General features: G+C 34.5%; 49 protein-coding genes and 1 tRNA gene (1 of these 50 cut by a window edge). 36 read left to right on the forward strand and 14 right to left on the reverse strand.

From position 1 onward, the window contains the following. On the forward strand, positions 1-273 hold the final stretch of the coding sequence (locus B7R67_RS00595; RefSeq protein ID WP_088066561.1) for an NAD kinase. 519 nt of this gene lie to the left of the window's left edge; 273 of the gene's 792 nt are visible here — the last part of the coding sequence; its start codon lies off the left edge, out of view; its stop codon occupies positions 271-273. A gap of 14 nt (positions 274-287) precedes the next feature. Further along, on the forward strand, positions 288-1,175 hold the full coding sequence (locus B7R67_RS00600; RefSeq protein ID WP_235822049.1) for an RluA family pseudouridine synthase: 888 nt from the start codon (positions 288-290) through the stop codon (positions 1,173-1,175). Between the two features lie 202 nt (positions 1,176-1,377). Here B7R67_RS00600 and prpE read toward each other — a convergent pair whose 3' ends face one another. Continuing rightward, positions 1,378-2,121 (reverse strand): bis(5'-nucleosyl)-tetraphosphatase PrpE, encoded by a 744-nt coding sequence (prpE, locus tag B7R67_RS00605; protein ID WP_088066564.1) that lies wholly within the window; start codon positions 2,119-2,121, stop codon positions 1,378-1,380. Between the two features lie 170 nt (positions 2,122-2,291). Then, positions 2,292-3,455 carry an FtsW/RodA/SpoVE family cell cycle protein gene (locus B7R67_RS00610; RefSeq protein ID WP_088066565.1) on the reverse strand — a complete coding sequence of 388 codons (1,164 nt, stop codon included), beginning with the start codon at positions 3,453-3,455 and terminating at the stop codon, positions 2,292-2,294. Between the two features lie 252 nt (positions 3,456-3,707). Between B7R67_RS00610 and fabI the strand changes: the two genes are divergently transcribed. Next, positions 3,708-4,478, forward strand: coding sequence for an enoyl-ACP reductase FabI (gene fabI, locus B7R67_RS00615; protein WP_088066567.1), 771 nt, complete (start codon positions 3,708-3,710; stop codon positions 4,476-4,478). A 311-nt stretch (positions 4,479-4,789) separates the two neighbouring features. Here the strand turns inward: fabI and B7R67_RS00620 are convergent, their stop codons facing one another. Both B7R67_RS00620 and B7R67_RS00625 read right to left on the reverse strand, forming a co-directional pair. Further along, complete coding sequence (locus B7R67_RS00620; RefSeq protein WP_088066569.1) at positions 4,790-5,455, reverse strand: DUF2642 domain-containing protein; 666 nt, start codon at positions 5,453-5,455, stop codon at positions 4,790-4,792. Positions 5,456-5,882: 427 nt separating this feature from the next. Continuing rightward, positions 5,883-6,356 carry a DUF2642 domain-containing protein gene (locus tag B7R67_RS00625; protein ID WP_088066571.1) on the reverse strand — a complete coding sequence of 158 codons (474 nt, stop codon included), beginning with the start codon at positions 6,354-6,356 and terminating at the stop codon, positions 5,883-5,885. Positions 6,357-6,595: 239 nt separating this feature from the next. On the opposite strand from B7R67_RS00625, the gene B7R67_RS00630 reads away from it, so the two are divergent. Further along, positions 6,596-7,102, forward strand: a complete 507-nt coding sequence (locus B7R67_RS00630) for a CotO family spore coat protein (protein WP_088066573.1) — start codon at positions 6,596-6,598, stop codon at positions 7,100-7,102. A gap of 60 nt (positions 7,103-7,162) precedes the next feature. On the opposite strand, the gene B7R67_RS00635 is transcribed toward B7R67_RS00630, so the two are convergent. Next, on the reverse strand, positions 7,163-7,711 hold the full coding sequence (locus tag B7R67_RS00635; RefSeq protein WP_088066575.1) for a CotY/CotZ family spore coat protein: 549 nt from the start codon (positions 7,709-7,711) through the stop codon (positions 7,163-7,165). A 256-nt stretch (positions 7,712-7,967) separates the two neighbouring features. On the opposite strand from B7R67_RS00635, the gene B7R67_RS00640 reads away from it, so the two are divergent. Continuing rightward, positions 7,968-8,318, forward strand: a complete 351-nt coding sequence (locus tag B7R67_RS00640; protein WP_088067152.1) for a DUF1360 domain-containing protein — start codon at positions 7,968-7,970, stop codon at positions 8,316-8,318. Between the two features lie 68 nt (positions 8,319-8,386). Beyond that, a complete protein-coding gene (locus tag B7R67_RS00645) occupies positions 8,387-8,584 on the forward strand; it encodes a cytochrome C oxidase subunit III (protein ID WP_088066576.1) in 198 nt (65 codons plus the stop codon). Positions 8,585-8,610: 26 nt separating this feature from the next. On the opposite strand, the gene B7R67_RS00650 is transcribed toward B7R67_RS00645, so the two are convergent. Then, positions 8,611-10,905: an ATP-dependent helicase gene (locus tag B7R67_RS00650; RefSeq protein WP_088066577.1), complete on the reverse strand. Its 2,295-nt coding sequence runs from the start codon at positions 10,903-10,905 to the stop codon at positions 8,611-8,613. Positions 10,906-11,026: 121 nt separating this feature from the next. Here B7R67_RS00650 and B7R67_RS00655 point away from each other — a divergent pair, with 121 nt between their 5' ends. Then, the gene (locus tag B7R67_RS00655; protein WP_088066579.1) at positions 11,027-11,284 is read left to right on the forward strand and encodes a hypothetical protein; all 258 of its coding nucleotides are present in this window, start codon (positions 11,027-11,029) and stop codon (positions 11,282-11,284) included. 82 nt (positions 11,285-11,366) lie between these two features. Here B7R67_RS00655 and B7R67_RS00660 read toward each other — a convergent pair whose 3' ends face one another. The 3 genes from B7R67_RS00660 to B7R67_RS00670 form a co-directional block, all read right to left on the reverse strand. Further along, complete coding sequence (locus B7R67_RS00660) at positions 11,367-11,801, reverse strand: GNAT family N-acetyltransferase (RefSeq protein ID WP_088066581.1); 435 nt, start codon at positions 11,799-11,801, stop codon at positions 11,367-11,369. Further along, positions 11,801-12,313, reverse strand: coding sequence for a YjcG family protein (locus B7R67_RS00665; RefSeq protein WP_088066583.1), 513 nt, complete (start codon positions 12,311-12,313; stop codon positions 11,801-11,803). The genes B7R67_RS00660 and B7R67_RS00665 overlap by 1 nt, the downstream gene beginning before the upstream one ends. Positions 12,314-12,425: 112 nt before the next feature. Beyond that, positions 12,426-13,154 carry an alpha/beta hydrolase gene (locus B7R67_RS00670; protein ID WP_088066584.1) on the reverse strand — a complete coding sequence of 243 codons (729 nt, stop codon included), beginning with the start codon at positions 13,152-13,154 and terminating at the stop codon, positions 12,426-12,428. Positions 13,155-13,268: 114 nt separating this feature from the next. Between B7R67_RS00670 and B7R67_RS00675 the strand changes: the two genes are divergently transcribed. From B7R67_RS00675 to B7R67_RS00700, 6 genes are all read left to right on the forward strand, one after another. After that, positions 13,269-14,183, forward strand: coding sequence for a DMT family transporter (locus B7R67_RS00675; protein WP_088066585.1), 915 nt, complete (start codon positions 13,269-13,271; stop codon positions 14,181-14,183). Positions 14,184-14,645: 462 nt separating this feature from the next. After that, the gene (locus B7R67_RS00680; RefSeq protein ID WP_088066586.1) at positions 14,646-15,959 is read left to right on the forward strand and encodes a TrkH family potassium uptake protein; all 1,314 of its coding nucleotides are present in this window, start codon (positions 14,646-14,648) and stop codon (positions 15,957-15,959) included. A 10-nt stretch (positions 15,960-15,969) separates the two neighbouring features. Further along, on the forward strand, positions 15,970-16,626 hold the full coding sequence (locus B7R67_RS00685) for a potassium channel family protein (protein ID WP_088066588.1): 657 nt from the start codon (positions 15,970-15,972) through the stop codon (positions 16,624-16,626). 99 nt (positions 16,627-16,725) lie between these two features. Then, positions 16,726-17,931, forward strand: a complete 1,206-nt coding sequence (locus B7R67_RS00690; RefSeq protein ID WP_088066590.1) for a DUF6944 family repetitive protein — start codon at positions 16,726-16,728, stop codon at positions 17,929-17,931. 167 nt (positions 17,932-18,098) lie between these two features. Continuing rightward, a tRNA-Val gene (locus tag B7R67_RS00695) sits at positions 18,099-18,171 on the forward strand. 472 nt (positions 18,172-18,643) lie between these two features. Continuing rightward, positions 18,644-22,804: a S8 family serine peptidase gene (locus tag B7R67_RS00700; RefSeq protein WP_088066592.1), complete on the forward strand. Its 4,161-nt coding sequence runs from the start codon at positions 18,644-18,646 to the stop codon at positions 22,802-22,804. Positions 22,805-23,155: 351 nt separating this feature from the next. Here the strand turns inward: B7R67_RS00700 and B7R67_RS00705 are convergent, their stop codons facing one another. Beyond that, positions 23,156-23,761, reverse strand: coding sequence for a LysE/ArgO family amino acid transporter (locus B7R67_RS00705; RefSeq protein WP_088066594.1), 606 nt, complete (start codon positions 23,759-23,761; stop codon positions 23,156-23,158). Between the two features lie 102 nt (positions 23,762-23,863). On the opposite strand from B7R67_RS00705, the gene B7R67_RS00710 reads away from it, so the two are divergent. From B7R67_RS00710 to B7R67_RS00740, 7 genes are all read left to right on the forward strand, one after another. Then, entirely contained in the window at positions 23,864-25,285 is a 1,422-nt protein-coding gene (locus B7R67_RS00710; protein WP_088066596.1) for an aminotransferase-like domain-containing protein, read from the forward strand. Positions 25,286-25,820: 535 nt separating this feature from the next. Beyond that, positions 25,821-27,245, forward strand: coding sequence for an amino acid permease (locus B7R67_RS00715; RefSeq protein ID WP_088066598.1), 1,425 nt, complete (start codon positions 25,821-25,823; stop codon positions 27,243-27,245). A gap of 129 nt (positions 27,246-27,374) precedes the next feature. Beyond that, complete coding sequence (locus tag B7R67_RS00720; RefSeq protein ID WP_088066600.1) at positions 27,375-28,523, forward strand: Glu/Leu/Phe/Val family dehydrogenase; 1,149 nt, start codon at positions 27,375-27,377, stop codon at positions 28,521-28,523. 617 nt (positions 28,524-29,140) lie between these two features. Next, on the forward strand, positions 29,141-30,325 hold the full coding sequence (locus B7R67_RS00725; RefSeq protein WP_088066602.1) for a CaiB/BaiF CoA transferase family protein: 1,185 nt from the start codon (positions 29,141-29,143) through the stop codon (positions 30,323-30,325). A 12-nt stretch (positions 30,326-30,337) separates the two neighbouring features. Further along, positions 30,338-31,555 (forward strand): acyl-CoA dehydrogenase family protein, encoded by a 1,218-nt coding sequence (locus B7R67_RS00730; RefSeq protein WP_088066603.1) that lies wholly within the window; start codon positions 30,338-30,340, stop codon positions 31,553-31,555. 68 nt (positions 31,556-31,623) lie between these two features. After that, the gene (locus B7R67_RS00735; protein WP_088066605.1) at positions 31,624-33,282 is read left to right on the forward strand and encodes a thiamine pyrophosphate-dependent enzyme; all 1,659 of its coding nucleotides are present in this window, start codon (positions 31,624-31,626) and stop codon (positions 33,280-33,282) included. 66 nt (positions 33,283-33,348) lie between these two features. Then, on the forward strand, positions 33,349-34,791 hold the full coding sequence (locus B7R67_RS00740; RefSeq protein WP_088066607.1) for an aldehyde dehydrogenase family protein: 1,443 nt from the start codon (positions 33,349-33,351) through the stop codon (positions 34,789-34,791). A gap of 77 nt (positions 34,792-34,868) precedes the next feature. Here B7R67_RS00740 and B7R67_RS00745 read toward each other — a convergent pair whose 3' ends face one another. Further along, positions 34,869-36,251 carry a sigma-54 interaction domain-containing protein gene (locus B7R67_RS00745; protein ID WP_235822050.1) on the reverse strand — a complete coding sequence of 461 codons (1,383 nt, stop codon included), beginning with the start codon at positions 36,249-36,251 and terminating at the stop codon, positions 34,869-34,871. Between the two features lie 444 nt (positions 36,252-36,695). Between B7R67_RS00745 and B7R67_RS00750 the strand changes: the two genes are divergently transcribed. The 14 genes from B7R67_RS00750 to B7R67_RS00815 all read left to right on the forward strand — a co-directional run bounded on the left by B7R67_RS00750 (position 36,696) and on the right by B7R67_RS00815 (position 52,455). Beyond that, positions 36,696-37,727: an aromatic ring-hydroxylating oxygenase subunit alpha gene (locus B7R67_RS00750; RefSeq protein ID WP_088066608.1), complete on the forward strand. Its 1,032-nt coding sequence runs from the start codon at positions 36,696-36,698 to the stop codon at positions 37,725-37,727. A 220-nt stretch (positions 37,728-37,947) separates the two neighbouring features. Continuing rightward, positions 37,948-39,936: an oxidoreductase gene (locus tag B7R67_RS00755; RefSeq protein WP_158094992.1), complete on the forward strand. Its 1,989-nt coding sequence runs from the start codon at positions 37,948-37,950 to the stop codon at positions 39,934-39,936. Between the two features lie 370 nt (positions 39,937-40,306). Then, positions 40,307-40,624: a DUF3870 domain-containing protein gene (locus B7R67_RS00760; protein WP_088066612.1), complete on the forward strand. Its 318-nt coding sequence runs from the start codon at positions 40,307-40,309 to the stop codon at positions 40,622-40,624. 138 nt (positions 40,625-40,762) lie between these two features. Beyond that, complete coding sequence (locus B7R67_RS00765; protein WP_088066614.1) at positions 40,763-41,848, forward strand: dipeptide epimerase; 1,086 nt, start codon at positions 40,763-40,765, stop codon at positions 41,846-41,848. Between the two features lie 21 nt (positions 41,849-41,869). Then, the gene (locus B7R67_RS00770) at positions 41,870-42,901 is read left to right on the forward strand and encodes a C40 family peptidase (RefSeq protein WP_088066616.1); all 1,032 of its coding nucleotides are present in this window, start codon (positions 41,870-41,872) and stop codon (positions 42,899-42,901) included. Between the two features lie 234 nt (positions 42,902-43,135). After that, positions 43,136-43,921 carry a DeoR/GlpR family DNA-binding transcription regulator gene (locus B7R67_RS00775; protein WP_088066618.1) on the forward strand — a complete coding sequence of 262 codons (786 nt, stop codon included), beginning with the start codon at positions 43,136-43,138 and terminating at the stop codon, positions 43,919-43,921. Further along, positions 43,908-44,951 carry an oxidoreductase gene (locus B7R67_RS00780; RefSeq protein WP_088066620.1) on the forward strand — a complete coding sequence of 348 codons (1,044 nt, stop codon included), beginning with the start codon at positions 43,908-43,910 and terminating at the stop codon, positions 44,949-44,951. Before B7R67_RS00775 ends, B7R67_RS00780 begins: the two co-directional genes overlap by 14 nt. 728 nt (positions 44,952-45,679) lie before the next feature. Continuing rightward, a complete protein-coding gene (locus tag B7R67_RS00785; protein WP_088066621.1) occupies positions 45,680-46,570 on the forward strand; it encodes a nitrilase-related carbon-nitrogen hydrolase in 891 nt (296 codons plus the stop codon). A 65-nt stretch (positions 46,571-46,635) separates the two neighbouring features. Next, on the forward strand, positions 46,636-47,973 hold the full coding sequence (locus B7R67_RS00790) for an NAD(P)-dependent oxidoreductase (protein ID WP_088066623.1): 1,338 nt from the start codon (positions 46,636-46,638) through the stop codon (positions 47,971-47,973). A 15-nt stretch (positions 47,974-47,988) separates the two neighbouring features. Continuing rightward, a complete protein-coding gene (gene preA, locus B7R67_RS00795) occupies positions 47,989-49,302 on the forward strand; it encodes an NAD-dependent dihydropyrimidine dehydrogenase subunit PreA (RefSeq protein WP_088066625.1) in 1,314 nt (437 codons plus the stop codon). Beyond that, entirely contained in the window at positions 49,299-50,714 is a 1,416-nt protein-coding gene (gene hydA / locus B7R67_RS00800; RefSeq protein WP_088066627.1) for a dihydropyrimidinase, read from the forward strand. Before preA ends, hydA begins: the two co-directional genes overlap by 4 nt. A gap of 32 nt (positions 50,715-50,746) precedes the next feature. After that, positions 50,747-50,956: a hypothetical protein gene (locus B7R67_RS00805; RefSeq protein WP_088066628.1), complete on the forward strand. Its 210-nt coding sequence runs from the start codon at positions 50,747-50,749 to the stop codon at positions 50,954-50,956. 386 nt (positions 50,957-51,342) lie between these two features. Then, complete coding sequence (locus B7R67_RS00810; protein ID WP_088066630.1) at positions 51,343-51,750, forward strand: MerR family transcriptional regulator; 408 nt, start codon at positions 51,343-51,345, stop codon at positions 51,748-51,750. Positions 51,751-51,765: 15 nt separating this feature from the next. After that, positions 51,766-52,455 carry a zinc metallopeptidase gene (locus B7R67_RS00815; RefSeq protein ID WP_088066632.1) on the forward strand — a complete coding sequence of 230 codons (690 nt, stop codon included), beginning with the start codon at positions 51,766-51,768 and terminating at the stop codon, positions 52,453-52,455. 107 nt (positions 52,456-52,562) lie between these two features. On the opposite strand, the gene B7R67_RS00820 is transcribed toward B7R67_RS00815, so the two are convergent. From B7R67_RS00820 to B7R67_RS00830, 3 genes are read right to left on the reverse strand one after another with little or no spacing between them, the layout of a single operon-like run. Next, entirely contained in the window at positions 52,563-53,687 is a 1,125-nt protein-coding gene (locus tag B7R67_RS00820; protein ID WP_088066634.1) for a Ger(x)C family spore germination protein, read from the reverse strand. Beyond that, positions 53,684-54,781, reverse strand: a complete 1,098-nt coding sequence (locus B7R67_RS00825; RefSeq protein ID WP_088066636.1) for a GerAB/ArcD/ProY family transporter — start codon at positions 54,779-54,781, stop codon at positions 53,684-53,686. The genes B7R67_RS00820 and B7R67_RS00825 overlap by 4 nt, the downstream gene beginning before the upstream one ends. Next, positions 54,781-56,217, reverse strand: coding sequence for a spore germination protein (locus B7R67_RS00830; protein ID WP_088066638.1), 1,437 nt, complete (start codon positions 56,215-56,217; stop codon positions 54,781-54,783). Before B7R67_RS00830 ends, B7R67_RS00825 begins: the two co-directional genes overlap by 1 nt. 319 nt (positions 56,218-56,536) lie before the next feature. On the opposite strand from B7R67_RS00830, the gene B7R67_RS00835 reads away from it, so the two are divergent. Further along, on the forward strand, positions 56,537-57,247 hold the full coding sequence (locus B7R67_RS00835) for an SDR family NAD(P)-dependent oxidoreductase (RefSeq protein WP_088066640.1): 711 nt from the start codon (positions 56,537-56,539) through the stop codon (positions 57,245-57,247). A 16-nt stretch (positions 57,248-57,263) separates the two neighbouring features. After that, positions 57,264-57,635 (forward strand): MerR family transcriptional regulator, encoded by a 372-nt coding sequence (locus B7R67_RS00840; protein WP_088066642.1) that lies wholly within the window; start codon positions 57,264-57,266, stop codon positions 57,633-57,635. Positions 57,636-57,671: the final 36 nt, after the last annotated feature.

Raw genomic sequence — 57,671 nt, forward strand, 5'->3', positions numbered from 1 at the left:
CCATCAATTGAAGCGATTCAAATTGCCGAAATGGCATCAATTAATAATCGGGTGTTTCGTACAATTGGATCACCACTTGTATTGCCAAAACATCATACATGTTTATTAAAACCAGTAAGGAACGCGAACTTTCAAATCACTTTAGATCATAAAACGATTGTGCATCAAGACGTTAAATCGATCCAATGCCGTGTAGCGCATGAAAAAGTACGATTTGCACGTTTTAGACCATTTCCATTTTGGAAGCGTGTCGTTGATTCTTTTGTTAAATAGTAATGGTGATAAAAATGGAGCAATTTTATTTATCTTGGGAAGTAAATAAAGAACATCAAGGTATGTTATTAAGGGAGTTCCTTAAATTAAAGGAACTCTCTAAACGTGCTTTAACTGATATAAAATTTCAAGGTGGAAAAATTACAGTAAATGGTGACGAAAAAACAGTTCGAACTGTGTTAAATGAGTCTGATCGTGTGCAAGTATTTTTTCCAATTGAAAAACCTAGTGAAGATCTTGTTGCAGAAGATATTCCTTTTGAAATTATTTATGAAGATGATGCCGTATTAATAGTAAATAAGCCTTTTGGGATACCTAGTATACCTTCAAGAGAGCACCCAAAAGGAACGCTTGCTAACGGTTTATTACATTATTATCAATCGATTGGACTCCCATCAACAATTCATATCGTAACCAGATTAGACAAAGATACATCAGGGTTAATGTTGGTCGCAAAAAATCGCTATATTCATTATCTATTTTCAAAAAATGAATTGAAAAATGTAGAAAGAAAATATTTAGCTATTGTTCATGGACGAATGAATGAATGTGAAGGAGTTATTAGAGCAAAAATTGGTCGAAAAAATAATAGTATTATAGAACGCGTTATTTCAGAGGATGGACAGGAAGCAATTACGCACTTTAAAGTACTTACAAGCTTTGAAGACTATTCGATTGTTGAATTAGTACTTGAAACAGGAAGGACGCATCAAATACGTGTCCATATGTCTTCAATTGGTCATCCTTTAATAGGGGATGATTTATATGGGGGTCAAACTAATACGTTGAAAAGACAAGCACTACATAGCTATCAATTGTCCTTTACTCATCCAATTGATCAATCGATTAAAAAATTTGAAACCGGTTTCCCGGATGACTTAAAGAATTGGTTACAGCGATAAAATGTCAAGCCTTAAATTTGTCAAAATTTTGTATAAATTATTGACATTGTATGAATAATAGCTTATTTTTAAAATGTAGTGTTTCTACCATGGGGATGGAAGAGACTAAAATAAATAGCTGATGAGTGGACGCCTACTTAATCAGCACATAAGTAGGTTCCATTCGGAAACCTACTTTTTTATTGTTTTATAGACAATTGAATTAATCATTGTAATAATTAAATTTCTCCTCGACATACGGCATCGAAGACTGAACTTGAGTAAAATTATGCTCGGGATACGAAAAAGCTGTTAGTTTGCCACCAAAAACAGCACCAGTATCAATATTAATTGTGTTATTTAATTCTCTAGGCTCTTTAATAGGCGTGTGACCATAAATAATTAAAGCTTTCCCTTTGTATTCTTTTGCCCAATCTTTTCTTACGGGCATACCATTTGGTAGTACGTCGCCATTAATATCTCCATATAAAACAAATGTTTTAACATTATTGGAATGTTTTCCAATCATATCCTCTCGAATTCCAGCATGGCATACAACTAACTTACCATTATCCAATACATTATAAAGAGGAGAGGCCTCATAAAGTTTCTTAAATGATTCTTGATAATGATTTCTTTCTTTCCCACTAAGTAAATCTAATTCTGCGACTGTTGTTTCAAGACCATGTTGAATTTTTACATTACGTCCAAGAAAATAGCGATAAAGTTTATTACAATGATTCCCCGGTGAATAAAGTGCTAACTTATGCTTCATTACAAGCTCATATACTACTTTAATTACTGCAAGCGAATTTGGTCCTCGATCCGTTAAATCACCTACGAAAACTAACTTCCGCTGATCAGGGTGTATAGGAACATTCTTTTCCCATGAATAACCAAGCTTTTTCGTTAGTTCAACAAATTCATCATAACAACCATGAATATCTCCGATTACATCATATTTCATTTTATCAATCCTCTTATTTTTAAATAGTGTACGAGCTGTGCCTCACACACTTCGTTTCTTATATGTAGTATATCCAAAGTTGAGAACTGGAAGTTAATGAATTAAATAGAGTAAATCAAAAAAGCAGGCTCAAAATCTATTGATCATTGAGCCTGCTTTTTCTTTTGTTCTTAATCAAACATATATTTATTTGTTCTAGATCTTACATTTAGTATGAAACCAATTGCAAGTAGGTTTGTTGCAAGAGAACTTCCTCCGTAACTTACGAATGGTAGAGTAATACCAGTGATTGGTAGAAGACCAATCGTCATACCAATGTTTTGGAATATTTGGAAGGTGAACATACCGACTACACCTGCGCAAATATAGCTACCAAATTTGTCGTTACTTTCTAAAGCAATGTGAATCATTCGATAGATCAGTAAGAAGAATAATGAAATTACGATACTAGCTCCTATAAATCCGTATTGTTCACAGATTACTGTAAAAATAAAATCCGTATGTGGTTCTGGGAAGTACGCTTCCCCTTGATGAAATCCTTTACCTGTAAGCATTCCAGAACCTGCTGCCATTAAAGCTTGAGTAAGCTGGTAACCTTGCGAAGGATACTCATAAGGCGCTAACCAGCCGTAGAAACGGTTTAATTGATACTCTTGTAGTACATGAGATGTAAAGAATTCGAAATGATAAAAGTATAGATAAACCATTAAAGAGCCCATTGCTACAGTTAATCCTACTAGTCCAAGAATATAACGCCAACGAATTCCTGCAACTAAAATCATTGTTGCAATAATTGCACACATAACCATTGTATTCCCTAAATCGGGCTCTTTTGCAATCAGTAAAAGTGGAGGCAATGCAGTAGCAAAAATCTTACCTAATAGTAATAAATCTTCTCTTTTTCCACGAACTGCATACTTTTCGTTATGTCTTGAAATAATTGTTCCTAAAATGATGATCATAAAAATTTTCATTAATTCAGATGGTTGGAAGTTACCAATACCGGGTAAACTGTACCATGCAGTTGCACCTTTAATGGTTTTAGCACCTGGGATATGTAACTCTAGTCCAAGTAGTAGAATTAATCCTACTCCATACATATACCAAATGACATTTTTATATCGATCAAAATCAATTATCATTATAACTGCAATTCCAACAAGTCCAATGATATACCATTTAATTTGTTGTGCAGCGAAATTGATGTTTCTTAGATTTGCAGGAAGGCTTGGCATTGCACTTGTAATTGCAAGATAACTTACAGCTGCAATACAAAATAGGATAAATAGTAATTTAAAATCAATTTGAAAGGGAGATGTACGGTCTTCCTTCATGTCCTCACCTCTCTATATTTTGTTTTATTAGTATGCTTTTAATTAGGCATATTTAATGTACGACAATCACCATTATAATTTATTTTTGTCTTTAAAGGAATTAAAAAACGATAAACTCTTTTTAAATATCCTATTATATTTATATTTTAAGTGGATAAAGCTATATTTAACTTTACTATTTTCAATTGATAGTATTTGTGCTACTATTTTAGTATCTAGTACTAATAACTAATGATAAAGGAGACAAATGATATGATTTCATTAAAAGGTAAAACATTTGTTGTTATGGGTGTTGCAAACTTCCGTAGTATCGCTTGGGGAATCGCACAATCCTTACATAGCGCGGGAGCAAATTTAATCTTTACATATGCAAACGAAAGATTAGAAAAGGGTGTACGTGAACTTTCAGATAGTCTTGAGAATCCAAACAATATTCTAGTTCAATGTGATGTAACAAGTGATGAAGATTTAGCAAAATGCTTTGCTTCAATTAAAGAGCAAGTTGGAACAATTCATGGTGTTGCACATTGTATCGCTTTTGCAAATAAAGAAGATTTAAAAGGTGAGTTTGTAGATACAAGTCGTGATGGATACTTACTGTCTCAAAATATTAGTGCTTACTCATTAGTAGGAGTAGCACGTGAAGCAAAACCTTTAATGGTTGAGGGTGGAAGCATTGTAACGTTAACTTACTTAGGTGGAGAGCGTGTAATGCAAAACTACAATTTAATGGGTGTTTCAAAAGCTGCTCTTGAAGCTTCAGTTCGTTATTTAGCTAACGATCTTGGTAAATATAATATCCGTGTAAATTCGATTTCAGCTGGACCAATTCGTACGCTTTCTGCTAAAGGTGTAGGAGACTTTAATACAATTTTAAAAGAAATTGAAGAAAAAGCTCCATTACGTAGAAATGTAACGCAAGAAGAAGTTGGAGATTCAGCGTTATTCTTATTCAGTGACCTAGCAAGAGGAGTTACTGGAGAAAACCTTCATGTTGACTCTGGATACCATATAATGGGATAAGAGAAGCAGTGAGGAAATAGAAGCTCGATTGAGCTTCTATTTTTTTTATTCAAGAAATGAAATTATGACAGGGGAGGAGCAGTGAGGAGCAGGAAAGAGCGGGAATGGCAGGGAAACATTTAGGACTTCTTTTAAGCATTTTAAATCTTTTCCTTGCTCCTTAATCCTGCCTTTCCTTGTTCCTGCTCTTAAAGCATCCTGGAACGGAAATCAACCTTCTTTTTTTATCAGAGCAAATAAAAAAAATGCCATTTTATGAATTTACATAAGATGGCACTTTTATTTTAGAGTAAACCTTTTAAATCTAATCTTTACGGAATAAAAATCGATTTTAAGTGACGCAGACCTACTAATTTGCTTTCTCCTCTTGATGTTGTTAATTCAATGAAATTTGAATCAATGGAACTTAACTTTCCAATATATTCATAATGTTCTCCGCTGTTCATTACAACTAATTCACCAATTAACTTATTTAACTGTACGTCTAAAGTACGTGCAAGAGGGATATTTGAAGGGTTTACAGGTAATAAATTGTTCGTTAACAAATACGGGGTTTTTTCAGTGAGATAAGGTATTAACCATTTTAAATGCTGCAACGATATATACATGATTTTATAAATAGGTGAATAAAATACAAAGTAATTATTCATGATCGTTGTAATAAAACCGTGAAAAGAATGATTATTTGAAAGGTTAATTTCAACAAAAATTCCTTTAGCAGCTGTTAATACTTTGCGTAAGGATAATTCATCTTTTTCATGTTCTAATTCTTGTAAAGAAGGAATAGCTCCATAAGATTCTTCTAAATAACTTTCACTGAGGTTTTGAATATGCAATAAAGGAATATAAAGAAAATTTTCTCCATTGAAAACAACTAATAAATCGTTTCCCACATCAATTAAGATTCCATCAACATTACTGTTACCAGATATTTCAATTGTAACTTGTTTGTTGAGGAAGTTTTTGAAACTTGCCATGATTTTCTCCTTTCTAAAAAGATAAATCATATTTATTCAGACATATTTTTTTACTGAAAAAAGATTTTCATTTTTATTTTAATCGGGCATATCGATTAGATTGATAGTTTGTCTAAATAAAATAAATCATTTCATTTAAAGATTGGCAAGTAGTGCCTGTCTAATATGAATGAAAAAATATTTTAAATGTTAAATATTTTGTTGGAAGTGTTTCAGTCTAATAGCATTCTTCCAATGATCTATTTGTTTACCACTCAAAATTAAGTATTGTTGTATACTACTTATCAAATAACTTGTAAATCCATCAATCAACCCTTGATATATTCTTGATCTGAATGATTAGTAGTCTTTACAAAATTAGAATGGTATTGAATAAATGTTTAAAAAAAAGGGTCGTTTTATTTGAATAAAACGACCGTTCTAAACATTATTTTCTTCTTCTTAATGTTTGGCTTGTCGTATTACTTTTTTCGTAAACTTCAAATTTCTCTCCAAAACTTACACTCTTGATATGATAAGTAGCAATATACACTAGTTCATCGTTAAAAGAAATTTCTACATAATCATTGTTTGCATCAAGAAGAATACCTTCTACTTTGTCATGGCCACCGCGATTAATTTTTACCCAATTTCTAACTTGAGAATTTAATAAATCTACAAAATGCTCGTTAGGTAATAATTCAATCTCATTGTACATTTCATCATAAGATAATCTACCTTTAGCGAATGATGTTACACTTTTTAAATGAGAATATGGGAAGTAAATTACTCCTTCATTCTCTGTAAAAAGAGCAATATGTGTAGCATATGCGCCAATTAATAAACCTTCTTTAGATTCATGACCTCCTCGACCAATTCTAACTCCTTTACCTACGAATACTGAGAATAACTCTTTATTCACTTTTTCATCGCTCCTTGTTTTTTCTGTGCGGTTACAATGTATTTATATGTGCCCTGTCAATTGTTTGTACTAGGATATTTGTCCAATTTATATGAATATGTACAAAATTAGACAATTGTTGATAGGCATTTATGATGTATTCGTTCTTTTTTCGAGCTATTTAGTTGAGAAAAATTAACATGAGAATTGTTGTCCGTTCATATAATTTATGAGAGCACACTTACGAGGGAGGAACAACGATGGCAAGAAAGGAATCTAGAGAAGGAGTTAAGCCCTTACTATATATCGCGCAACCTGATTTTGAAGAAGCCAAGTTGAATGTGCAACAGTCTTATGTAGTGAAAGTAAATAAACAGGATCAGCAAACAAAAACAAAAGATAAAGAGTATGTAGTTTCTGAGGTTGAGAATTATGAAGAAAATGAAGAGATTGAAGAGATTGTAGAAATTGAAACTTTCGATAATGTAGATAATGATAACAATGAATTAGATGATCAACCAGAAGAAGAGAATACTTGGGTGAAGAAACCATTTAAGGCAATGACGAATGAAGAAAAAGTTTTATTTATGATAAATAAACCACATTATATTCCAAAGGTTGAATGCAGAATTCGTACGAATAATGATTTTTACATTGGATATATCATGGGGTATAACGAAGGGAAAGTTTCAATAAAAGTAGCATCGAATAATAATTTAGAAATCGATATTGAAAATATTGTAAGTATTCAAATGGTAGGTATTTAAACGGATAAAAAGGTGGTAGATCATGATCTACCACCCATAGTTTTTTAGTTTACATTAATCTTACAGGTTGCTAACGTGTACATCACGTAGGCATTGGATTGCACAGAAGCAATCTAAGTCAACAGTTACACAAGTGTTTGAAGCAACGAACATGTCACCGTCTACTAAGTTACAGAAATTAATTTGATTTTGGTCTTTGTCTTTATTTCCGCCTTGGTTATTAGTTTTAACAGGAACTAATGCTCTTAACACTGCACAGCAATCATCATCTACACTTTCAACTCGGAAAACAACTGTATCTTGGCAATTGTTGATTTGAGCGTTTTTGTTTTGGTTTTGGTTTTGGCCATCGCCGCCATCGCGTTGTTGAGCCATGATAGCTGTCATTGTGTTATTAAATGCTGGTACTCTAAATAATTCACCGTTTGCTAAATACAATAGGAAAGGGCGAGTATTTGCAAGTGGTACATTAGGGTTAGCACCTAAGAATGGAACGTCACAACCTGTTGGGCAAGTGTGTGTTGCGCAATCTTGTAGATCATTTATGAATTTTACAACGTCACAAACGCAATGATTTCTTTTTCTGTTGTGGTCGTCTTTACAACTCATCTTTTTCACTCCTTATCTTTTAAGATGGATATTACATTAATATGATATTAAGCAGGCGAAAAACGGTTACTGTAGATTTTTGCTTTTTTGGATAAATGGGCTTAGTAGAATAAAAGGCAGGAAGGAATAAGGGGGGAGAAGGGGAAAGAAGGGGATAGGAAGTGCTTTAGGTTAGGCGTAATTGCGGAAGAGAATGCTATTGTCCGTTATTTTTATTGCCACCTGCATTTCATTTTTCCTTGTCCCTGCACTTAACATGGATATGACATGGTTGCTGTTATTTCTTTTAATTTTGGCTAGTTTTCGTTTAACTCGATTGGTTGTTCATGACAAAATTACGTCTTTTCTAAGAAGACCTTTTATTGATGAGATTACAATTGAAGAAAATGGGATGCCTGTTACTTATACGAAGATTAAAGGTAGTGGATTACAATATTTCTTTGGAGAATTATTAAGCTGTACTTGGTGTAGCGGGATCTGGTGTACTGCATTTTTACTATTAATATATGTATTCTTTCCACATGTTGGAGAAATCATCATTATTTTATTGGCAGTTGCCGGTGCAGCAGGTGTGATTGAAACTATTGTTAATAGATTGAATTCATAATATTAGGTAGAACGATTAAAACTTACTTTCATATACTAAAAAGAACAAACTTTTTTAGGAGGGAAGCTATGTATAATCGTGGGCAAGGACAAATGACTCCATATCAATGGCAACAAATCCAACAACAACAGCAATATCAAATGCAACAACAAATGCAACAGCAGCAAGCGAATCAAGCAAATTATAATCCATATTACCAAGGTGTACCAGTCGGTTATGAAAAAAAATCAGGTTGCGGCTGTGGTAGCAGAACTACTAGACGTTAAATCATAAAAAGGTGAGCATAATTTGCTCACCTTTTATTTATAAATCGCTTAATTAATCTAGAAGGATTAGCTTTTTTTCCTCTTCTTTTTTGAAGAATCGATAAGTATAACAGTTTCCTAGCGCGTGTACATGCTACATATAAAAGTCGACGTTCTTCTTCTAATTGATCCAGGCTACCATTTTTTACTGATTCTAATGCATAGTCATGTGGAAATCCACCGTCTACAACACCGAGAATATAAACGTAATCATACTCTAATCCCTTTGAGCGGTGAGCGGTTAAAAGTGAAATATTTCCTTGTGGGGACTGAGTTTTTTTCTGCTTGTATTCTTTAAATTTAGCAGAAATATGGAAAGCGTGTTCCACAAACTCTCGAATCGATTTGAAATTTTTACTTACAACCTTTAAGTCTCTTAAATCATCTGAAGGTCGTTCAATTTTATTTGATTCATTTCCACGTTTTTTTATATAGTCAACAAATGCAGGACTTTCTTCAATTCGCTCAATTGCTTCTAGTGGAGTTGCACGTTTTAAATAGCGTAATACTTTTATTAGACTTTCGATCTTTTTGATTTGAAATGGTGCTGCACTTTTTATCGTTGTGAAGGCTTCTAAGAATGATAGATTCTGCATTACACTATTCATTTTTGCGTCTTGAAATGCTTGTTGCTTTAGAAATAAGACTGGTAAAATTTCTTTTAGCGCAGGTTGATGGTCTTCATCCTCTATTAATAATAAGAATGAAATCATTTTTCGAATAATTGGTCGGTCATAAAAAGAATCACCATCTTGATCGATTGTAAAAGGTAAACTAGTTGCAATTAAACGCTCAAAAACAGCTCTTGAGGCTGTATTCGTACGATAAAGTATTGCAAATTGTCCAGGATTAGCACCGTGGCTTATTTTATCCTTTATATCGTTAATAATCATAGTCGCTTCTTCTTCTTCATCGTAAGGGAAGAAGAATGAAGGAACTTGATCATAATCATATTGGGCATGCATTGATTTTACAAATCGATTTTTATTCGGTTTAATTACTTCATTTGCTAACGAAACGATTCCGTGAGTAGAGCGATAATTCTCGTTTAAATGATATATTTTTGCTCCGGGAAAATGTTCCTTAAAGTCTAAAATAAATCGTGGATCGCTTCCTCTAAAAGCATAGATTGACTGATCATCATCACCAACAGCAGTAATATTTTGTGTATGCTGAAAGAGGATTTTTAAGATATTAAATTGTATTTTATTAATATCCTGAAATTCATCAACTAATAAACATTTAAATCGGTTTTGATAATGTAAGAGCAGTTCATTGTTTTCATTTAACATCTCATAACAACCGAGAAGCATATCATCAAAATCAAATTGTCCATTTTCCTTTTTTAATAACTCATAGCCTTCGTATAAAGAGGCGACTTGTTCTTCCCAAGCATCATTTGCTCTTATTTCATGTGGATAAATACATGAGTTTTTCCATAAACCTATTTGCTGGATTGCTTGGTCGTAAGCAAATGTCTTTTCATCAATTTCGATGCGTCGTCCTATTTGTTTTAGCATAATTTCTTTTTGAAAATCCGATTTAATTAATCGACTTGAATCCCATTTTTCACGATTAAATCTTAAAAGCATTTTATAAAAAATACTATGAAAGGTTCCAATTTCCATGCTTTGGATTGAATAACCGAGAGCTTTCATTCGTTCTTTCATTTCAGCAGAGGCTTTTGATGTAAATGTAACAAGAATCATTTCATGAGGCATTAATCCACTATTCAATAGATGCATTGCACGAGTTGTAATCACTCTTGTTTTTCCACTACCAGCCCCAGCAAGTACAAGTAAAGGAGAACCAGTATGATGAACAGCGTTCCACTGTTGCTCATCTAGTGAAATTTGATTGATAACATAGTCATTACTTTTTGGTTCAATCTTTTGATATGGTGGAATATTATAAAAAGGTAATCTATTGATAAATTGATTTTCTTCTGCATTTTCAATTGTAGCAGTAGAAGAGATCGAACGATTAGTAGGGAGTTTAAAAAAACGATCATGATCTTGTTCAATAGAAGTAGTAGTTTTTTGAATTCTATTAATGAATTCTTGCTCGATTTCTAAATTTTGGTTTATACATTCTATATTTTGTTCCTTTTTTGAATGTGTAAAATGAGGGATATCATAAATAGATAAAGTTAAATATAGATTTTGATGACAATTAACACATTTAACTTCCCCACGTATGCTAGCTTGATATATTTCCTCATATCTTGAACGAGGGAATTCTGGTATATAAATTGTTTGATTTTGGTAGTTTGCAATTTTCATTATGTTCCCCCTTGAAATTAACAGCAGACTTATCTATGTTACCAAAAAGATTTGAGAACGAAAAGTGTATATGACTAATTGGAAAAAAGTATATTTTACATAGAGAAGTGAGGGAAATAAAATGGGCTATATTCCGCCATTGCATTATTCAGCATTTAATCACTATGTAGCACAAAGTAATAAATCTGTCTCGGTTCCATTTCTGTTTAAGAAAGTGCAGAAAACTAGTTTTCCAAAAGGGTATGAAGAAAGTCATTATAAGAATGTAGTTACGATGTATCGAAATACAAATCAGTCAAAACTTAATGATGATGTTTCAATTCAAAAGATTTTAAGTGAGATAACTGGGATTGGTAGAGTTGTAAATTTACTTGTCTAATCATCATTTAGTGACAGGGAAAGTTAGGCATTATGAAAAGATAAAAAAAAACTATGATCCGATTGAATCATAGTTTTTTTGTTTATTTTAATTTTAGCTTCATTTCTGCGTGAGGTATGCCAGCTTCAAAAAATAGTTGTTCAGAAGTGATTTCATATCCTAGTTTTTCATAAAATGGTATTGCCGATTCTTGGGCGCTAAGTACTAATTGAGCCAAGTTTTTTTCTTTCGCTGTTTTATGAATTAAGAACATGATTTCATTTCCGATTTTTTTTCCGCGGTATTCTTTTAGAACACAGATTCTTTGTACTTTTCCTGTTGATTCAATTAAACGTAATCGCCCTGCAGCAATTGGTTTCTCTCCATCATACGAAACAAAGTGAATGCATTCGTTATCTAGCCCATCAAACTCTAATTCTTTAGAGATTTGTTGTTCTTCTACAAACACTTCAACTCGAACGTTTAGAGCGTCTTGTATTTCTGAATCTGTTGCTGCAACGATTGTATGAATTGTCATTACTTACCACCTAATTTAAATGTTTCATAAACTTCCCAAGCACCGTTTTCTAATTGGTATACTAATTTAAAATTATCAACGACTTCATTTAATGTAAATTGGATCATGCGTAATTGGCCAAGGATATCAGAGAATTCAGCATCTTGTAGTTGCTGACCGATCGTAATATGAGGAACGAAAGCATATTCTTTCGTTTCTGGGAACGCGCCAGTATGCATTTTTTCATGAAGCTCTTTAAGTGCATCACCAGGTGTAACTTTTAAATAAATGACATTATTAACTGGTGCAAAAGAACTTACTCTATTAATTTCCATTTCAAATGGTTCAATCTGTTTAGCAGTTTCATTTAATTGTGCAATTATATTTGGAAGTTGATCTTCGTTTATTTCAAAAGCACTTCTTAGTGTAATATGAGGAGAAATTAACGTATAAGCTGGATCAAAACGTTTTCTGTACTCATTTGCCTTGTCTTGAACGAATTTAGATGGGAAAATAACAACGCCACATTTCATAAAAATTACCTCCTGTTTTCGATACTTATATTTTAATTTTAAAAATTAACTATACAAAAAATAACTAATTTTAATTATACCAAATTTTTAGAAAATCGATAAGTTGTACGAATTATTTTGATAAACTCTTTTTTAATAAATCCTCTAATTGCTTCTCCCAATTCGTCCAAGTATGGTCACCTTCATACTCTTGATAATGTAATTCCACTGGGAAATTAGCTAAGCAATCTTTTAACTCTAAACCACCTTTTACAAAATTGACCCACTGCTTACTTGGAGTGAATACATTTTCTTCTTGCTTACCAACTGTTTGAGCAATTGAAAGGATAGATGTTAATTTCGAATTACTTAAAAATTCCAGTACATCTTCGTTGACAAATGGAGATTGCATAATCACTTGCCCAAATGTATTTGGATATGTAAATGCAGCTTGAAGTGAAACCGTACCGCCTAATGAATCGCCGATTAATGTTCTGCTATGCGCTAATCCAAGTAGTGGTAAATGATCATCTAAATATGGAAGTAATTCTTCTGCTAAAAAGCGAATATAATTTTTTTGCCCAGGTTGAGATGGGTGATAAAGTTTAAAACGCTCCTCTGGCGAAGAATAAGGTATACCAACTACAATTGTAGGTTGGATCGAACCTTCTTTCGTTAATTTTTCAATTACTCGATGGATTTTACCTAAATTAAAATAATCTTGTCCATCTTGAGCAATTAATAGGTGATGTTTTATTAACGGAGTGTACTGGCTTGAATAGTATATTGTAAATGTAACTTCTTTTTTTATGTGTTCACTATATAAAGTATGTTCTTCTCTAGTACCGTTTGTTTGAATCATAAATGTCTCCTCTTCTTTTCCCTAGGATGATATAATTAGATGTTACTTCATACAAAAAATTAAGAAAAGTAAAAAGTATTAACGCTTTCAAAAAAAATAAAAATGAGGTGAAACATGACTAAAAAACAACCTAACGCAATGATGTCATTATTAATTTTGTCCATTATTGCAATTTCAACATCAGCGATTTTAGCCAAATGGACGAATGCTTCTCCATCTGTTTTAAGCATGTATCGCCTCTGGTTTACATGTATTTGGATGTTACCATTTGTATTAAAGCGAAAAAACGAATTAAAGGCTTTAAAAAAGTCACAATATAAATCCTTTGCCTTAGGTGGTTTAATGTTAGCAGTCCACTTTATCCTTTGGTATGGTTCATTAGTATTTACTTCAGTGGCGAGCTCTACAATTATACTAGCACTTCAACCACTAGTAGCAATGATTCTTGGTTATTTTGTCTTTAAAGAGAAAACGTCTATTCAATCTAAAATATGTATGATCATTGCCATTAGTGGTGTTTGTCTAATAGGATTCGGTGATATCGGGTTAAGTATGACAGCATTTAAAGGCGATATCCTTTCGTTTTTAAGTGTAATTGCTGCAGTACTCTATTTAATGGTTGGACAAACGACAGTAAAAAATACATCCCATTGGGTATATAGTTTTTGGGTATTTGCATTTTCAGCGGCATTTTTAACAATCTATAATATTGTAACAATGGATAATTTCTTTGATTATCAATCAAAAGATTGGATGATCTTTATCGCATCTGCCATCATACCATCATTAGCACATGTCATTAATAATTATTTATTAAATTACGTAAATGCAACGACTATTTCTATGAGTATATTAGGCGAACCGGTTGGTGCATCTATATTAGCATTTTTCTTACTCCAAGAAATGTTATCATCATTCCAGCTGATCGGAGGAACAATCGTAATCGTTAGTGTGTTCTTATATTTATATCAACAACAAAAAGAAGTTTCAACGATGCAACTGAAAACAGATAATTCCTCATCGGCGTGAAGGGCAGGAAAAGCAGGAAGAGCAGGAAAAGCAATTTATTTTTATGAACGTATACTCTTTTACTATACCCTTCATCCTGAAGTTACTTAATCTAGCTTAAAAAAACTTTCAAATCTAATTTTTGATTTGAAAGTTTTTTATTTTTTAATTAAAAATAGGTAAAATAGAGTTAGGGAATTAGAAAATAATTCCATTGTTCATTATTTCATTGGCGCTGTTTATGTTAATTGTTTAGACGTTTTCGGAAAAGATTTTATAGAATTTAAAAAATAGAATATTTAAAGAAATTGATTGGAGTGAAAGGTGGGAGACTCCTATGGGAGTAGCGGGAAGGGTGAGACCCCGCAGGCTTGCCGAGGAGGCTAAAGCCTCACGCCCCATGGAAAGCGAGCATCCTGGAACGGAAATCAATCTTCTTTAGAAGAGTTATTAAATTAATTATAAAAAGAAAAGGGTTCATTTATGAAAAAAAAGAAAAAAGCAAAAAATCCTCTCCATTACATATTTATTTCTTATATAATCATCACTCTTTTATTTTCATTTTTATATTATTTACCTTTTACTAGGATTGCGGAACTAAGTTATATAGATAGTTTATTTGTATCAACGAGTGCGATTAGTGTAACTGGATTAACAACTGTCAATTTAGTTGAGACATTTAATGTATGGGGTAAAATCCTTCTAATGATTCAAATGGAAATTGGCGCAATTGGTATCGTAGTATTTATTAGTTATGTATTTATGGTACTAGGTATCCGTATAACGATTTCAAATTTATTAGTATTATCAAAGGATCAAAATCAAAGTAGTATAAAGTCAATTAGAAGATTAAGTTTGTCAGTTTTATTTACTTCATTATTTTTTCAATTAATAGGTGGAACCATTTTTTATAGTCAATTTAGAGACAAGTATGATTCAACGAGCGAAACAATCCTCGTTACTGCTTTCCATTCGATCGCAAGCTTTACAAATACAGGCTTTGACTTGTTTGGAAATAGTTTACTATCGTTTCAAAAAAATAATGTAGTTCTTATCGTAACAGCGGCGTTAATTTTTATAGGTGGATTAGGCTATCCAACAATTATGGAATATATCTATCACTACAATAAGAAGAAATCATTATTTACAAGGATTAATATGCGTCTACATTTTTCCTTCATGATTATTGGAACAATTATCTTTTGGCTTTTAGAAAGCAATCACGCTTTTAAACATTTAAACTTCTTTGATAAGATGACAAACTCATTTTTTTTATCAGTAACAACTCGAAATGGTGGTTTTGCACCACTTAATATTGCAGAACTGACACTACCAGCTATCTTAATTATTTTGATGCTTATGTTTATCGGGGGAGCTTCCTCAAGCGCAGCCGGTGGAATCAGATTAACAACTGTCTCAGTTTTAATTGCAAAAATGATTTCAGTCATTAAATCTCAAGACGATACGATAATTTTTAGAACAAGTGTAAAACGACAGGTAGTTGACCGAGCATTTGTTATTGCAATGAGTTTTATACTTTTAATTTCGTTTGCAACGATCATCATTACAATTATTGAACCATTTCAGTTAGACTTGATCTTACTAGAGGTCATATCGGCTATTACAAATACTGGATTATCATTAGGTATAACAACAGAAATACATAGTTCAACAAAGTTCATATTAATTTTACTAATGTTTATTGGAAGAATTGGTATCTTCACAATGATTTATTTCGTGTTTAGAGTAAAAAATCAAAATTTAAAATATATTGAAAAAGACTTGGCAGTTGGGTAGGAGGAGTTTTATGGCAAAGCAATATTTGGTAATAGGAGCTGGGCGGTTTGGCAGAGGAGTTGTGAAAGAATTTGATCGGTTAGGCCATGAAGTTGTTGTATGTGATAAAGAAAAGACGCCATTAGAAGAACTAGAAGAATATACAGAATACGGAGTCATTGGCGATTTGCGTGAAGAATCACTACTTGAGGACTTAAGTGTAAGCCAATTTGATGCAGTATTTGTTGCGATTGGAAGTGATCCATTAGCTTCTATTTTAATAACGAGAAGGTTAAAAGAGCGAAATGTAAAAAGAATAATATGTAAAGCAAATAATCGTGAGGTAGGCGGCATTTTAGAAAGTATTGGAGCGGACTTAGTAATTTATCCAGAAGAAGAAGCTGGACATAAGGCTGCCCGCATGGAAGCAATGAGCGGAATTATTGAGTACATTGAAATTACCAAAAATGTTGCAGGAGTAGAAACAGTCATCCCAGAGAAATTAGTTGGAAAAACACTTAGAGAAATGAATTTTTCAGTAAAATATGGCATTACAGTCGTACTAATCATACGTAATGGAGAACCAATTGTTTCGCAAATTGGAGATGTTGTTTTTAAGAGTGAGGATATTATTTTTATCGTTGGAGAAAAATCGAAAATAGAATTGTTTAAAAAGAAGGTAGGATAACTCAATTAGGGCTTAATTACAAACGCCTATTTGGAACATTTAATTGCCATTGTTGAATATACTGTTGCTAAATGACTACTCAAGGATTGGTGTTTTATTATGAGCCAGCTAATGGAGGTAATTGGTGCATGGGTGAATGCGATTGGAACAATCAGCTCGGCAATTAGTAGTACACCTATGAGAGGCCTAAAAGGAGACGAGCGAAAAAGTTGGGAAGAAATTAGTTTCCATTTAGATTTTGGCGGAAACACTTTCCAAGCAATTGGGAATATAATAGAAGCATTTTTAGGCGAACCGAGTGTAATTGAAGATGCGGGCGAAATTATCCAAGCTTCAGGAAACGTTACAGTACTATTTAGTCTTTTATCGGCAGAAGAGGATGAGGAAAATGTAGACCGATCGATAAAATTAAATATGACAGGGAATGCACAACAAGCTTTTGGTGGTCTAATTGCAGCACTTGAAGAAGTAAGTAAAGAGGACTTTGACGTTTCAGGTTTTATGGGGAATTTTTTACAATCGATTGGGAACACATTACAAGTCATGTCTGGAGTTGTGGAACTAGAAATTGAAGATTTAAAAGATTACCTAAAGGAAACTGAGCAAACAGTAACTCCAGGAGAAGAGCCAAGTGATTTTTCAAGTGGAATAATATTTAATGAACTTCAAGAATATCCTGGAAGAATACAAGAAAAAGAAGCTAGTGAACTTCCAGATGATTACATCTATAATGAATCAGAGTATCAAAACGATGGAATCCAAGAAGGTAGTATAAGTGAATCATTTAACGAGGTAGAAGATGATAAAACGATTGAACCTAATAGTGACACTCAAGAAGATGAAGTAACTAAGCCTACAGAAGAAAAAGTATATGAAATAGAAGATCTATTTGGGAGAATACCAGATTATGAACCGAGTGAATTGCTAGATGATCCTACTATAAGCCAAGCAGGTGAACCTAGCGATTTATCAGATGGAATTATATTTAATGAACTTCAAGAATATAATGAAGAAACTGAAACAAATCCTTTAGTTAAAGAATATGAAGAATTAGCTCTACTCTTAAAATACAGCGGTAGTTGGATTCAAGCAGCAGGATCAATCGTATCAGTTTATTCTGAACAAAAAGAGTTGTTTAAGCCTGATGAAGAACAGGATGCTGATTCAGAGCAAAACGAAATAGTAGAAAAGAAAAATGTAAAAAGAAAGAAGAAAACTAACGGAAATTCTACAGAGGATCGTTTCGAATCAACACAAAAGAAAAGCAACAATCAAGAGTATACAATATTTAAAAAGAAGAGCTAACAAGAATAAGGAGTAATTGTGGCTGTTAGTTCTGGATACATAGATGGTAGATTTAAATAGTAGAAAATCAAATCTCGAAATAAATAATAGTTTGACAAATATTTTGTCACATAAAAATATTTGACTTCATTATTATCAAAATTTATAATTAATTTACATTCTATTTCGATTCCATAGCTCAGCTGGGAGAGCACTACCTTGACAGGGTAGGGGTCGCTGGTTCAAGTCCAGTTGGGATCATACGAAAAAACCTCTTGTATATCAAGAGGTTTTTTTCTTGTATCTAGTTTTACTCATCCAATCAAGGCAATTAAATACAGACTTGAACCATAATACTTAATTAAGGTATCTAGAACTTCTTTTTGTAGTTATCCCACGTATAAGTGCTTGTCTGCTGAGATTCATAGGTTTCTTTCTTTATACTAGAAAGACCCAAAATATCACTGGAAAATACAAAATATTTCCCCAAACAAGGAACAAAATTCACTCTATAAACTTATCGTTTCATTAATTTATTTTTTACGATTCATGTCCTACATGGAATTTCGTGAAATTTAAATACCAGTTAAATAATCCCTATTATGCTTAAATAAGCAGAAAATTTAAAATTATTATAGACAAGTAAATTGTCTAAATAAGGAACTATTTCTAATAGATTACCAGATATATGTTTTCAGGTTATTCTACTAGAAAAAATGGGGGAGAGTAAGTTATGAGGAAAGCAAGGAAAAGCAAGATTTCTAAAAGTGTTGCAGTTTTTGCTTTAACGTCAAGTGTAGTGGTTGCATCACTTGGACATGTTTCAAATGTTACCAAAGCAACTAGTATTACAAACTTGGATAATATACTCGCTAAATTAACGCCAGCACAGAGAGCAGCATTAAATCAACTATCTACAAATGAAGAAACTGGACTTAAAATTTCTTCTGACGTTGATTTAACATCTACAAAACAAACATCTGTCATTGTTGAATTTGCGAACCAGCCTGCTAAAGTTGCTCAATTAGAAGCAAGTGTAAAAGGGGAAACATTAACTGTATCGGAAGCAACGAAACTAGTTGATCAAGATCACGCTACGTTTACTCATGATGTTGGAGAAGTTCTTACAGATGGTACTAATAATAAAGTAGATTACAAGATTAATAATTCATACAAACATGCATTTAATGGTGTGTCAATGAGCTTGCCAGCAAATCAAATTAAAAATCTATTGAAGTCTAATGCGGTTAAAACTGTATGGAGTAATGAGAAATTTACGATTGATCCACCTGCTGAATTAAATCCTGAACAATTAAAGGCGGATGAAGCAAATGTTTCCAATTATACTCCTTATGACGCATTTGATCGCTTACATAAGGAAGGGTATACCGGAAAAGGAATTAAAGTAGGGATATTAGATACAGGTATTGACTACAACCACCCAGACTTAAAAGATGCATATAAAGGTGGATATGATTTCGTTGATAATGATAATGATCCTATGGAAACAACCTATGCTGATTGGGTAAAAGCAGGAAAACCTGGTACTTCAAATGGTGCAGACTACTATACAGAACATGGTACCCATGTAGCTGGCATTATTGGTGGACGTGGTAAAGCGGATAGTGATTATAAAACAATAGGAGCTGCTCCTGACGCGGATCTTTATTCATACCGAGTTCTTGGCCCGGGGGGTAGTGGTACAGCAGAAGCGATTATTGCTGGAATAGATCGAGCAGTAAATGATGGTATGGATGTTATCAACATGTCATTAGGGAATACACTAAATGACCCACTTTATGCGACATCGGTAGCTGTTAATAATGCAGTTTTAAGCGGTGTAACAACCGTTGTTGCAGCAGGTAATACGGGAGATAAAATGTATACAGTAGGATCTCCAGCCGCTGCAGCTTTACCTATAACAGTAGGAGCATCATCAATTGCTTTAGACATTTTCCAATACGCTGGCGTACAAAATGGAGCGAATTATTCGTTAAGACAGTTAGCAAGGAATTATTCCGACGATTTAACAACTTTAAAAGGGAAAAGCTATCAATTAGTTGATGTTGGTTTAGGAAATACAACCAACTTTAATGGGAAAAATCTTAATGGAAAAATAGCATTCATTAAGCGTGGATCAATTGGGTTAATGGATAAAATAAAAAACGCAAAAACAAATGGTGCTATTGCTGTATTAATGTATAATGATGAAACTAATAAAGCAGAAGGTCCAATTCAATCATTCCTTGGAGAATCTATAGATGCGATTCCAGCATTCTCAGTTTCTAATGAAGAGGGCTTAGTTATCTCAAGTGCATTAAAAGCAGGGAAAACTGATTTTACATTTGGTGACTATACAAAGCTAAAAACAAATGGTGATGAATTAGCAACGTTTAGTTCAAGAGGACCATCTCGTGTTAATTATGATATTAAGCCTGAAGTAACTGCACCTGGTGTATCGATTCTTTCAACAGTTCCGTTTTTTGTAAATAATAAAGTAGCAGATGGATCAAAACCTGAAGACTATAAATATGCTTATGAGCGCTTATCAGGCACTTCAATGGCATCACCTTATGTAGCAGGTGTGTCAGCTTTATTATTACAATCTAATAAGGACTTACAACCAGAAGATGTAAAATCTATTTTGATGAATACTGCGGATCCATTATCAAAGGATTATAGTGTATTTGAAATCGGAAGTGGACGAGTTGATGCATATGAAACAATCCACTCAGATGTCGAGTTAGAAGTAGTTGATCAAACACCAACAATTATTAATGGGAAGCAAAAATCGATCAAAGAACTAACAGGTGGAATGAGTTTTGGCTCAATTGGATTTGAGGATCAAGATGTTACAGACTCTCGTAGTGTTATTTTAAAGAATCGTAGTGAAAAAACAAAAACATTTAACGTAAATGTAAAATTTCAAACTGGATTAAGGGGATCTAAAGATGCTGCAGATAATGGAGTAACACTGACTGGGCCAACATCCGTTAAGTTAAATGGAATTAGTCAAAAATCAGTTAAGTTCGATTTGAATATTCCTAAAACAGCTGAAAAAGGAACATATGAAGGCTATGTAACGTTTACGAATACTGCTGATCCAACTGAACAGTACCAAATCCCATTTGGAGGACGTGTTGTAGAAGAAGGAATTAAATCATTTAAAATAGATAATCCATTATATGGTGTTGATACGATTTGGCCGGCAAATGCAAATCCAAATATAGTGTACGAGTTTTCATTAAAAACACATATGAAAACGTTAGATGTTATCTTACAAGATGCAAAAACTGGTGAAGATCTAGGATTAGTTGGTTCCTATAGCCCAATCAACTTAAATGAGGACCAAGTTTATACAAATTTCTATGGGTTTAATGATCTTTACTATCCATTTACTGGTGATTCAAAAAATCCAATTAGTAACGAACCAGTATTTGCAAAAACAGGACATTATAAATTAAGACTAGTAGGAAGTGACGAACAAGGTAAAACATTCTCTGCTGCATCAGATTTCATTTTTGAAGCTGGAGCTCCAAAAATGACGACTAGCTTTGATTCATTAGATCAAAAAGTAATTGAATATGATGATAGTCAGTTTGATGCAAATGGACAATATTTATATGATTTTAATATCAATCTATATGATCCAGAAACGGATGAAGCGAATCACTTAGGAATCCCAGTTGATCAGTCAAGTAATTCAGTTGTTTCGTTTTACAACGGTCCACGTCCTGCAAATCCAATTCATACCGATATCAATGGCAATTACCATGATAAAATCCTTGTGAAGAAACAAGATAAACCTTTAGAAGTATCATTTTATGGTTTTGATGCAGCAAGAAACTTTAATTTGAATGCTACAAATAGATACAGAGTTGCTTTTGTTGATAAGTCATTACCTTACTATTATTTAAAGGCGAATAAACAAAGCATTACAAATGGAGACACAGTAAATTTCACTGTTCGTTCAAATAATGTAAAAAACTTAAAAACGACTAAAATTACAATCCCAGTAATTAATGGTGAAGGTACGATTGATAATGTTGTTGTAAACGATGCGGTGAAACAGTACGGTGATGCGAACGTTTCATATACTACTACCCCTTCTGGATCAGAAACCTTATATACAATAACGTTCAATTATTTAGGTAATAAAACATTACCTGAAGATCTACAACTCTTTAACTTTGATGTGAAAACTGCAAATATATATGTGAAAAGTGTGCCTTATGATTGGTTTACAATGAGCGCATCTACGATCGATCAATCGAATGTCACAACAAATGGAGTGTATGCTTTCATGGAAAGCTTTACGATTAAACCAACTTATTCTAGATTAGATGGTGCAATCCAAGCTGAGGGAGCATTAAATCCATTAACTGGTGGTCAAAACTATGCACTTGATAAAAGTAAAATAGGAGCAAAAGTAACCGTTACTTCGTATGATGGTGAAACAGTTGTAGAGCCTACATTAAATAAGGATGGTCAGTATATTGCAAATACACTTAAAGTTGACGAAAAACCTTATACATTAAAAGTAGATATTCCAGGTCACTTTACAATGAATAAACAATTTACTCTATATGACGATGTCCGTGGAGAAATGGTAGGTAAGAGAATAAACTACAATTTATCAACAGCTGCTGCAGGTGATGTGAATAAAGATAATGTCATTGATATTTTAGATGCTTTAGCTGTACAGACATTCTGGGGTACAAATAAAGCATCTGCAGACTTTAACTTTGATAAAGTAGTAGATAAAAAAGATATGGATTATATTGTTAAAAACTTTGAATTACAAAATCCATCTGTATCTAATGCGCCAAAGCCAAAAACGACTTATAAAGGAGCTACATTAGAGAGTATTTTAAGTCAATTAGGTTTAGAGTAAAAGAATACTATTTTTAGAAAGCATCCTCTATTTTTAGGGGGTGCTTTTAATTTGCAGAAATTATTATTCAATGGTCAAAACTAGGAAGCTGAATAAATCCGGGATTTTGGGCACCAAATCCTGACAGTCAAAATGGTCAGCAAAATTGGACAATCCGCGAAGCAATAGAATTACCTAAAACAGTACTAAATGGAAAAAAGGTGCAGGAGGGTATGATTAAAACTTAACATTCCTGATAATTAATACGAAGGGGTTTATTCAGAATATATAAAGAATTTATCGAGTTATATGTCTAATAAAGACCTTGATGATTTACAAGGTCTTTATGGACTTCTCGTATTGTAGTTTCGACTATTTCATTAATCCGCTAATAAGATAAATCGCAGTACCCCAAATAAACAGAGCGGAGCATTTATTAAATACAATCATTAATCCTCCTGTACTATCTATCTTTTTCATAACTGAACCCGCAATCGTTAAGCCAAAGAACCAAATCCAAGATACGGCAATGCAAGCGATCGTAAAGAGTATTTGCTCCATACCGACATATCTTAATGCACTTGTTCCGATAACACCTACTGTATCTAAGATTGCATGGGGGTTTAATAAAGAAACGGATAAGGCAAAAATGATTTGTTGACGGGTTGGTATTGCTAGATTCGTATCGCGTGTTGTTGGTTTAGACCTCCAAATAATGTAACCCATGTAAATTAAAAATAAAACACCGGCAACCATTAGGCTAAATCGTAGCCAATCAAATTGTAAAACGAGAGTGGATACTCCGAATACAGCTAGAAGAATTAAAAAGGTATCACATAGTGAAGCTGTAATAGTCGCAGGAAGTGCTCGAATTAGTTTTGGTTGTGTCGCTCCTTGTGAAAATACAAATACGTTCTGTACGCCTAAAGGTAAAATGAGTCCGAATGCTAAAATTAATCCATGAAGAATGGCTTCCATCTAATCAACTCCCTTTCAATTACTATCGTACTATGATACAACTAAAAGAAAACAACCAATTGGATGGTTTTTTATCCACCCAATTTAAGGGGGGGAGGATAATTGATGTGGAAACCGAACCGTGATTCGCATTTGACTTTTCAAGAGCAGATTGTAGATTGGATAAAATCTCGTATTGAACGAGGTGATTGGACTGTTGGTACAAAGCTTCCAACTCAGCGTCAATTAGCAACTCAATTTAATGTGAATCGCAGTACAGTACAACTTGCACTTGATGAATTAAGGGCGGATGGATTACTAGAATCGAAAGTAGGTTCAGGAGTTTTTGTGGCTAATAATTCATGGAATGTGCTTTTGAGTAATTCACAACCAAATTGGCAAAAACATATAGAATCTAGTATTCATATACCAAATTATCATACAATTCAACTCATCAATAAGTATGAGCAAATGGATCATATTATCCGTCTTGGAACTGGTGAATTGTCACCTGAATTACTACCAACGAAGGAAATTGAAGATTCGTTGAAAAATATTTCACTTGAATCAAAGGCAATTGGCTATTCTTCTCCACAAGGAAGTGAAAAACTTCGGGGAATATTATGTAACTATTTAAAAAAACGTGGTATTCAAACACTACCAGAGAACATTTTAATTGTTTCAGGTGCACTTCAAGCACTTCAATTAATTGCAGTTGGATTATTAGAAGAAGGCTCCATTTTATTCCAAGAACAATCCTCGTATTTAAATTCTGTGCATCCATTTCAATCTTCGGGAATGAGAATGATTTCAGTTTCACGGGACACACATTTAACAAATAATTTACGTGCACTTAAAGGAAAGAGACAATCTTTATTTTACTGTGTACCGACATTAAATAATCCGACTGGTTACAGTTGGTCGTTGGAAGAAAAGCAAAATCTTTACAGTACATGTAAAGAGCTACAAATACCGATTATTGAAGATGATGTGTATCATGAATTGTTATTTGAATCATCTTCACCTGCCATAAAATCGTTTGATAAATCAGGGCAAGTTCTTTATATAGGAAGTGTATCCAAAACGCTAAGTCCTGGATTACGAATTGGTTGGGTTGTAGCACCTTCACCTGTAATTGAGCGATTGGCTGATATTAAAATGCAGACAGACTATGGATCAAGTGCCTTTTCTCAGGAAATCGTTGCACATTGGTTGGCAAATGGTTTATACGAAAAGCATCTTGTGAAACTTCGTAAACAATTGAAAGTTAGAGCTACATATGTAGAAGAAATATTAGAAAAGGATTTTCAAAAAATAGCTACTTGGAAAAAGTCTGAAGGTGGTTTCTATATATGGCTCAGGTTTCATAATCCAATTGTAAATAAGGCTTTATTTCTAAAATTGATTAATCAAAATGTATTGATAAATCCAGGTTATATTTACGAACCAAGAGATTTACACCATATTCGTATTTCATACGCCTACGCGTCAATGGAAGAATTAAAAAAAGGATTGAAGATTTTATACCAACTAAGCCAGATGTAATTCATTTTAATATTTTATCAATAAATAAAACGGGTTGCGCTATGCAACTCGTTTTTTGTCATGCTGATCATAGAAAATATTACGATTTTACTTAAAAATAAACTGAGTCAAAAATAACTAGATTGAGTAAATTTCGAAATTATTTAGTTGAATTTCGAATAATGAAAGAGACTATTCTATTGATTTAATAACGTTTTTTATATTGGCATGGATTTTGCTATAACATATTAGTATTAGGAGGTATTTTTGGTTTTTTAGTTGAACAGAACTTGGAGGTGATTAAAAGAATAGCAATCTATGTTTTTAAATATTTTTTAAAAGTAATCAAAGTTTTGTTTAAAAGTGTTATAATTTGTGGAATTAAATGTATCTAGTGATTTTGTAATAAATAAAAATCGTTTGCTCATTCTGGTTTAGAAAGGTTTTTAAGAATCAAAAAATGTAAAGGCTTACAAGTAATTATTCTTAAAGTGATGATTTTTTCGTTTACCTTGCACTTTGTTTTCTGAATATTCTAAAATAAGGGTGGGTTATTATGGAATCTAATAACGATAGTCAATTACAACGTTCCATGAAAAGCAGGCATTTGTTTATGATTTCACTCGGTGGTGTAATCGGTACAGGGTTATTTTTAGGATCTGGTCTAACGATTAATCAAGCTGGACCGGGTGGGGCAATTGTCGCGTATTTATTTGGGGGACTAGTGATGTATCTTGTAATGGTTTGTTTAGGCGAACTTTCTATTTCGATGCCAGTTACAGGTTCATTTAAGACATATGCCACTAAGTATATTGGTCCAGGAACAGGTTTTACGATTGGTTGGTTGTACTGGCTTAGCTGGGCGACAACAGTTGGTTTAGAGTTTACTGCAGCTGGAATATTGATGCAAAGATGGTTTCCTAATGTACCTGTTTGGATTTGGTGTCTTGTGTTTATTGTCCTTTTGTTAGGTTTGAATTTACTAAGTGTAAAAGGATATGCTGAAGCAGAGTTTTGGTTTGCAGGAATAAAAGTATTTGCCGTAATAGCCTTTATTCTGATTGGGGCAGCTGCCATTTTTGGTTTTGGCTATAAAGGCAGTTCGGCACCTTTGTTATCGAATCTTACAAATGATGGTGGGCTTTTCCCACATGGTTTTTCAGCGATCTTTACGAGTATGATGGCAGTAATCTTTGCTTTCCAAGGAGCGGAAGTTGTTGGGATTGCAGCCGGTGAAAGTGAAACACCTGAAAAGACACTACCTAAGGCAATTCGCAGTATTATTTTTCGTGTGTTAATTTTTTATGTGTTAGCGATTATGGTTTTAGCAGCTTTAATTCCATGGAGACAAGCTGGAGTAGTAGAGAGTCCATTTGTAGCAGTTTTTGATAGTGTAGGTATACCGTATGCAGCCGATATAATGAATCTTGTTATTTTAACAGCGTTACTTTCTGTAGGAAATTCAGGATTATATGTTTGCTCTCGTATGCTTTGGTCACTTTCAAAGAGTGGAATGGCACCAAAGGCTTTAGGTAAGGTAAACTCTCGAGGTGTTCCGTTTAATGCAGTATTGTTTAGTCTTCTTTTTGCACTAGTTTCTTTACTAACAAGTGTAGTGTCTGCACAAACAGTGTTTGTAGTTCTACTTTCCGTAACGGGACTAGCAGGTACATTCAGTTGGATGGCAATTGCCTTATCGCAATTTAATTTTAGAAGGCAGTATATTAAAAATGGTGGAGATGTAAAGGATTTAAAATATAAAGTTCCTCTATTTCCGTTAATACCGATTCTTTGTCTTGTTTTATGTGGAATTTCTATTCTATTTATGGCTTTTGATCCGGCGCAACGTTCTTCCTTGATAGGTGGTTTAGCCTTCATGGGTATAAGTTATCTTTATTACTTTATCCGTCACGGTAAGAATAAAGCTAATATTGCTTTAACTAATGAACATGGAGAAGTACCAACACAACAAAGTATCTAATTACCTTCCCATCCAGCTTGAGATTTTAGCACAAGAAAATCTAGTAAGATCGAATACACTGATTCTATTAATTTACAAGAAGGTATTAAAAGTCAATTAAACAAAAGAGATCTTAAGGAGGCTATTAGTATGAAAAAACCTTACTTAGTTGTAGAGTGGAATGATAGTGAAACAGATGCAAAGGGCTGGTTAGTGGTACATAACTTTGTCAAAGGGTATGCAGGTGGAGGAATTAGGATGCATCCAACAGTGACAAGAGAGGAAGTAGAACGGTTGGCAGAGGCAATGGCTTATAAATACAACGCTTCCGAAAGTGTCACTACAGGTGGTTGTAAAGCCGGCATTTCTTATGATTATAAAGCTTCAGATGCGTATGATGTGTTAAGAAGATTTTTGATCGCGATGATGCCGTACGTAGAAGCAGGCGTATCTTTAGGAAGTGACTTAGGAACAAAATATGAGGACGTTCTAAGCGTATTTGATGAATTCAACGTTGGAATACCTTTAACGAAATCGATGAAGGAAGATGTCAGTGTTCAAAATGGAATTAAATATTTTAATGAGTTGCTAGCTTCAAAAGTAGATTGCTTCCTTCTAAATGATGCTGTAACAGGTTACGGAGTGGCATTTTGCGCAGATGAAGCGTGGAAGTTTAAAGGTGGTAACAATAAAGAAGCGAAAGTTGTCATCCAAGGATTTGGCTGTGTAGGAGCAAGTTGTGCATTGAAACTATCACAGCTAGGCTATAAAATTGTGGGCATTTCCGATGCGAATCTATTCGTTACATGCGAAGATGGATTAGATGTTCAGAAATTAATTGACCACAAAAATTCACATGGTGAAATGAATCAAGAATTTTTTGAACCAAACTATGTAGTAAAAAGCAATACTGAATGGCTCGATGTCGAGTGCGACATCTTAATCCCTGCAGCTTTAGAGGATGTAATTAATGCATCAAATGCGAATAAGGTTAAGGCCAGTTTAATTGTAGAAGCTGCTAATATTCCAATCTCTGCAGAAGGGGATAAAATCATCAAACAAAGAGGCATTGACGTGGTGAATGATTTTGTAGCAAACTTAGGTGCAGTTCGATTTTACGATGCCGTAATCTTTGGATTAGTGGAGCCAAAAGCAAAAGCCGTAATAGATGATATTGAAAGATTATCTAGAAAAAATACAGTTAACTTATTTACAGAAGCTAAAAAACAAAATAGATATCAAAGAGACATAGCTTGCGAACTATTTGTGCCAACAGTTAGAGATTTAATTGAGTGTTAAAAGGTTGAACTAAAAATTAATTTAATAGAACAAAGGAAAAGGTTTCTTACTTTTAATGGTAAGAAACCTTTTCACGTTGTTAAAAAAAATCTTGTCAAATAACTACCGTAAAGGAGTTTGAGTGATGTTCATTTCCACTACAGGATTCTCGCTTTCCATGGGGCGAAACCTGAGCCTCCTCGGCAAGCCCGCGGGGTCTCAGCCTTTCCGCACTTCCCATATTGATTAAAATACGATTCAAATAACCTTTACTTAGAACAAATTATTATTCAATTTGAACGACATATTCAAAAAAACATCACTTTTAAGATTAGAATTTATTTTTCCAATGTTTACTTAATGACCTTTTGCCTTTTCTAGATAATGAGTTTCCTCAATATTTGCTATTTACGATTTTTAGTGAGTTAAAATTGACGGTTTTGAGTGAATTTTAATTTGATTAGCGCCTTAATGTGACAGCATTTTCTTTCTACATCTACTTATAATAGGGACTTTGAAGTTGGCATAGGTTTTGCATATAGAAAGATAGAAGGAATTGGTGGTTTATAGAAAACCTTAAATTTTCTTTTTAGAATGGAAAAACTAGCGGAGGAAAAGTTAATGAAGAGGTGAGAGAGTTGCCAGGAGCATTGTATGGAGTAAAAATCATTGATTTAACTAGAGTACTAGCTGGTCCCTTTTGTACGATGATCCTTGGAGATCTTGGGGCTGAAGTCATCAAGGTTGAAAGCATTAGCATAGGGGATGAAACGCGAGGATGGGGTCCTCCTTTTGTAGAAGGGGAAAGCGCTTACTATTTATGTGCTAATCGGAATAAGCAAGGCATTACTTTAAACTTAAAAAATGAAAAAGGTAAGGAAGTATTAAAGAAACTAATTTCTGAGGCCGATGTAGTTGTCCAAAACTTTAAACCTGGAACATTAGCAAAATTAGGCTTTTCATATGAGGAAATGAAAGCGATAAAAGAAGATATTATTCTAGCATCAATTAGCGGATTTGGTAGCCATGGACCTGATTCAAGTCTACCGGGATATGATTATATTATTCAAGCGATGTCTGGATTAATGAGCATAACTGGAGAGAAAGACGCAGAGCCAACAAAGGTAGGAGTTGCCATCTCTGATGTACTAACTGGACTATTTACATGTATTGGAATTCTTGCTTCATTACAGCATCGGAATCGTACTGGCGAAGGTCAAGAAGTTGATATTTCTCTATTTGACTCGCAATTAGCAGCTTTAGTAAATGTGGCTAGTAATTATTTGTGCAGCGGGATTGTTCCACAGCGAATGGGGAATTATCATCCAAATATTGTTCCATACCAAGTCTTTTCAGCAAGTGATGGGGAACTCGTCATTGCGGTTGGTAATGATGAACAATTTAAGCGATTTGCTTTACTAATTGAGGAACCAACTTTATTGGAGGATACATATAAAACAAATACTAGTCGATTACAAAACAGGAAAGAAATTGAACAACTAATCCAAAATAAGTTAAAGACAAAAAGGAAAGATGAATGGAAAGAATTGTTAGATCAAAATGGAATTCCTAATGGTCCAATTTATAACGTAAGTGAGGCCCTTCATTCTGAACAAGCCAAATCAAGAGAGATGGTTTTAAATGTGAATCATCCGTTCATAAAAGACTTAAAACTAGTTGGATCACCATTAAAATTATCGAAAACACCAATCGAAGTATTGAGACATCCACCATTACATGGGGAGCACACAGAAGAAGTGATAAGTAAACTAGGATATTCTAGTTCAGAAATAAATGAGATGAAACGAAATAAAACAATTTGAGGAGGAATTAAAATGAATTTTTCATTAACCGAAGAACAAAAAAGTGTCAGAAAGGTAGTAAGATCATTTGTCGACCGTGAAATTATTCCATTTATTAAGGAATGGGATGAAAAGGGACATTTTGAGTCAAATATTCTTAAACGTCTTGCTGAATTAGAATTAATGGGTGTATGTATTCCCGAACAGTATGGTGGAGTAGGGATGGATTATAATACGTTGGCAATTGTATGTGAAGAGTTAGAGCGTGGAGATACCGCTTTCCGAACAGCAGTTTCTGTTCATACAGGTTTAAATAGTATGACGTTGTTACAATGGGGAACTGAAGAACAAAAGCAAAAATATTTAGTACCTCAAGCTCAAGGAAAGAAAATTGGTGCATTTGGGTTAACGGAGCCGAATGCTGGTTCTGATGTAGTAGCGATGGCGACAACAGCTGTAAAAGACGGCGATAGTTATATTTTAAACGGTTCAAAAACGTGGATTTCTTTGTGTGATGTAGCGGATCATTTCTTAATTTTTGCTAAGACAAATCATGAATTAAAACATCATGGAATTACCTGCTTTATTGTAGAACGTAATTTTGAAGGAGTTTCTACAAAAGCAATTAAAGGGAAAATGGGAATTAGAGCAGGGAATACTGGAGAGGTATTTTTAGACGATGTGAGAGTGCCTGCTGAAAATCTATTAGGCTATGAAGGTGAAGGATTCAAAATAGCAATGTCAGCACTAGATAATGGTCGATTTACTGTTGCGGCTGGTGCATGCGGGTTAATCCAAGCATCACTTGAAGCAAGCATTAAATACTGTCATGAGCGAAAAACTTTTGGGAAGGAAATTGGTAAGCATCAGCTTGTTCAACAAATGATTGCTAAAATGTCTTCGAATCTTGAAATTTCTCGTCTATTAGTCTATAAAGCCGGTTGGTTAAAAAATAATGGAAAACGTAATACAAGAGAGACTTCACTAGCAAAGTGGATTTCTTGTAATGCAGCAAATGAAGCTGCGAATGATGCCGTTCAAATCCATGGTGCATATGGATTCTCTAATGAGTTTCCAGTAGAGCGTTATTTACGAAACTCAAAAGCGCCGGTAATTTATGAAGGAACACGAGAAGTTCATACAATTATGCAGGCTGAATATGACCTTGGTTATAGAGAAGATAAAGTTTTAAGAAAAATGCTTCCATCTTGGCCATTTGAAGAGGTTAATGTGGAAACTGTTAAATCTTAAAAATGAATAAGAATTTTAATTATAAAATGTTCAGGATTTAAGTTGCATAGTAGGAGGAGGTCTTAGCGATGAAAATTAGCGGAGGAAAAGCAGTTGTCGATGTTATGGCAAAAGAAGGTGTAAAAAAAGTATTTTGTGTACCTGGTGAAAGTTATTTGGGGGTAATGGATGCATTATATGAGCATCCGGAAATTAGCTTGATTTCAGCAAGACATGAAGGCGGAGCTTCATTTATGGCTGAAGGCTATGCAAAAGCATCAGGGGAAGTGGGCGTCTGTATGGCAACTCGAGGTGTCGGAGCTTCGAATTTGGCAATTGGTATCCATACCGCTAGCCAAGATTCCACCCCACTAGTTGCGCTTATAGGACAAGTGGAACGTCCTTTTAAAGAAAAAGAAGCATTTCAAGAGGTCAATCTTGTTGGAATGTTTAGCCATTTGTGTAAATGGACTGTGGAGATTGATCGAGCAGAACGAATTCCAGAGCTTTTACATCGAGCATTTCATATCGCCCGCTCGGGTCGTCCTGGTCCTGTGCTAGTTGCTCTACCACATGACATGCTAGAAGATACTGTTGAAATGATAGAATTTCCTGTTTTTCAATCTCAGCCTCCTAGACCAAATAAGGCCAATGTTCAGCAAGCTTTAGAAATGATTCAGAATGCAGAACGCCCATTTCTGATCGCTGGTGGTGGTGTTATTCGTTCGCAGGCTGTTCCTTTACTAGTTAAATTTGCGGAGAACTTACAAATCCCAGTTGTTACAGCTTTTCGCCGATATGATGCGTTTCCGAATTCGCATCCTTGTTATGCAGGCTGGCTAGGCTTTGGAACACCGAAGTATTTACTGGACGAGATTGACAATGCAGACCTAGTCATCGCACTAGGTACAAGATTTTCACAAGTAGGTACGCAAGATTATACTTTGCTTTCTGGAAAAGGCAAACTAATTCACGTTGATATTTCTGAAGATGTATTCGGAAAGGTGTATTCACCTTCTCTAGCAATTGCATCTGATGCGAAAGCCTTTTTAGAGGAAGCATTAAATGGTGAAATCTTTACGCCTTCCTCTTATGAAGACAGCCGGGTAGAAAAAATTCATAACGAATATATGATATTTTCAAATGCGAAGAAAGACTACACAGAAGATTTTGTAGATATGGATGGCTTACTGTATGATATCGTCTCTGAGCTTCCGAAAGATACGATTATTACGAATGATGCAGGGAACTTCTTTGGATGGCTTTCCCGATATTACCGATTTGATCGTGAAAATACATATATCGGTCCAACTTCTGGAGCTATGGGGTATGGTCTTCCTGCGGCAATTGGTGCGAAACTTGCAAAGCCTCATCAAACGGTTGTTTCGTTCTCAGGTGATGGAGGATTTATGATGACCCTACAGGAAATTGAAACAGCTGTACGATACGATATTCCTGTTATTTCAATCGTGGTGAATAATAATCTGTATGGAACAATTCGTACACATCAAGAAAAGCATTTTCCAGATCGAGTAATCGGTACAGAGTTAACAAATCCGAATTTTGCTGAGCTAGCAAGAATATTTGGCGCATATGGTGAAAAAATCGAAAAGAATTCTGATTTTGTGCCTGCACTACAAAGGGCAATCTCATCGGGACGTCCGGCTGTTATCGAAGTAGTAACAAATCCAAAGATTTTATCTGTTGGTCAAGATAAGACGAAAATTAATTTACTTTATAGCAAATAAGTGAAGAGAATGTCTTCAATTCATTTAATTAGTTTAACCATAAAATAACTAGTTGGAGGATAACATATGCGTTATGCAAATTATATTAATGGACAATGGAAACAACCTACTTTAGGAGAATACAGGGAAAATCGTAGCCCTCATAATGGGGAATCTTTAGGTGAATTTCCATCAAGTACTGTAGAAGATGCAAGAGAAGCTATTATTGCATCAAAATCCGCTTTCCAGTCATGGAAAAAACTTTCATTCCAACAACGAGCGGCATATCTCCAAAAAGCAGCTGATATTTTAAAAGCAAATTTACAAGAAGTTGGACGTGATTTAACCCAAGAAGAAGGTAAAACATTAGCAGAAGGTATTGGAGAAACTCAACGGGCGATCAGCATTCTTGAATACTTTGCTGGAGAAGCGAGACAACCAGTTGGAGAAGTATTTCCTTCAGGTAATCCAAAAACTTTTTTATATACAACACGAACACCAATCGGACCAGTTGGATTGATTACTCCTTGGAATTTTCCAATAGCCATTCCAGTTTGGAAAATGGCTCCTGCCCTTGTTTACGGAAATACAGTTGTCATTAAACCTGCTGACCTTACACCAAAATCAGTTTATCATGTCGTAAAAGCCTTTGATGAAGCTGGCATTCCACCAGGCGTTTTAAACTGTGTATTTGGTAGAGGATCTGTTGTTGGCAATGAATTAGTTGAACATCCTTTTATTAAAGCTATATCATTTACAGGCTCAAATCAGGTTGGAAATCAGATCGCGCAGTTGGCAGCTTCTAAAGGAAAGAAAGTTCAGATGGAATTAGGTGGAAAGAATCCCCTTATTGTCCTAGCAGATGCAGATCTAGAAAAAGCAGTTGAAATAGCTGTGAGTGGTGCTTTTAGATCTACGGGACAAAAGTGTACAGCAACTAGTCGGGTCATTGTGGAAGAATCAGTTTATGAAACATTCAGAGACCGTCTTGTAGAACGTACTAAGACTTTAAAAACTGGAAATCCTCTTCAAGAAGATACATTTATCGGTCCGGCTATATCTCAATCACAACTTGACGGCGTACTTGCCATGATTGAAGCAGGAAAGGATGAGGCAACTCTTTTATGTGGTGGAGAAGTTCCAGCAGAAGAAGAATTAAAAAATGGTTTTTATGTACAGCCGACGATCTTTGAAAATGTATCCCCTGATGCACGGATTACGCGTGAAGAAATTTTCGGACCTGTTATAGCGCTCTTTAAAGTGAAAAATTATGAAGAAGCAGTTGAGATGGCGAATGATACCGAATACGGCTTAAGTGCAGCAATCTGTACAAATAATTTATCAGTCGCTCAAAAATTTGTTGAAGACATTGAAGTAGGACTTGTACATGTAAACAATGAAACAGCAGGATCAGAGCCACATGTACCGTTCGGAGGATGCAAAAATTCAAGTACTGGCTCAAGGGAGCAAGGAAAGACTGCGATCGATTTTTATACACAAGTTAAAACAGTTTACTTGGATCAAGTATGACATTTCAATCAGTCTGAAAATCAGATTAATAGAACTTTGTCTATAAACTGAAATACCCGGCAAAAACCGGGTATTTTTTATTGGTAAAAGTCCAATTCACTACAATACTTACGTACTAATCTTGCCGCTTTTGATTGGCTGATTTCTAAATCGTCTGCTACTTTTCTTGTATTTCTATATTTTGTATAGGAATTAATGACAATATTTTTTTCAACTTCTTCTAAAGATGCTTGAAGTGAAGCGTCTGTTAGTTCTTCATTGACTGGATTCTGCGATCGATTTTCAACGATTAGACTCGTTAAATCATCTTTTTGTATGATTCCGTCACTAGTTACAACTAAGCTTTCAAGCATATTTTCTAACTGTCGAATATTCCCAGGCCAAGAATAGTTGTAAAAAATATCTAAAGCCTCTTCAGAAATAATGACGTTTACTTGATGCTTTCGATTAAACTCAGATAGAAAGTGGTAGGTTAAAGGAATAATATCTTCTTTTCGATCGCGCAATGGAGGGATATTTAGGTTGACTACATGTAGGCGGTAATATAAGTCTTCTCTAAATTCCTTATTTTGTACCATTTCATATAAATTACGATTTGTAGCAGCAAGAATACGGATATTAACTTTTTTTGTTTGTTTGCCACCGACAGGCATAAATTCAAATTCTTGTATTACTTTAAGAAGTTTAGCTTGTACTTTAGGTGAGATATCACCAACCTCATCTAAAAATACAGTTCCCCCATCAGCAAGCTCTAATAGTCCTTGCTTGCCTCCTTTAGTTGCGCCAGTAAATGCGCCATCCTTGTACCCGAAAAGTTCTGATTCTAATAACTCTTCCGGAATGGTTGCACAGTTTAATGATAAAAAGGGAGCATTACTTCGGTTACTCTTCTGATGAATATATTTTGCAATTACACCTTTACCTGTTCCAGATTCTCCTTGAATCAAGACCGTTGCATCTACTTTTGCTACTTTCTCACAAATTTTAACGATATTATTCATTTCCTTGTTATTCGTAATAATATTATTTTTATATAGTGCAGCTTGATCCATTTGGTTTATTTCCTGCTCATCTGGTATGTATAAATCTTTATAATTTGCATCTTGAGAAGTTGTAATAATAAGCTCAATTTCCTGTTTTTCGTTTAATAAGGGAATAGCTGTTGTAATGATTTCTTTTCCAACATAACTGATTTGTTTCATGATGACCGTTTTCTTTTCTTTTAATAAAAGTGGGAGTATACGAGGTTTCCAATATTCCTTTGAAATTAACTCATCGTTCGATTTTCCTACCACATCTTTTAATTTGATCCCATAATGTCTTTCACAAGCCTTGTTTATATAGACAATACGAGCATCCTTATCAAGTACATAAAATTCGTTAGGAGAGTTGTCTAATATTTTTTGAAGAATCTCATTACTAATCTCAATTTTAAGCTTGTCATTCATTGTATTTGGCAAAACGTAACCTCCTCTGAAACATTATTTTTCTAATAAAATAGTTGGCTCCTTTTTTAAGCAAGATTGTTTAATTTAATAGACAATAGTAGATTTCAACGGAATGGGTGAGGTATATGTGGTAGAAGTAATGTCGGAATCAAAAAGGAATAAAGAACAGTGGTGTAAAACCTCTAACATCTGTTTGAGTTAAAAATGACTGAATTGAGTAAATTATAAGATAATTTACTAGATTTGAAAATAGATAAATACTGTTATCTCCTTTCATACTAAGAAAATTAAAGTTGGCATTAATCTTGCATTAAATCTTGATAAGGGAATGATTCAACAATGGCTGAATTCCAAAAAACTATAAAAAGAATAAAAAAGTAGGCTAAGGTAGAGGAGTTTTTAAATCCCTAATAATGCCTAATACAATTCTGAACATTTAAAGGAGGAATCATTTATATGTCTACAAAAGAGAAGGCGCAACTTTTACAACCAACATTGCCGTATGAAATGTATGTAAATCAAGAGGTATTCGATACAGAGAGAAAAGAGATTTTCAGTAAAAATTGGATTTTTGTAGGACATACTAGTCAGGTGAAAAAAGTAGGAGATTTTTTTACCTTTGAGGTTGGCGGAGAATCGATTTTAATAACACATGCAAATGATGGCAAGCTACGTGCTTTTTATAATATTTGTCCACATCGCGGTACAAAAGTAGAACAAAGTGAAAAAGGAAATAAAAAAATCTTACAATGCATTTATCATGGCTGGACGTTTAAATTAGATGGACATGTAAATCGAGCTCCAAACTTTAAAAATATTGATCTAGGAGAATATAACTGTTTGAAGTCAATCCAATTAGAAGTACATCGCTCTATGATCTTTGTAAATTTAAATAGAAAAGCTCCATCGTTTTCTAATGAATATACAGAGTTATTAAGCGAACTAAATCGTTATCCTTTCTTAGATTCACTACAATTAGTAAGAGAAAATCGCCGTTTAATTAAAGCGAATTGGAAAGCAGTAGTTGATAACTTCCTTGAATGCGATCACTGCCCAGTTGCACACCCATCTTTCTCTAAAACATTCGATTTATCGAATTATAGCATAGTTCCTTGTGATAAATTCTCTTATCAATGTTCGATTGTTAAAGACCAAGATGATAGCTTAACGGTACGATTTTACTGGATTTGGCCAAATATGATGTTAAGTGTCTATCCAGGAAGTGGGAATATGACAACTACGCAACTAATTCCAATTGATGCTAACCAAACAATGGCGGTATATCGTTACTTCTTTATGAATGAACAACTTACGGAAGAAGAAGAGGACATGATCAAATTTGTAGACCAAGTGCGTGAAGAGGATTTTGATTTAGTAGAATTATTGCAATCTGGCTTACATTCTAAAGCATTTGAAAATGGAATCTATTCTCCTACTGAAAATGCGATGCAACACTTTCATGAAATGGTTCTAGAAGCGCTTAAATGATCGTTTTGCCTAGTATTCTATTTTTGAAGCAAAATGTATTTTGGCATACTGGGCCTTTCTTTTAAAATGCATTATTTTGGAAACGCTTTAATTTGTAAGTTGCAGTTATTAGAATTGCTAGTGTGATTTTAGATTTGGTAATAAGACTTTAATCATTTTGAGATTTTTTAGGAAAGACGTATTTAGAGAAGGAAATTAAAATGATAAGGAAGTGGTACATTTGACACAATTTAAACATCTATTTTCAAAAGTGAAGATTGGGAATACTGAACTGAAAAATAGAATTTTATCGACAGCACACCAAACAAATTATGTTGAAAATGGCATACCTACTCCTGAAATGTTAGCATATCATGTTGCACGTGCGAAGGGTGGAGCTGGACTGATTATTCTTGAAGCTGCTGCAGTTCACTCATCAGGTATGCTAACTTCTCATACAATTGCAGGGTTTGATGAAAAAGTGATACCAGCTTACGTTGAAATTGCAAAGAAACTTCACCAATATGGAACAAAAGTATTCAGTCAGCTCTTTCATGGAGGAAGAGAAGTCGTATCAAGCGACTACCGTAATGCTGCATGGTCATCGTCTTCAGAACCAAGTTTTCGATTTGGAATCATGCCAAGGCCGATGAATATTGAAGAAATTAAGGATGTCATTGATGGGTATGGAATTTCAGCTTTAATGGCAAAACGGGCCGGTCTTGATGGAGTAGAAATTTGTTGTTCTCATGGCTATTTACCAGCCCAATTTTGGTCAAGTAATACAAATTATCGAACAGATGAATACGGCGGTACTTTTGAGAATCGAATGCGTTTTATTGTAGAAATTCTACAACGTGTTTGGGAATATGTTGGTGATGATTTTACTGTCGGAATTCGAATGAGCGCGGACGAAATGACGATGGACGGTACGAATGTAGCAGACGCAGTAAAAATTGTAGAGTATTTAGTTGAGAATGTTCGAGTTGATTTTATAAATGTTACGTCTGGTGACTCGAGTACATATGCTGGATCGACTCATATCGTTCCTCCTTCTCCAATCAAGCATGCGTATAATTCTCCACATTCATTTAAAATTCGAATGGCTGGCGCAGTTCCTGTGTTTGTAGGCTCTCGAATAATTGACCCAGTGGATGCAGATAAGATTGTTGGGGCAGGTAAAGCGGATATGGTAGGGATGACGCGGGCTTTAATTGTTGATCCTGAATTACCGAATAAAGCAATACGAGGTGACTTACAATCGATTGATGCATGTTTAGGATGTATACAAGCTTGCATTGGTCACTACTCGAGAGGTCTTCCAATTGGGTGTGTACAAAATCCAATGGCTGGTAAAGAAAAAGAATTATTGCCACTTGTACAAAGCGTGAAGGTGAAACAAAAAGTGCTTGTTATTGGAGCTGGACCTGCTGGTTTACATGCCTCCTTAACTGCTGATGCTGAAGGTCATGAAGTGATACTAGTTGAACAAAGTAATGAGATTGGTGGCCTGTTGCAAACAATGAGAAAAGCTCCTTTGCGTCAAGAAGTGGCTGAAACTATGTTAGATAATTACACGAGAAAGTTAGCCAGAAGTAATATAGATGTCCAACTTGGAAGGAAAATTACTTTTGAAAAAATAGAAGAAATAAAACCTGATGTGATCATTTGTGCAGTTGGGTCTAGACCTTACATTCCACATGTTGAAGGAACTGATGATCCGAGAGTCCTAACCGTCGATCAACTTTTTAATGGGAATGCTGGATCGATTGGTAAACGCGTATTGGTATTTGATTTAATGGGTGACTGGCCTGGTATCGAAGCAGCAATACATTTGAAAGAAAAAAATCATGATGTTACTTTGTATTCTGCTAAGGTTCACATTGGAAAAGAAATCCATCAATATCTTGTAAATGAATATCTTAAAAAACTTTACCAATTAAAAGTGGATGTTCGTCCGCATTTTGATTTTGGTGGTATTCACAACAATCAAGTTAAATTAAGAAATTTGTTTACTCACGAGTCTGAATTAATAAACGAGTGGGATACAATTGTACTTGCAACGGGACGCGTACCTAACTATGAGCTATATGAAAAAGTAAAAGGTATGGCGCCGGTAGTTAAGCAAATTGGAGACTGTCTAGCACCCCGTACAATTGAAGAAGCAACTTACGAAGGTTTAACATCGGCACTTGAAATAGGCGTAATTTCTTCTGGGATACCTGTATAGGAGAGGCAGGAAAAGCAGGAAAGCATTTATGACTGGAATAACTAAGAGACAATCAATAAAATTCTCAAAAGTTTTTTAAAATCTTTTTCCTTCTCTTTGATCCAGCCTTTCCTTTAACCTGCTCTTAATGCGGAAATAATCAATATTCTTTTTTAACAGAGCCTTATAGTAAAAAAGTAAGATTATCTTCATTCCTTACAATGCTTTCTTCCTGTTATTCATTAAATATAATACAGAATATTCATAATATATTGTCAAAATGAATTTAGTGTATTAATATTAACCGTAAGTGAATACATATGCTGTTGTCCATTCATTCCATATCGGATTGAGTTTCGCACAGAATACCTGTATTGCGGGAGGAAAATAAGTGTACAGTAAAGATTCGATCTATGTTATTGGGGATTCAAAAACTTCTTCCAATAATCCAATCATGCAGAAGTATAATGCTTTTTTTATTGGATTGGTAATAGACAAGACAACTCATTTCATCATTGATGCTGATTGTTCCGCTACTATTTCCTTGACTTCATCCTTTGTGAAACATTTATTTGTTGGACAATCTATACTGAATCTAGATGGGGTAATACAGGAAATTAATACAAGATATTTCGGTTCATCCCAGAAGGCATTGTCAGTAGCCTTCAAAAATGCACATATAAAATACATGCAAATCATTGAATCTTAATGCTGCTTTATCTATTTTCGTAGATGAAATCCAGCTATTAGCGAGGCACTCCCTAACTAATAGCTGGATTTTTATTTTTATCAGAACATTTTATTATTGTTTACTAGAATTAAATCCAAGTAAAGAAAGGAAAAGAATATGATCATTCAATCAATTCAAGTTCAAACAGAAATCTTTCAATTAAAAAAGCCATTTAAAACGGCTCTTAGAACAGCTACTGAAATCGAGAATGTATTTGTCTATGTTCAGTTGGAGGATGGATTAATTGGAGTTGGAGCAGCAGCACCTACTTTGGCCATTACAGGAGAGTCGAAAGAAAGTATCGAAGCTGTTTTAAAGAATGTGATTACCCCATTACTAGTAGGAAAGGATATTAGAAACATACAAGAACTCTCTTTACTAATTGAACGTTCTTGTGTGGCCAATACAAGTGCGAAGGCTGCAATGGAAATCGCTTTGTATGATGCATTGTGCCAACATCTTAATCTACCACTCTACCAATTTCTTGGAGGAAGCACAAATCGATTAAAAAATGATATGACTGTCAGTGTAGGGACTGTAGAAGAGATGGTTCTTGATGCAAGGCAAATAATCAAGGATGGTTTTTCGATTTTAAAAATAAAAGTAGGAAAGGATTGGGCAAAGGACGTCGAAAGAATTATGGCCATCCGAGAAAAAGTTGGAAATCATGTCGCCATTCGTGTAGATGCCAACCAAGGCTGGACTCCACGACAGGCTGTCGCAATCATTCAGGAACTTGAACAGTTAGACGCTAAAATAGAACTTATTGAACAGCCGGTCCATGCAAGTGATATTGAAGGTTTAAAATTTGTGAAGCAGAAAGTGAATACACCGATTATGGCAGATGAGAGTCTTTTTTCTCCTCAGGATGCATTGCGTCTGATTAAAGAAGATGCTGTTGATCTCCTAAATATTAAACTGATGAAAACAGGTGGTATTAGAAGAGCAATGCAAATTGCCGATATTGCAGAAAGAGCGAATATTCCTTGCATGATTGGTAGTATGATGGAATCCTCTGTTTCCGTACTCGCTGCTGCACATATAGCTACAGCACATCCAAACATTCAAAAAATTGATCTAGATGCCCCACTATGGCTAGCGAATCAAGATTTTGATGGAATCGAATTTATAGGTGATGAGATCCATTTATCATCCCTACCTGGATTAGGGATTCAACGAAGATTATCTAAGAGTATTCGATAAAATATGGAGAGGAGCTTTTCTATGAAAAATTCTAAAAAATGGATTATAAGTTTATGTGTTGCAGGTACTTTACTTTCTACAATGACAACTCAAATATTTGCAAAATCAACAGAGGAACTTCACCCGGGCGAGTCTGCTTATGTAGATGTATCAGTTTCAACTCAGTGGACAACGAATGGTAGATTCCAAGTTAGAGATATTGATGCCCCATCTTTAAGCAACCCTGTTGATCCTTGGCAATGGTCTGCGAATATGGAGGACAGCGAAGTTCGTCGCTGGCTGACAGGAAAGCTTGAAACACAAGCGGTCTATGGAACAAAAGTAGTAATTTTACAAGAGGCTGGAGACTGGGTACAAGTAGCGGTAGAAGGTCAGCCTACTCCGCGTAATACATTAGGATACCCAGGTTGGATGCCTAAGAAACAATTAACAACAGATAATCGATTAGAGAAATATACTAATACCCCATTTGTTATGGTATCTAGTCCAACTGCCTGGTTGTATGATGGAAAAGCACTAAAAGATAAATTTATGGAAATTAGCTTTAATACTCGCTTACCAGTTCTTAAAGACTTCGGAAATGTCGTTATGGTCGCAACGCCCGATGATGGAAATAAATTTATTAAAAAAGAGGATGTAGCACTTTATCAAAACGAAGAACAGTTTCCTAAAGCAACTCCTGAAAATTTAATTAATACAGCTAAGAAGTTCCTTGGCTTACGCTACTTGTGGGCTGGTGTTTCAGGATTTGGATTTGACTGCTCAGGGTTTACATATTCTATTTACAAAGCATATGGTGTAACAATTCCACGAGATTCTTCTGTACAAGCTAAGAATGGGAAGGAAGTTAAAAAAGATGAGATACAACCTGGAGACTTGTTATTCTTTGCAAGTAACAATGGAACTGGATCAGTTCATCATGTTGCAATGTATATCGGTGATCGCTTAATGATTCAGGCTCCGAATGCTTCTAGAAATGTTGAAATCATTCCATTAAATACACCAGGCTACATCGAAGAATTTTCAGTAGCTCGTCGCTATTGGCAAGAATAATAGAATGATAGATATAAAGACGATGTAGTGTAGTTAGTTCTGTTCAAGATTGAATGATTGAAAAAAGTTCAAATCCTAAAATTAAGGGTTTGAGCTTTTTTATTGTTTTTTTTACTTAAAAAACTTAATTTAATTAATTTGTTTAAGTGTATTTATTGATAGGTATAATCGATTCCTATATAATTTATTTATTATGATCAGTTAGTTTGGAGAATAAAAAAGGAGTTTTAACGAATGTACCAAGAACAAAGGCTGTCATTGATAAAAAAGTATTTAGTTTCAAATGAAAGTATTACGTTAGAACAAATATGCGAAATGTTAAGTGTATCAAAAGATACTGCTAGAAGAGATCTAGTGAAACTTGAAGAACGTGAGGAAATTATCAGGATAAAGGGGGGAGCGACACTTCCTTCTACGAATCGATCTTTTATCGAGTATAAAGAACGTGTAACAACTGTTGGAAAGGAATGTATTGCACAGAGAGCATCTTTACTAATTCGCAATCAAAGCGACTTACTAATGGATACATCTTCAACCGTAGCACTTATTGCTAAATTTATTGGAAATAAGAAGGTCAATATCATTACAAATTCCATAGATATGGTCGATTTATTTGGCGAGTTTGATGATATTCAAACCTTTATGCTACCAGGGAAATTTAATAGAAAAAATCGCAATCTAGTAGGTCCTAGAACATTAGAAACGTTGAATGACTTCAAGGTTGACCAATTATTTCTTGGTGCGTGTGGAATATCTACTGAAGGGATTACTTCGCCTGATGAGGAAGAAGCTTTTTTAAAGAAAAAAATGATTAGTTGTGCTAGACAAGTAATTCTTCTTGCAGATCATTCAAAATTTGAAAAGTCTTTTTTACATAAGGTTTGTGAATTGAAAGATATTGATGTCATTGTGACAGATCAACAGCTAGATGAAAATGTTAAGAAAAAAATCATTGAAAATAATATTTTGTTAATCGTGACTGATGAAGAAGAAAGAGGGGAAATGAATGAGAAAAATTAATGTTGGTTTAGTTGGATATGGCTTTTCAGGTACTACATTCCATTCACCATTTATAACTGCATTAGAAGAATTTGAATTGAAGAAGGTTGTTAGTTCAAAAAAGGATTTAGTTCAAAAGGACCTAGGCGATGTGGAAGTAGTAAGTAGACTAGAAGATGTTCTTGAAGATGTTCAGATTGATTTAGTCGTTATTACAACACCGAGCGGAATGCATTTTGAAATGGCAAAACAAAGTTTACTTGCGGGAAAACATGTAATATTGGAAAAACCTATGGTCGTAGAAACATGGGAAGCAGAAGAACTGATTAAGATTGCTGAGGAAAAGAACCAATTATTAAGTGTATATCATAATAGAAGATGGGATAATGATTTTTTAACGGTTAAAAAATTAATGAATGATAGGGTGCTTGGAGAAATCAATACTTATCAGGTTCATTTTGATCGATACAGACCTGTAGTGAGAGATAGATGGAGAGAAAAACAAGGCCCAGGTTCAGGTATGCTATATGATTTAGGCTCACATCTTATTGATCAGGCTTTAAATCTATTTGGTATGCCACAATTCGTTTCAGCAGATGTTTTTGCTCAAAGAGAGAACGCGGAAACAGATGATTATTTCCATATTACGTTAGGTTATGAAAAGCTCCGAGTAATTCTACATTCTGGTTCAGTTGTTCCTAGTAATGGTCCGCGTTTTCAAGTTCACGGAAATAAAGGAAGCTTTATCAAGTATGGAATTGATGGACAGGAAGCTGCACTGATAGATGGCAAAAAACCTACTGATAATAACTGGGGAGTTGATCAACCACAATATTATGGAAAGCTATTTACAGTAGAGGGAGAAATTGAGAAGCAAGATACAATTGAAACAATACCAGGTTCTTATACAACTTATTATAAGAAGATTGCTGAAAGTATTTTACATGGGAAAAATGCACCAGTTACAGCATATGAAGGATTACTAGTTATTAAAATTATTGAGACTGCCTTAAAAAGTAGTCTAGAAAAGAAAGTGATTTTTTTAGATTAATATTTTCGTTTTTAAAAGGGTGACTCAACAAAGTTTGGGCCATCATTTTTTTATTTGAGAAATGTTGAAACTGCAATTAATGGAAGAATATTGGCAAATAAAGTCTGAAGTGCAAATAAGTCTATAAGAATCGCAAATAAGTAGTCGATCTCTGCAAAGGATAGGTTAAGTGCAAATAAATTCCGAAAATCGCAAATAAAAATGGCAAAACCGCAATTGAAATTTGAGAATCGCAAATAAAATTGTTGAAACAGCAATTAAAATAGATAGAATCGCAAATAAAGTAAAAAATTACCCGTACCAGTTATCGTATTATAACCTAAAAATATGTACGTCTAGATTCTTTCAAATGAAGAAACAGCCTAATTCTTTCAAAATATCATTATTATTGGATAAAAGTCTGCTAATGATCAATAAAATGGTCAATTATATTAGGTACAAATGAAAAGCGCTGCTAAAGATCCCCCCCATCCACGTTAGAATACACATATTACAGAACCTACATTTAATTTAAATAGTCCATTTTCACTCAGTATTCATTACGAAACTAGAATTTAGTCGTTAATCTAGTAGTTTTTCCCTCTTACATAAACATGTCTAAATTATTTTGATTAATCATATATTGAAATACCCTGATATTAGAAGAAGTTTTACACATTTTTAATCAAGAAAGTTTACTTGCTATAAATACTTAATTTCCTGTTTACACATGATAGGGAGGAATTGGAATGTCTGATATTGTAAAAATTGGTTTAATACAAGCTACAAATGATGTGGATGGAAATGAATCAGTAGCAAATCATAAAAAAGTGGCAATTGAGAAACATATTAGACTAGTTAATGAAGCGAAAGAAAAAGGAGCACAGATTGTTTGTTTGCAAGAAATCTTTTATGGTCCATATTTTTGTGCTGAGCAAAATACGAAGTGGTATGATGCTGCGGAAGAAGTTCCAAATGGGCCAACTACGAAACTATTTCAGGAGTTAGCAAAATCACTTGGTATTGTTATTATTCTTCCAATCTATGAAAGGGAAGGGATTGCAACTTACTATAATACTGCAGCGGTAATTGATGCAGATGGCTCTTACCTCGGAAAATACCGTAAGCATCATATTCCACAAGTAGGTGTCGGATCAGAGGGGTGTGGTTTCTGGGAAAAATTTTATTTTAAACCTGGAAATCTTGGCTATACAGTTTTTGATACCGCTTTTGCAAAGGTCGGAGTTTATATTTGCTATGATCGACACTTCCCAGAAGGGGCAAGAGTCTTAGGATTAAAAGGTGCAGAAATTGTTTTTAACCCATCCGCTACAGTAGCGGGATTGTCTGAATATTTATGGAAGATCGAGCAGCCTGCCCATGCAGTGGCAAATGGCTATTATGTAGGTGCGATTAATCGTGTAGGGTTTGAAGCTCCTTGGAATATGGGTGAATTTTACGGGCAATCTTATTTAGTTGATCCACGTGGGAATTATGTCGCCGTTGCAAGTCGCGACAAGGAAGAAGTAATTGTAGCGGAGATGGATAAAAGGATTATTCGAGAGGTTCGAGATTTATGGCAATTTTATCGTGACCGTCGTCCGGAAACATATGAGGACATGACGAAATATCTTCCTTAATGAAACAAACAGTAATTATCGCTTTCTAATAGAGTGACTTTGTATGTTACTAGGAGGGTGTTTTCATGAGTAGAGTTTCGTTAAATGATCTGTCTAAAAACTTTGAAGAGGTACTTCCAGGATTATCAGATCGGGAAGCATTTGAAGAGGCACACCGATGCTTGTACTGCTATGATGCTCCATGTATTAAAGCCTGTCCTACTGGAATTGATATACCATCGTTTATTAAGAAAATTGGATCCGGTAATTTAAAGGGCTCAGCTAAAACAATCATGTCATCTAATCCAGTTGGAGCAAGCTGCGCGCGCGTTTGTCCTACAGAAGAACTATGTGAAGGCGCTTGTGTACTAAACCATTCTACAAAGCCAATCATGATTGGTAATCTTCAGAGATACGCGACAGATTGGGCGATTAAAACGAATCAAGTATTATTCCAGGCAGGAAAAAAGAATGGAAAAACAGTTGCAGTTATTGGTAGTGGACCATCAGGATTAGCTGCAGCACGTGAACTTGCACTTCTTGGTTATAAAGTAACAATATTTGAAGCAGAGCAAAGTGCTGGAGGATTAAATAGATATGGAATTGTTTCCTTCCGTCTTCCAAAAAGTATTTCAAATTGGGAAGTTCAACAAATAGAAAATCTAGATGTGAACATCCAAACGAATACGCGAGTCGGTAAGGACGTGTCATCAGAAGAATTGCTAAGAGAATTTGACAAGATCGTTCTAGCGATTGGTATGGGGAAAGTACCAAATCTTGGTATTGAAGGTGAAGATTTAGACGGTGTATATGATGCAATTGATTTTGTGAAAGAGACGAAGCTGGGCGATTTATCAAATCAATTTATTGGAAAAAACATTGTTGTTATTGGAGCAGGAAATACGGCGATTGATGCTGCTACTTGTTCTGTTCGTTTAGGTGCTACAAACGTCAAAATTTTATATCGTAGGACTGTTTCAGAAATGACTGCTTATCAATTTGAATATGATTTTGCAAAGCAGGATGGTGTGGAATTCCGCTGGTTAACATTACCAAAACGAATCATTGGCGAAAACGGGAAAGTTACGGGATTGGAGTGCGTTCGTTTAGAGTTAGGAGAAATTGGAAATGATGGTCGCCGTCGACCTGTACAAATAGATGGTTCGGATTTCACCATTCCAGTTGATGGTGTTATAAAAGCAATCGGTCAAACACGATATACCGATTTAATTGAACAATTTGGGTTAGAACATCGTGCTGGTATTGTAAAAATTAATCAAGAAACCTTTCAAACCTCGAATTCTAAAGTATTTGCATGTGGCGATGTAATCTTCGGAAAAGGGCAAGGAGAAGCAATGGTAGTGACTGCAGCTCAGCAAGGGAAAGAAGTAGCATATGCAATTCATAAACAGTTAAGTATTTAAAGGAGGTTTACGTGAATGGCAGATTTACGAATTAATCTCGCGGGAATTCAATCACCAAATCCATTTTGGCTTGCTTCAGCTCCTCCTACAAATTCCGGGTACCAAGTACAACGTGCATTTGAAGCTGGGTGGGGTGGGGCAGTATGGAAAACATTAGGTGAACCAATTATTAATACCTCCTCAAGGTTTGCAGCAGTTCATTTTAACGGACATCGAGTTGCAGGTTTTAATAATATTGAATTAATTACAGATCGACCTCTTGAAGTAAACTTAAAAGAAATTTATGAAACAAAGAAAAGATTTCCAGATCGAGCGATTATCGCATCTATTATGGTTGAACCGAAGCAAGAAAAGTGGCATGAAATTGTCAAAAGAGTGGAAGATGTAGGAGTTGATGGATTAGAACTGAACTTTGGCTGCCCACACGGTATGGCAGAGCGGGGGATGGGATCTGCATCTGGTCAAGTTCCAGAGTTAGTCGAGAGACAAACTTATTGGGTAAAAGAAGTAGCGAAAACACCTGTTATTGTAAAATTAACGCCAAATATTACTGATATTACTGTAACTGCCGAGGCAGCGGTACGAGGCGGCGCTGATGCAGTAAGTATGATTAATACGATTAATAGCTTAATTGGAGTAGATTTAGATTCTTGGAATACGATTCCTCATGTTGGTGGAAAAGGAGCACACGGTGGATATTGTGGTCCTGCTGTAAAGCCAATTGCATTAAATATGGTAGCAGAATGCGCTCGGAATCCACGGATCAATGTGCCTATTTCAGGTATTGGTGGAATTTCGAATTGGCAAAATACGGTGGAATTTCTATTAATGGGAGCGACGGGCGTTCAAGTTTGTACTGCTGCAATGCATCATGGTTTCCGGATTGTTGAAGACATGATCGATGGTTTAAATAATTATTTAGATGAAAAAGGTATTTCCTCAGTTATGGAGCTAGTTGGTAAATCTGTTCACAAGTATTCAGATTGGGGAAATTTAGATTTAAATTACCAAGTCGTGGCTAAAATCGATACAGAAGTATGCATTAATTGCAATAAATGCCATATTGCTTGTGAAGATACTTCGCATCAATGTATTGAAATGTTAGAAAATGAAAATGGAAAACCATATTTAAAGGTGAGGGAAGAGGATTGTGTAGGGTGTAATCTCTGTGCCATTGTATGTCCAGTTGAAGGTGCAATCAATATGATTGAACGATCAAGTGAGCATCCTCCAATGTCATGGAATGAGCGCCAGCAGGCTATTAATGCATTATCACCAATACAATACGAAGAATATTCAATCTTAAAGGGGGGACGGAGAAGAAAATGAAAAAGATTATTCAAAATGGGACGATTGTTACTGCAACCGACACTTATAAAGCAGATATTCTCATTGAAGAAGGAAAGATTTCAAGTATTGGAAAAAATTTCGACCGAACCGATACTGAAGTAATTGACGCTTCTGGATATTATATTTTTCCAGGTGGCATAGACCCCCATACTCATTTAGATATGCCATTTGGTGGTACAGTTACAAAAGACGATTTTGAAACAGGAACAATTGCAGCTGCATTTGGTGGTACAACGACAATTATTGATTTCTGCTTAACGAATAAAGGGGAGCCGCTACAAAAATCAATTGAAGCATGGCATCAAAAATCGAACCAAAAAGCAGTTATAGATTATGGCTTTCATCTTATGATTGGTGAAATAAATGAAGAGGTTTTACAAGAACTTCCAAGAGTAATCGAGAACGAGGGAATTACATCTTTTAAAGTATTTATGGCGTATAAAAATGTTTTTCAGGCTGATGATGCAACACTATATCGTACGTTATTAGCTGCAAAAGATCTAGGAGCTCTCGTTATGGTGCACGCGGAAAATGGTGATGTCGTCGATTATTTAATAAAAGAGGCATTAGCTGAAGGAAAAACCGAACCGATTTACCATGCTTTGACACGTCCATCCGAAGTGGAAGGAGAGGCAACTGGAAGAGCGTGTACTTTAACAGGACTTGCAAATTCACAATTATATGTCGTTCATGTTACTTGTGCTGAGGCAGTTGAAAAGATAACGGAAGCACGAAACAAAGGAATTGATATATGGGGTGAAACGTGCCCGCAATACTTAGTTCTCGATCAGACTATGCTAGAAAAGCCTGAATTTGAAGGAGCAAAATATGTTTGGTCTCCACCACTTCGTGAAAAATGGCATCAGGATGTGTTATGGAGTGCTTTACGAAACGGAAACTTGCAAACAGTGGGATCGGATCAATGTTCATTTGACTTTAAGGGCCAAAAGGAACTCGGTCGTAACGATTTTTCTAAAATTCCAAATGGAGGACCAACGATTGAAGACCGGGTAAGTATTTTATTTTCAGAAGGTGTGAATAAAGGAAGAATATCATTAAATCAGTTTGTTGATATTACTTCTACTAGAAGTGCAAAATTATTTGGTCTATATCCTCAAAAAGGAACGATTGCCGTTGGGGCAGATGCAGATTTAGTTATTTTCGATCCAAATGTCAATCGAACAATTTCTTCAAAAACGCATCATATGGCTGTTGATTATAATGCGTTTGAAGGAATGAATGTGACTGGAGAGCCTGTGAGTGTCCTAGTTCGAGGTGAATTTGTTATCCAAGATAAGCAATTTGTGGGTAATCCAGGTAGCGGTCAATATTTAAAGAGGAAGAAATATGGCGAACAAACGAACACTAGATTAGTAGAAGAGAAGAGATAAATTGTAGAACATGAAGGGAATGAGTGAGATTCATGACAACCTATAAAGAATTTATCATTGAGAAAAATCAAATCGATTCCCTAATCATGAAAGACTATAAAATTACAAATATTCGAGAAACCTTGGACGGAGCATTTGTTGACTTTGAAAATCAAGCGGAGACAGAAAAACTTATTACTCTCCATATCATGAATGCAGATACACGAAAATATTTCGCAACTCTTCTATTAAGCAAGAGATAGATGTTTCAGACTGCACGCCAAACGCTCGCTTTCTTCGTTACTTCGCCTGTCTGCGGTGCTCATTACCGTTAAGGGTAACTCCGCTCCTCGTTAGGCTTCGCGCCTCGAAAGACAAGCGTTTTCAATCAGTCTGAAAATCAGATAAATAGGACTTTGTCTACACACTGACGCATCCTTATAGAGGGATGCGTTTTTTTTTGCTTTGTTAAAGTAAGTATTGGAGTTAAAAGGCAGGAAGAGCAGATAAAGCAGGTAAAGCAAATATAAGGATATATTTTAGAGGGGTTCAATCCTGCTTTTAATTTCAAACAACGAAACGTTATACTGTACGTTTTTTAAGAAATCACATATAATAAAACTATAAGGAGCGTGAAACCAATGGGGTTGTGTATAAAATAGGAGAATTGGCAAAAGAAGTTGGCGTTTCGAAACGAACAATAGACTATTATACAAATCTTGGTCTACTAGAACCTAAACGTTCTGAATCTGGTCATCGTTTTTATGAAGAGGGAGCGTTAGAAACATTAAAATTTATTGAACAATGCAAATCAATGCATTTACCATTACAAGAAATTAAAGAGATATTAGATAAGAAAAGAACAATGATTCAAGATGAGAGTATCGCTCCGTTAACAGAGGAAGTAACGGTTCATATGAATCAATTACAAGTTGAATTATCACAATTAAAGTTTTTACTAGAAAATGTAACTGAAGACCAAAAACTAACTATAATACGTCAGTTAACGTCACAAACATCAGAATTAATTCAGACGTTACTGTCATTTATACTTTAAAAGGAGAGAATGTAAATGTTTTTTCATCCGATGGATTTCGTTATATTGATTGCCTTTGGTTTATCAATATGGGCACAATTTAAAGTGAAATCTAGTTTTAATCAGTGGGCTGAAGTTCCAGCATCAGGAGGATTAACCGGAGCAGAAGTAGCAAGGCATATTTTAAATAAAAATAATCTATCTTATGTTCCTGTAGAAGTGGTGCCTGGTCGATTGTCTGACCATTATGATCCAATGGCAAGAACAGTACGATTATCAGAAGAAGTTTATTACGGTAGATCAATTGCATCTGTTTCCGTTGCAGCACATGAAGTAGGTCATGCAATTCAGCATGATACTTCATATGGTTTTTTAACACTTCGCCATCGTATTTTTCCGCTTGTTAACTTAGCATCAGGTGCAGCTCCATTGTTATTATTAGCAGGATTTCTACTACAAGCATTTTCTTTAATCGGCGTAGGAATCTTACTTTTTTCAGTAGCAGTAGCGTTTCAGCTTATTACTTTACCAGTTGAATATAACGCTAGTTCAAGAGCAAAAACATTAATGTTAGCAGAAGGAATAATCCATGATACAGACAGAAAAGGTGTGAATAAAGTATTGGGAGCGGCTGCTCTTACGTATTTAGCAGCAACTTTAATTTCAGTACTAGAATTAGTAAAATATTTATTTATCTTCTTCCAAGGACAAACTGAAGAAGAATAATTAAAAAGGCTCAAACCGTTACAGGTTTGAGCCTTTAATTTTTTATGGGACTTTGTAATGTCCGGAAATTTTAAAGAGTTTGGAAAGGAATAGATTTTTTTTCTAAATTAGGAGTTTAGAAATTTTATGTCAAATTTCGGTTCAATTGACATTTTTGGATAATCTTTTCTCCAATTCAAAGACTTCCAAACCTTTGGGTGGTATGCTCTGATTTGCATTCCAATTCCTAAAGGGTCACTATTAGCTGTTTGCATAATTTTTATCGTGTCTGCTGCCAGTTCTTCAAAATGTTTATTCAGTTTTTTTTCCATTTTATGGGCATAATCAGGTTTTAGCCCATGTTTTCCTTTACCTAGTTCAAATACATAAACTTTCAAATTAACGCTTAAAGTGATTTTCGGTAATTTTTTTGTTCCATTAGCTAGATTGAATTTTGTGTTATTTTTTTTAATTGTGAATCCATAATTTATTTTGTTTGCGTTTTCAGTTAAACTCTTTTCAGTATTTTGTTTAGCGAAATTTCCAGTAAATCTTTGTCTTCCTACATTTCCTCCAAGTAATAACATCATCATTTTAACTTGTTCTGTCTCAAGTTTTTTCCCTGTAGGGTTACCATTACGGTACAATAATGCACCGTCTAATTCTAAGTTTGAATCCAATTCTTTAAACACCGGCAATGCTAGATCTGCCAAAGGTTCATCCCTTGATTGGATAAAATTCATCATTGAAACTGTTGGGATAATTCTATTCTCTTCCATTGACAAAATGAGCTCATCTAATTCTTTCGAGAATTCAGTATTTTCTTTTGCGGAGGTTTCTAATAGCTCAGACAAATTCCCCTCAATTACGATTAGTGGAGTATTAATCGATGAATAAGGAGCATCGAGTACAAAATCAAGCTCTGAAACCGGATCATGAGAAGCGAAATTTTGGCTCATTAAATAGACTCTTGTGCTTATTCCGATGAAAGGGGATTGTTCAAAATTTTCCCATTCACTTATTGATTCTGCTAAAGTGGGTCCTTTTAGTTTCTTCATCACTGAAATTGGTTCTCCAGTACCTTGCCCTGCGCTTTTGAGCTTTGTAATGAGAAAAAGTGCTTCTACTTCATTGGTTTTTTCATTTAGGTCAAATCCGTTGACATCTACTAAATGAAGTTTTTTCAAAGGCAATCGATCCCAACAACCAGTTAATATGGGTAAAAGGAAAATTAACATTAAAGCTTTTTTCATTTTCTCGCGACCTTCTCTCGAACGATTGATATAAAAAGAAGCAAAGTCGGAATTGTTATAATAATAATAAGAGTTAATGCATTATGATATTTAGCAAATTTTTTAATTGTTTCCATATCAGAGAAAAATATTCCGACCAAGGCGCATAACAATGCTACAATCCATACAAAGAGTGAATGCTTTTGAATTTCTTTTTTACCAAGAAATGCTAAGTAGCGGGCCGATAAAAACAAGTAAACATAAACAGTAACTGTCGTAACGGAGAACCAGATTGCCATAAATAAAATGTCTAGACTTTGGACAATTGGCCATCTAAATTTACGAAGTATAAATACCATTGGCTCCGGAATGAAGTTAAGCTGGCTTTCACTAAAGTTGTATAGAACAATGACCGATATAAATAGATAAAATAAAGTGGTGAATCCATTAGCAATTGACATTGCAATTAAGATATCCTTCTTTTTTTTACTTTTAACGAATGGAAATACGTACAGGAGAAGCTCGAATCCAGCATAAGCCCAAAAGGCAGGTATCGTATCTTTTAATATAGCACCTATACCGTGAGAACCGATTGGGAAAAAATGACGCCAGTCTCCTTTGCCAAAACCACTAGTTAATATAATCGCGGTGCATAACAAAAACATCGCCATGATTGTTTGCGTAATTGTAGAAATTGAACGGAGCGAAGATGAAGCGATATATGCTCCGATTACGAATGATAAAAGAATTAATATAAACCAAGGTGTTTCGAATAAAACCCATCGAGTCAATACATCGACATAAGAGACTGCAACCATAAAGCTGGATTGTGCGCAATAAAGTGCAATGAATAAATTTAAAATGAATCCTAACGGTCTTCCTATAATAGATTTAACATACTGTTGTATTGGTTGATCAGGGTATCTTTTAGCAAGAAAATAGATTATCAAAATTTCAATCTGAGAGATAATGCCTGCAATTAAAATAGACATCCAAGCATCATATCCAGAGTTTCTAGATTCTTCAAAAGGGATTGATAATACACTTACTCCGACTTGAGTTAGTATTACAAGGCATATAAGTTGATTAAGAGTAATTTTTTTAAAGTGAATCATTAAGATTCATCCCCTTGAGGCCTAATTCTTGTATCATCTTTCGGCAAGCCTTCTTTTGGTCGCTTTTTCATACTCAAAAGTGGTCCTCTAAAAAGCGTATCCTTTATTGTATCTTCATTAAACCAAGTGTAAAAGTAAGGAATACCCATTGTACTCATACGTGCTAAATGTGTCAGTAACAAAAGGAATGAAATTTCTAAGCCAACTAGGCCGAAAATTGAAGCCATAATAATAAAGAGGAACGTCAATAAACGGGCAACATTACTCATCTCATAAGAAGGAATGAGAAAAGAAGAAATCCCTGTTAATGCAGTTACAATAACCATCATATTTGAAATTAGGTTTGACTGAACAACGACAGTACCGATGACAATACCGCCAACTACCCCAATTGTCTGACCGACAGGATTAGGTAATCGAACTGTTGCTTCTCTTATAATTTCTAGAACGAATAACATTGTTATCGCCTCAAGAATTGGTGGCATGGAAACGTACTGCATAGAACTTTGCAGAGTCAGCGCGATTTCGAATGGGATGATTCGAGGATCAAACGTAACAAGTGCAACGTAAATGCCGGGCAAACTGATTGCAATCATAAAACAAATAATTCGTAGAAATCTTAAAACACTACCAAAGAGCCAACCAATTTGGTAATCATCCGGACTTTGAAAGAATGCCCAGAAAGAAACAGGAACGATTAGGCAATCTGGTGCTCCGTCAGTTAAAAATGCAATTTTTCCATCCATCAAATAAGCTTGTATGCGATCAGGCCTTTCGGTGATGAGCATCTTCGGAAATAATGAGAACTTTTTATCTTGAATCAGTTCTTGAACAAAACCGGGTGTTTCAATGAAATCAATATCGATATTAGAAATTCTACGTTCAAACTCCTGAATGACAACTTCATTTGCGAGTGATTTTAAATACATTAATGCAACTCGAGTATTCGACCTACGACCAATTTGATAATATTTTACGACAAGGTCAGGTGTAGCAACTAAGTTACGAATCAAATTGAGATTTGTGTTTAGATTTTCATTTAATGCTTTGTGAGAACCACGAAGTACACGCTCGTTCAAAGGTATATTTAATGTACGTTCCTTAACTAGTTCAGTTTTAAGTAAATATAGCTTTGATTCTCCTTCAATTTGTAATACAGTTTTGCCAGCCACTAATGCTCTAGACGCTTCAGAAAGAAGCTCTGTTTCGCTGTAATCAAGAATGGTAACAGCTTCACGGATACTGACATTTGGATGATGCAGCAAAGGTCTGATAATATGTTGTTGTACGATAGTATACTCGATCATTGTTTCCAAATAAAATAGACGGTAATGGCGGTCGCCGGCATGAAAATCACTAGATTTAAAGTCAGAACTATGAAATAGCATTTCCTGAAGTGATTTCTCAGTATTTTTTAGAAACGGATCTGCTATCATGAAAGTTCCCTCATTTCTCTAAATAGGTAATTTTATCCTATTTTTACCTAAATACTTGATCCTATTCTGTTAATAAGGAAAAAAATAGACCATATACTAACTCTAATTCTCGTAATAAGTAACAAAAATACATAGCTCTGATATTTAGTAGGCGATTAGGAATTGAATGTTTTGAAGAAGTCATAAAAAATTTTTACCTAAACCAAAAGCAAAAAAGAGGAATACTAAAAATAATTTACAAGAACGCTTGACCTAAACTTAGGTTTAGGTTGTAATCTCTAATTTGTAAGAAATATATATCAAATTGGAGGAATTAAGGATGAATAAATTTGCTTTTGTAACAGGTGCTAATAAAGGAATTGGATTTGAAGTTGTTCGCCAGTTAGCTGAAAGAAAATATCATGTATTTTTAGGTGCACGTAATGTGGAATTAGGTGAGAAAGCAGTACAAACTTTAGGTTTATCAAATGTTACGTTTATTCAAGTTGATGTTACTGATATTCAGTCTATTCAAAACTCATATAAGAAGATTGAAGAAGTAACAGATCATTTAGATTTATTAATTAATAACGCAGGTATTGCACCTGACTTTCATATATTGCCAAGTGAAATAAAAATTGAAACATTACGACAAGCATTTGAAGTAAACTTCTTTGGGACATTCCAAATGATTCAAACTTTTTTACCGTTAGTTAGAAAGTCCGAATATGGGAAAATTGTTAATGTTACAACGGATATGGCATCTCAAACATTGTTTGATAGTGGTGAAGCGGCTTCAATTAATATACTTGGATATAATTCATCAAAAACTGCCATGAATTCATTAACACTTACATTAGGTAAAGAATTTGGAGACAAAGGTCCTGAAATTTTTGGTGTTACACCTGGATTTACAACAACAGATTTAAATGGAAATTCACCTGGTGGTAAAACAACTGCTGAAGGTGCAAAAATTATTACAGACTATGCATTAAGTATTGAAAACTATAATGGTAAAATTCTAAATAAAAACGGCATTATGCCTTGGTAATTAAAGGGTGAGTTAATTGAATTACACAATTGGGCAAGTAGCAAAAATGAATAATTTGACGATTTCACAGCTGCGGTACTATGACAAACAAGGGTTGCTCCCTTTTTTAAGCAGAACTGAAAATGGAGACAGAATTTTCGATGAAGATGCACTGAAATTTTTAGAAATGATTCTTTGTTTAAAAAACACAGGTATGCCCATCAAAAAAATCCAGCAATTTATTAACTGGACAATGCAAGGAGAAGAAACGATTGATCAACGATTAGAATTAATGAAACTTCAAGAAAAAAATGTCCTAGATCAAATCAAAGAAACAGAAGAAAACTTAAAGAAAATTCAACGGAAAATTGAAAAATATGAACTTGAAATAAGTGGAAATATAAAATAAAAAACTGTGCATCAATTATTTGAATATCACGGTGCA

The sequence above is a fragment of the Gottfriedia luciferensis genome (assembly GCF_002156865.1).
In the GTDB taxonomy this organism is placed as follows: Bacteria; Bacillota; Bacilli; order Bacillales; family Bacillaceae_G; genus Gottfriedia; species Gottfriedia luciferensis.

Excerpts from the sequence above, each read along its gene's own strand:
- B7R67_RS00600 (WP_235822049.1), top strand. The coding sequence starts at position 288 with ATGGAGCAATTTTATTTATCTTGGGAAGTAAATAAAGAACATCAAGGT.
- prpE (WP_088066564.1), bottom strand. The coding sequence starts at position 2,121 with ATGAAATATGATGTAATCGGAGATATTCATGGTTGTTATGATGAATTT.
- B7R67_RS00610 (WP_088066565.1), bottom strand. The coding sequence starts at position 3,455 with ATGAAGGAAGACCGTACATCTCCCTTTCAAATTGATTTTAAATTACTA.
- fabI (WP_088066567.1), top strand. The coding sequence starts at position 3,708 with ATGATTTCATTAAAAGGTAAAACATTTGTTGTTATGGGTGTTGCAAAC.
- B7R67_RS00620 (WP_088066569.1), bottom strand. The coding sequence starts at position 5,455 with ATGGCAAGTTTCAAAAACTTCCTCAACAAACAAGTTACAATTGAAATA.
- B7R67_RS00630 (WP_088066573.1), top strand. The coding sequence starts at position 6,596 with ATGGCAAGAAAGGAATCTAGAGAAGGAGTTAAGCCCTTACTATATATC.
- B7R67_RS00635 (WP_088066575.1), bottom strand. The coding sequence starts at position 7,711 with ATGAGTTGTAAAGACGACCACAACAGAAAAAGAAATCATTGCGTTTGT.
- B7R67_RS00640 (WP_088067152.1), top strand. The coding sequence starts at position 7,968 with ATGGATATGACATGGTTGCTGTTATTTCTTTTAATTTTGGCTAGTTTT.
- B7R67_RS00645 (WP_088066576.1), top strand. The coding sequence starts at position 8,387 with ATGTATAATCGTGGGCAAGGACAAATGACTCCATATCAATGGCAACAA.
- B7R67_RS00650 (WP_088066577.1), bottom strand. The coding sequence starts at position 10,905 with ATGAAAATTGCAAACTACCAAAATCAAACAATTTATATACCAGAATTC.
- B7R67_RS00655 (WP_088066579.1), top strand. The coding sequence starts at position 11,027 with ATGGGCTATATTCCGCCATTGCATTATTCAGCATTTAATCACTATGTA.
- B7R67_RS00660 (WP_088066581.1), bottom strand. The coding sequence starts at position 11,801 with ATGACAATTCATACAATCGTTGCAGCAACAGATTCAGAAATACAAGAC.
- B7R67_RS00665 (WP_088066583.1), bottom strand. The coding sequence starts at position 12,313 with ATGAAATGTGGCGTTGTTATTTTCCCATCTAAATTCGTTCAAGACAAG.
- B7R67_RS00670 (WP_088066584.1), bottom strand. The coding sequence starts at position 13,154 with ATGATTCAAACAAACGGTACTAGAGAAGAACATACTTTATATAGTGAA.
- B7R67_RS00675 (WP_088066585.1), top strand. The coding sequence starts at position 13,269 with ATGACTAAAAAACAACCTAACGCAATGATGTCATTATTAATTTTGTCC.
- B7R67_RS00680 (WP_088066586.1), top strand. The coding sequence starts at position 14,646 with ATGAAAAAAAAGAAAAAAGCAAAAAATCCTCTCCATTACATATTTATT.
- B7R67_RS00685 (WP_088066588.1), top strand. The coding sequence starts at position 15,970 with ATGGCAAAGCAATATTTGGTAATAGGAGCTGGGCGGTTTGGCAGAGGA.
- B7R67_RS00690 (WP_088066590.1), top strand. The coding sequence starts at position 16,726 with ATGAGCCAGCTAATGGAGGTAATTGGTGCATGGGTGAATGCGATTGGA.
- B7R67_RS00700 (WP_088066592.1), top strand. The coding sequence starts at position 18,644 with ATGAGGAAAGCAAGGAAAAGCAAGATTTCTAAAAGTGTTGCAGTTTTT.
- B7R67_RS00705 (WP_088066594.1), bottom strand. The coding sequence starts at position 23,761 with ATGGAAGCCATTCTTCATGGATTAATTTTAGCATTCGGACTCATTTTA.
- B7R67_RS00715 (WP_088066598.1), top strand. The coding sequence starts at position 25,821 with ATGGAATCTAATAACGATAGTCAATTACAACGTTCCATGAAAAGCAGG.
- B7R67_RS00720 (WP_088066600.1), top strand. The coding sequence starts at position 27,375 with ATGAAAAAACCTTACTTAGTTGTAGAGTGGAATGATAGTGAAACAGAT.
- B7R67_RS00730 (WP_088066603.1), top strand. The coding sequence starts at position 30,338 with ATGAATTTTTCATTAACCGAAGAACAAAAAAGTGTCAGAAAGGTAGTA.
- B7R67_RS00735 (WP_088066605.1), top strand. The coding sequence starts at position 31,624 with ATGAAAATTAGCGGAGGAAAAGCAGTTGTCGATGTTATGGCAAAAGAA.
- B7R67_RS00740 (WP_088066607.1), top strand. The coding sequence starts at position 33,349 with ATGCGTTATGCAAATTATATTAATGGACAATGGAAACAACCTACTTTA.
- B7R67_RS00750 (WP_088066608.1), top strand. The coding sequence starts at position 36,696 with ATGTCTACAAAAGAGAAGGCGCAACTTTTACAACCAACATTGCCGTAT.
- B7R67_RS00765 (WP_088066614.1), top strand. The coding sequence starts at position 40,763 with ATGATCATTCAATCAATTCAAGTTCAAACAGAAATCTTTCAATTAAAA.
- B7R67_RS00770 (WP_088066616.1), top strand. The coding sequence starts at position 41,870 with ATGAAAAATTCTAAAAAATGGATTATAAGTTTATGTGTTGCAGGTACT.
- B7R67_RS00775 (WP_088066618.1), top strand. The coding sequence starts at position 43,136 with ATGTACCAAGAACAAAGGCTGTCATTGATAAAAAAGTATTTAGTTTCA.
- B7R67_RS00780 (WP_088066620.1), top strand. The coding sequence starts at position 43,908 with ATGAGAAAAATTAATGTTGGTTTAGTTGGATATGGCTTTTCAGGTACT.
- B7R67_RS00785 (WP_088066621.1), top strand. The coding sequence starts at position 45,680 with ATGTCTGATATTGTAAAAATTGGTTTAATACAAGCTACAAATGATGTG.
- B7R67_RS00790 (WP_088066623.1), top strand. The coding sequence starts at position 46,636 with ATGAGTAGAGTTTCGTTAAATGATCTGTCTAAAAACTTTGAAGAGGTA.
- preA (WP_088066625.1), top strand. The coding sequence starts at position 47,989 with ATGGCAGATTTACGAATTAATCTCGCGGGAATTCAATCACCAAATCCA.
- hydA (WP_088066627.1), top strand. The coding sequence starts at position 49,299 with ATGAAAAAGATTATTCAAAATGGGACGATTGTTACTGCAACCGACACT.
- B7R67_RS00805 (WP_088066628.1), top strand. The coding sequence starts at position 50,747 with ATGACAACCTATAAAGAATTTATCATTGAGAAAAATCAAATCGATTCC.
- B7R67_RS00815 (WP_088066632.1), top strand. The coding sequence starts at position 51,766 with ATGTTTTTTCATCCGATGGATTTCGTTATATTGATTGCCTTTGGTTTA.
- B7R67_RS00820 (WP_088066634.1), bottom strand. The coding sequence starts at position 53,687 with ATGAAAAAAGCTTTAATGTTAATTTTCCTTTTACCCATATTAACTGGT.
- B7R67_RS00825 (WP_088066636.1), bottom strand. The coding sequence starts at position 54,781 with ATGATTCACTTTAAAAAAATTACTCTTAATCAACTTATATGCCTTGTA.
- B7R67_RS00830 (WP_088066638.1), bottom strand. The coding sequence starts at position 56,217 with ATGATAGCAGATCCGTTTCTAAAAAATACTGAGAAATCACTTCAGGAA.
- B7R67_RS00835 (WP_088066640.1), top strand. The coding sequence starts at position 56,537 with ATGAATAAATTTGCTTTTGTAACAGGTGCTAATAAAGGAATTGGATTT.